The sequence below is a fragment of the Actinomadura formosensis NBRC 14204 genome (assembly GCF_001552155.1).
Classification (GTDB): domain Bacteria; phylum Actinomycetota; class Actinomycetes; order Streptosporangiales; family Streptosporangiaceae; genus Spirillospora; species Spirillospora formosensis.
Map to the genome: position 1 here is coordinate 1 of NZ_BCQQ01000030.1, position 55745 is coordinate 55745.

Annotated in this window: 55 protein-coding genes and 1 tRNA gene (1 of these 56 running past the window's edge); 22 read left to right on the plus strand and 34 right to left on the minus strand. The window is 73.0% G+C overall.

Features of this window, described 5'->3' with window-relative positions; translation table 11 throughout:
* A partial coding sequence (locus tag AF1_RS10490) for a hypothetical protein (RefSeq protein ID WP_409360247.1) occupies window positions 1-324 on the plus strand: 324 nt, incomplete at its 5' end.
* Window positions 325-330: 6 nt separating this feature from the next.
* Here the strand turns inward: AF1_RS10490 and AF1_RS10495 are convergent.
* The 3 genes from AF1_RS10495 to moaA are packed head-to-tail and all read right to left on the minus strand — an operon-like array spanning window position 331 to window position 2212.
* On the minus strand, window positions 331-621 hold the full coding sequence (locus tag AF1_RS10495; protein WP_067795840.1) for a DUF6457 domain-containing protein: 291 nt from the start codon (window positions 619-621) through the stop codon (window positions 331-333).
* A gap of 47 nt (window positions 622-668) precedes the next feature.
* Entirely contained in the window at window positions 669-1223 is a 555-nt protein-coding gene (gene mobA, locus AF1_RS10500) for a molybdenum cofactor guanylyltransferase (protein WP_174548839.1), read from the minus strand.
* Entirely contained in the window at window positions 1223-2212 is a 990-nt protein-coding gene (moaA, locus tag AF1_RS10505) for a GTP 3',8-cyclase MoaA (protein ID WP_067795846.1), read from the minus strand. Before moaA ends, mobA begins: the two co-directional genes overlap by 1 nt.
* Before the next feature lie 142 nt (window positions 2213-2354).
* On the opposite strand from moaA, the gene AF1_RS10510 reads away from it, so the two are divergent.
* Window positions 2355-3164 carry an alpha/beta hydrolase gene (locus tag AF1_RS10510; RefSeq protein WP_067795848.1) on the plus strand — a complete coding sequence of 270 codons (810 nt, stop codon included), beginning with the start codon at window positions 2355-2357 and terminating at the stop codon, window positions 3162-3164.
* A gap of 24 nt (window positions 3165-3188) precedes the next feature.
* Here the strand turns inward: AF1_RS10510 and AF1_RS10515 are convergent, their stop codons facing one another.
* On the minus strand, window positions 3189-4382 hold the full coding sequence (locus AF1_RS10515; RefSeq protein WP_067795851.1) for an RtcB family protein: 1194 nt from the start codon (window positions 4380-4382) through the stop codon (window positions 3189-3191).
* A gap of 101 nt (window positions 4383-4483) precedes the next feature.
* Window positions 4484-6220 carry a SelB domain-containing protein gene (locus tag AF1_RS10520; RefSeq protein ID WP_067795854.1) on the minus strand — a complete coding sequence of 579 codons (1737 nt, stop codon included), beginning with the start codon at window positions 6218-6220 and terminating at the stop codon, window positions 4484-4486.
* A 402-nt stretch (window positions 6221-6622) separates the two neighbouring features.
* Here AF1_RS10520 and AF1_RS10525 point away from each other — a divergent pair, with 402 nt between their 5' ends.
* Window positions 6623-8053 (plus strand): MFS transporter, encoded by a 1431-nt coding sequence (locus AF1_RS10525; protein ID WP_067795856.1) that lies wholly within the window; start codon window positions 6623-6625, stop codon window positions 8051-8053.
* Window positions 8054-8218: 165 nt separating this feature from the next.
* Window positions 8219-10099, plus strand: a complete 1881-nt coding sequence (locus AF1_RS10530) for a propionyl-CoA synthetase (RefSeq protein ID WP_067795859.1) — start codon at window positions 8219-8221, stop codon at window positions 10097-10099.
* Here the strand turns inward: AF1_RS10530 and AF1_RS10535 are convergent.
* Both AF1_RS10535 and selD read right to left on the minus strand, forming a co-directional pair.
* Window positions 10096-10371: a hypothetical protein gene (locus AF1_RS10535; RefSeq protein WP_067795861.1), complete on the minus strand. Its 276-nt coding sequence runs from the start codon at window positions 10369-10371 to the stop codon at window positions 10096-10098. The two genes, AF1_RS10530 and AF1_RS10535, sit on opposite strands and share 4 nt — an antisense overlap.
* An 87-nt stretch (window positions 10372-10458) precedes the next feature.
* On the minus strand, window positions 10459-11451 hold the full coding sequence (gene selD, locus AF1_RS10540) for a selenide, water dikinase SelD (protein ID WP_207393968.1): 993 nt from the start codon (window positions 11449-11451) through the stop codon (window positions 10459-10461).
* Window positions 11452-11628: 177 nt separating this feature from the next.
* Here selD and AF1_RS10545 point away from each other — a divergent pair, with 177 nt between their 5' ends.
* The 3 genes from AF1_RS10545 (at window position 11629) to AF1_RS10555 (ending at window position 13793) form a co-directional block, all read left to right on the plus strand.
* On the plus strand, window positions 11629-13470 hold the full coding sequence (locus AF1_RS10545) for an AMP-dependent synthetase/ligase (protein WP_067795864.1): 1842 nt from the start codon (window positions 11629-11631) through the stop codon (window positions 13468-13470).
* Window positions 13471-13480: 10 nt separating this feature from the next.
* Window positions 13481-13576: transfer RNA gene (locus tag AF1_RS10550), tRNA-Sec, on the plus strand.
* Window positions 13577-13610: 34 nt separating this feature from the next.
* Window positions 13611-13793, plus strand: coding sequence for a DUF3099 domain-containing protein (locus tag AF1_RS10555; protein WP_067795867.1), 183 nt, complete (start codon window positions 13611-13613; stop codon window positions 13791-13793).
* Between the two features lie 7 nt (window positions 13794-13800).
* On the opposite strand, the gene AF1_RS10560 is transcribed toward AF1_RS10555, so the two are convergent.
* Window positions 13801-14127, minus strand: a complete 327-nt coding sequence (locus AF1_RS10560) for a DUF4333 domain-containing protein (RefSeq protein ID WP_067795869.1) — start codon at window positions 14125-14127, stop codon at window positions 13801-13803.
* A gap of 194 nt (window positions 14128-14321) precedes the next feature.
* Here AF1_RS10560 and fdhD point away from each other — a divergent pair, with 194 nt between their 5' ends.
* The 4 genes from fdhD (at window position 14322) to AF1_RS10580 (ending at window position 18487) form a co-directional block, all read left to right on the plus strand.
* The gene (fdhD, locus tag AF1_RS10565; protein ID WP_067795872.1) at window positions 14322-15134 is read left to right on the plus strand and encodes a formate dehydrogenase accessory sulfurtransferase FdhD; all 813 of its coding nucleotides are present in this window, start codon (window positions 14322-14324) and stop codon (window positions 15132-15134) included.
* Between the two features lie 152 nt (window positions 15135-15286).
* Complete coding sequence (locus tag AF1_RS10570; protein WP_084262755.1) at window positions 15287-16273, plus strand: alpha/beta fold hydrolase; 987 nt, start codon at window positions 15287-15289, stop codon at window positions 16271-16273.
* Window positions 16274-16296: 23 nt separating this feature from the next.
* Window positions 16297-17910 carry a phytoene desaturase family protein gene (locus AF1_RS10575; RefSeq protein ID WP_067795875.1) on the plus strand — a complete coding sequence of 538 codons (1614 nt, stop codon included), beginning with the start codon at window positions 16297-16299 and terminating at the stop codon, window positions 17908-17910.
* Window positions 17911-18052: 142 nt separating this feature from the next.
* On the plus strand, window positions 18053-18487 hold the full coding sequence (locus tag AF1_RS10580; protein ID WP_067795878.1) for a CBS domain-containing protein: 435 nt from the start codon (window positions 18053-18055) through the stop codon (window positions 18485-18487).
* Between the two features lie 13 nt (window positions 18488-18500).
* Here the strand turns inward: AF1_RS10580 and yczR are convergent, their stop codons facing one another.
* The gene (gene yczR / locus AF1_RS10585) at window positions 18501-19967 is read right to left on the minus strand and encodes a MocR-like transcription factor YczR (protein ID WP_067795881.1); all 1467 of its coding nucleotides are present in this window, start codon (window positions 19965-19967) and stop codon (window positions 18501-18503) included.
* 118 nt (window positions 19968-20085) lie between these two features.
* Between yczR and yczE the strand changes: the two genes are divergently transcribed.
* Entirely contained in the window at window positions 20086-20679 is a 594-nt protein-coding gene (gene yczE / locus AF1_RS10590) for a membrane protein YczE (protein ID WP_407642189.1), read from the plus strand.
* A 33-nt stretch (window positions 20680-20712) separates the two neighbouring features.
* Here the strand turns inward: yczE and AF1_RS10595 are convergent, their stop codons facing one another.
* The 3 genes from AF1_RS10595 to AF1_RS10605 form a co-directional block, all read right to left on the minus strand.
* Window positions 20713-21603 (minus strand): hypothetical protein, encoded by an 891-nt coding sequence (locus AF1_RS10595; RefSeq protein ID WP_067795888.1) that lies wholly within the window; start codon window positions 21601-21603, stop codon window positions 20713-20715.
* On the minus strand, window positions 21600-22694 hold the full coding sequence (locus AF1_RS10600) for a S66 peptidase family protein (RefSeq protein ID WP_306303159.1): 1095 nt from the start codon (window positions 22692-22694) through the stop codon (window positions 21600-21602). The genes AF1_RS10595 and AF1_RS10600 overlap by 4 nt, the downstream gene beginning before the upstream one ends.
* Before the next feature lie 88 nt (window positions 22695-22782).
* A complete protein-coding gene (locus AF1_RS10605; RefSeq protein WP_067795890.1) occupies window positions 22783-23550 on the minus strand; it encodes an SIR2 family NAD-dependent protein deacylase in 768 nt (255 codons plus the stop codon).
* A 124-nt stretch (window positions 23551-23674) separates the two neighbouring features.
* Between AF1_RS10605 and AF1_RS10610 the strand changes: the two genes are divergently transcribed.
* The gene (locus AF1_RS10610; protein WP_067795893.1) at window positions 23675-24643 is read left to right on the plus strand and encodes a sulfotransferase family protein; all 969 of its coding nucleotides are present in this window, start codon (window positions 23675-23677) and stop codon (window positions 24641-24643) included.
* Between the two features lie 4 nt (window positions 24644-24647).
* Here AF1_RS10610 and AF1_RS10615 read toward each other — a convergent pair whose 3' ends face one another.
* The 4 genes from AF1_RS10615 to AF1_RS10630 all read right to left on the minus strand — a co-directional run bounded on the left by AF1_RS10615 (window position 24648) and on the right by AF1_RS10630 (window position 29657).
* On the minus strand, window positions 24648-26597 hold the full coding sequence (locus AF1_RS10615; protein WP_407642192.1) for an ABC transporter ATP-binding protein: 1950 nt from the start codon (window positions 26595-26597) through the stop codon (window positions 24648-24650).
* Window positions 26598-26754: 157 nt separating this feature from the next.
* The gene (locus AF1_RS10620) at window positions 26755-27516 is read right to left on the minus strand and encodes an enoyl-CoA hydratase/isomerase family protein (RefSeq protein WP_067795895.1); all 762 of its coding nucleotides are present in this window, start codon (window positions 27514-27516) and stop codon (window positions 26755-26757) included.
* 213 nt (window positions 27517-27729) lie between these two features.
* Window positions 27730-27942, minus strand: a complete 213-nt coding sequence (locus AF1_RS10625) for a helix-turn-helix domain-containing protein (protein ID WP_021596738.1) — start codon at window positions 27940-27942, stop codon at window positions 27730-27732.
* A 116-nt stretch (window positions 27943-28058) separates the two neighbouring features.
* Window positions 28059-29657, minus strand: a complete 1599-nt coding sequence (locus tag AF1_RS10630) for an ABC-F family ATP-binding cassette domain-containing protein (RefSeq protein ID WP_067795897.1) — start codon at window positions 29655-29657, stop codon at window positions 28059-28061.
* A 272-nt stretch (window positions 29658-29929) separates the two neighbouring features.
* Here AF1_RS10630 and AF1_RS10635 point away from each other — a divergent pair, with 272 nt between their 5' ends.
* Window positions 29930-30724 (plus strand): VOC family protein, encoded by a 795-nt coding sequence (locus tag AF1_RS10635; RefSeq protein ID WP_067795976.1) that lies wholly within the window; start codon window positions 29930-29932, stop codon window positions 30722-30724.
* Between the two features lie 38 nt (window positions 30725-30762).
* Here the strand turns inward: AF1_RS10635 and AF1_RS10640 are convergent, their stop codons facing one another.
* The 3 genes from AF1_RS10640 to AF1_RS10650 are packed head-to-tail and all read right to left on the minus strand — an operon-like array spanning window position 30763 to window position 32819.
* Window positions 30763-31524 (minus strand): AIM24 family protein, encoded by a 762-nt coding sequence (locus tag AF1_RS10640; protein WP_067795900.1) that lies wholly within the window; start codon window positions 31522-31524, stop codon window positions 30763-30765.
* Window positions 31525-31527: 3 nt separating this feature from the next.
* On the minus strand, window positions 31528-32181 hold the full coding sequence (locus tag AF1_RS10645; protein ID WP_067795906.1) for an AIM24 family protein: 654 nt from the start codon (window positions 32179-32181) through the stop codon (window positions 31528-31530).
* Window positions 32181-32819 (minus strand): AIM24 family protein, encoded by a 639-nt coding sequence (locus tag AF1_RS10650; RefSeq protein WP_242608647.1) that lies wholly within the window; start codon window positions 32817-32819, stop codon window positions 32181-32183. Before AF1_RS10650 ends, AF1_RS10645 begins: the two co-directional genes overlap by 1 nt.
* Before the next feature lie 67 nt (window positions 32820-32886).
* Between AF1_RS10650 and AF1_RS10655 the strand changes: the two genes are divergently transcribed.
* Entirely contained in the window at window positions 32887-33282 is a 396-nt protein-coding gene (locus AF1_RS10655) for an ABC transporter permease (RefSeq protein ID WP_067795911.1), read from the plus strand.
* A 113-nt stretch (window positions 33283-33395) separates the two neighbouring features.
* On the opposite strand, the gene AF1_RS10660 is transcribed toward AF1_RS10655, so the two are convergent.
* From AF1_RS10660 to AF1_RS10715, 12 genes are all read right to left on the minus strand, one after another.
* On the minus strand, window positions 33396-34175 hold the full coding sequence (locus AF1_RS10660; protein ID WP_174548841.1) for a class I SAM-dependent methyltransferase: 780 nt from the start codon (window positions 34173-34175) through the stop codon (window positions 33396-33398).
* Window positions 34176-34332: 157 nt separating this feature from the next.
* A complete protein-coding gene (locus tag AF1_RS10665) occupies window positions 34333-34665 on the minus strand; it encodes a metal-sulfur cluster assembly factor (RefSeq protein ID WP_067795915.1) in 333 nt (110 codons plus the stop codon).
* The gene (sufU, locus tag AF1_RS10670; RefSeq protein ID WP_067795917.1) at window positions 34662-35120 is read right to left on the minus strand and encodes a Fe-S cluster assembly sulfur transfer protein SufU; all 459 of its coding nucleotides are present in this window, start codon (window positions 35118-35120) and stop codon (window positions 34662-34664) included. The genes AF1_RS10665 and sufU overlap by 4 nt, the downstream gene beginning before the upstream one ends.
* 43 nt (window positions 35121-35163) lie before the next feature.
* Entirely contained in the window at window positions 35164-36426 is a 1263-nt protein-coding gene (locus tag AF1_RS10675) for a cysteine desulfurase (RefSeq protein ID WP_067795920.1), read from the minus strand.
* A complete protein-coding gene (gene sufC / locus AF1_RS10680) occupies window positions 36423-37187 on the minus strand; it encodes a Fe-S cluster assembly ATPase SufC (protein WP_067795923.1) in 765 nt (254 codons plus the stop codon). The genes AF1_RS10675 and sufC overlap by 4 nt, the downstream gene beginning before the upstream one ends.
* A 26-nt stretch (window positions 37188-37213) precedes the next feature.
* Window positions 37214-37528, minus strand: a complete 315-nt coding sequence (locus tag AF1_RS10685; protein ID WP_067795925.1) for a non-heme iron oxygenase ferredoxin subunit — start codon at window positions 37526-37528, stop codon at window positions 37214-37216.
* Complete coding sequence (sufD, locus tag AF1_RS10690; protein WP_067795928.1) at window positions 37525-38664, minus strand: Fe-S cluster assembly protein SufD; 1140 nt, start codon at window positions 38662-38664, stop codon at window positions 37525-37527. The genes AF1_RS10685 and sufD overlap by 4 nt, the downstream gene beginning before the upstream one ends.
* The gene (gene sufB / locus AF1_RS10695; RefSeq protein WP_067795929.1) at window positions 38664-40076 is read right to left on the minus strand and encodes a Fe-S cluster assembly protein SufB; all 1413 of its coding nucleotides are present in this window, start codon (window positions 40074-40076) and stop codon (window positions 38664-38666) included. The genes sufD and sufB overlap by 1 nt, the downstream gene beginning before the upstream one ends.
* Entirely contained in the window at window positions 40073-40915 is an 843-nt protein-coding gene (locus tag AF1_RS10700; protein WP_084262756.1) for a helix-turn-helix transcriptional regulator, read from the minus strand. The genes sufB and AF1_RS10700 overlap by 4 nt, the downstream gene beginning before the upstream one ends.
* A 144-nt stretch (window positions 40916-41059) precedes the next feature.
* Window positions 41060-41995, minus strand: coding sequence for a carbamate kinase (arcC, locus tag AF1_RS10705; protein ID WP_067795932.1), 936 nt, complete (start codon window positions 41993-41995; stop codon window positions 41060-41062).
* 34 nt (window positions 41996-42029) lie between these two features.
* Window positions 42030-43031: an ornithine carbamoyltransferase gene (gene argF, locus AF1_RS10710; protein WP_067795934.1), complete on the minus strand. Its 1002-nt coding sequence runs from the start codon at window positions 43029-43031 to the stop codon at window positions 42030-42032.
* A gap of 24 nt (window positions 43032-43055) precedes the next feature.
* Window positions 43056-44297 (minus strand): arginine deiminase, encoded by a 1242-nt coding sequence (locus AF1_RS10715; RefSeq protein WP_067795937.1) that lies wholly within the window; start codon window positions 44295-44297, stop codon window positions 43056-43058.
* Window positions 44298-44526: 229 nt separating this feature from the next.
* On the opposite strand from AF1_RS10715, the gene AF1_RS10720 reads away from it, so the two are divergent.
* The 4 genes from AF1_RS10720 to prcB all read left to right on the plus strand — a co-directional run bounded on the left by AF1_RS10720 (window position 44527) and on the right by prcB (window position 48144).
* Window positions 44527-45477: an ABC transporter ATP-binding protein gene (locus AF1_RS10720; protein ID WP_067795939.1), complete on the plus strand. Its 951-nt coding sequence runs from the start codon at window positions 44527-44529 to the stop codon at window positions 45475-45477.
* A 65-nt stretch (window positions 45478-45542) separates the two neighbouring features.
* Window positions 45543-46259, plus strand: coding sequence for an ABC transporter permease (locus AF1_RS10725; protein ID WP_067795984.1), 717 nt, complete (start codon window positions 45543-45545; stop codon window positions 46257-46259).
* A 3-nt stretch (window positions 46260-46262) separates the two neighbouring features.
* The gene (locus tag AF1_RS10730) at window positions 46263-47204 is read left to right on the plus strand and encodes an EamA family transporter (protein WP_067795944.1); all 942 of its coding nucleotides are present in this window, start codon (window positions 46263-46265) and stop codon (window positions 47202-47204) included.
* Window positions 47205-47289: 85 nt separating this feature from the next.
* Entirely contained in the window at window positions 47290-48144 is an 855-nt protein-coding gene (gene prcB / locus AF1_RS10735) for a proteasome subunit beta (protein ID WP_084262757.1), read from the plus strand.
* Between the two features lie 74 nt (window positions 48145-48218).
* Here prcB and AF1_RS10740 read toward each other — a convergent pair whose 3' ends face one another.
* Genes AF1_RS10740 through AF1_RS10750 form a run of 3 tightly spaced genes read right to left on the minus strand, consistent with a single transcriptional unit; the run spans window position 48219 to window position 51540 of the window.
* Window positions 48219-49217: a COX15/CtaA family protein gene (locus AF1_RS10740; RefSeq protein ID WP_084262758.1), complete on the minus strand. Its 999-nt coding sequence runs from the start codon at window positions 49215-49217 to the stop codon at window positions 48219-48221.
* Window positions 49218-49265: 48 nt separating this feature from the next.
* Entirely contained in the window at window positions 49266-50492 is a 1227-nt protein-coding gene (locus tag AF1_RS10745; protein WP_067795952.1) for a PrsW family intramembrane metalloprotease, read from the minus strand.
* A 58-nt stretch (window positions 50493-50550) separates the two neighbouring features.
* Complete coding sequence (locus AF1_RS10750) at window positions 50551-51540, minus strand: heme o synthase (RefSeq protein ID WP_084262759.1); 990 nt, start codon at window positions 51538-51540, stop codon at window positions 50551-50553.
* A 660-nt stretch (window positions 51541-52200) separates the two neighbouring features.
* On the opposite strand from AF1_RS10750, the gene tkt reads away from it, so the two are divergent.
* From tkt to AF1_RS10765, 3 genes are all read left to right on the plus strand, one after another.
* A complete protein-coding gene (gene tkt, locus AF1_RS10755; RefSeq protein WP_242608652.1) occupies window positions 52201-54252 on the plus strand; it encodes a transketolase in 2052 nt (683 codons plus the stop codon).
* A gap of 75 nt (window positions 54253-54327) precedes the next feature.
* Window positions 54328-55443, plus strand: a complete 1116-nt coding sequence (gene tal / locus AF1_RS10760; RefSeq protein WP_067795957.1) for a transaldolase — start codon at window positions 54328-54330, stop codon at window positions 55441-55443.
* Window positions 55440-55745, plus strand: the 5' portion of a protein-coding gene (locus AF1_RS10765; RefSeq protein ID WP_067795960.1) for a glucose-6-phosphate isomerase. Its footprint extends 1350 nt past the window's final position; 306 of the gene's 1656 nt are visible here — the first part of the coding sequence; it begins with the start codon at window positions 55440-55442; its stop codon lies beyond the right edge, outside the window. The genes tal and AF1_RS10765 overlap by 4 nt, the downstream gene beginning before the upstream one ends.

The following is a 55745-nucleotide window of genomic DNA, read 5'->3' on the forward strand; positions in this document are numbered from 1 at the left end:
GCCGGCGCCGCCGGCACGCGGGCCGGGCCGAAACCCGGGGCGGGAACGTTCCCGCCCCGGCGGCTGTGCCACAGTTGCCGGATGACCGACTCCGCTTCCGGGACCGGCCCCGACGAACTGCAGTGCTCCGCCAAGGGCTGCCGCGCCGCCGCCGTGTGGGCGCTGCGGTGGAACAACCCGAAGATCCACACTCCGGACCGGCGGAAGATCTGGCTGGCCTGCGCCGAGCACCGCGAGAGCCTGTCGGCGTTCCTCGGCCGCCGCGACTTCCTCAAGGACGTGGTCCCCGTCGCCGACCGCGACGCGCCCCCGCGGGAGGGTTAGGCCGGGTCAGGCCTCGTCGAGGACGGGCTCGCCGGCCGGCTCCGGAACCTCGGGCTGCGCGGGCGCTTCGTCCTTCCAGCCCTCGGCCATCTCGGTCAGCCGGGCGGCGGCGTCCCGCGCGGGCGTGCCGCGCCCCACCGCGAGGCCGAGGAGATACGCCGTCAGCGGCGCGCCCGGCCGCGCGACGCCGTGCGCGACGTCGCGGGCGAGGTCGAGGATCAGGCCCTGGTCGATGTCGCCGCGTTCCAGGCCGAGTTCGCGGCACACCGCGCTGATCCAGTCCTCAAGCACCGACATGGGTCCCCCCTTCGATGGTCACGGCCGCCCTGCCCGCTTCCCCACGATCAAAGCAGACGCTCGGCGGCGGCCAGCTCTTGGGGGGTATCGCAGTCGTACCAGGCGGGACGCGTGCCCCCCGGCAGCGCGACCGTGGCGGGCTCCAGGGGGCCGAGGAGGCCGCGCAGGGACGCGCCCGTATAGCCGTCCAGCGCCTCCCGCAGGGCGCCGGCACGCCAGCAGCCGGCGAGCCACTGCCTGCGGCCCTCCCCGTCCAGCAGGACGGCGCCGGGGCGCTCCCCCATCGCGTCCAGCAGCCGGGCGACGTGGACGGGACGCAGGAACGGCATGTCCGCGGCCAGCAGTGCGAGGCACGGCGCGCGGACCTCGGCGAGCCCGGTGCGCAGCGCGGGCACCGGCCCGGCGCCCGGCGGGTCCTCGCGGACGACGACGGCGCCCGGCAGGACGTCCCGCCGCGGGCCCACCACGATCAGCCGGGACGCGTCCGCCACGGCGGCGGCGGTCCATTCGATGAGGGTGCGTCCGCCGACGGGCGCGGCGGGCTTGTCGGCGCCGAACCGCCGGGCCCGCCCGCCGGCCAGCAGGACGGCGTCGAAGCCCATCAGCCGCCGATCGCCGACATGGGCCGGGCGGGCTGCAGGAACGACGGGTCGTCGATGCCGTGCCCGGCGCGCTTGCCCCAGACCGCCTTGCGCCAGCGGTCGGCCAGTTCGGTGTCGGTGGCGCCGCCGCGCAGCGCGTCCCGCAGATTCGACTCCTCGGTCGCGAAGAGGCAGTTGCGGATCTGCCCGTCGGCGGTGAGCCGGACCCGGTCACAGGCGCCGCAGAACGGCCGGGTCACCGAGCCGATCACGCCGACCGTCTCCGGGCCGCCGCCGATCACGAACGACTCGGCGGGCGCGCTGCCCCGCTCGTGCTCCCCGTCCGGCGCGAGGTCGAACTCGGCGGACAGCAGGTCCAGGATCTCGTCCGCGGTGACCATGTTCTCCCGGGTCCAGCCGTGCTGGGCGTCCAGCGGCATCTGCTCGATGAACCGCAGCCGGTAGCCGTGCTCCAGGCAGTAGCGCAGCAGCGGCGCGGCCTCGTGGTCGTTGATCCCGCGCATCAGCACCGTGTTGATCTTCACCGGCTCCAGCCCGGCGTCCCGCGCGGCGGCGAGGCCCGTGAGGACGTCCGCCAGCCGGTCGCGGTGCGCGAGGCGCTTGAACGTGTCGCAGTCGAGGGTGTCGAGCGAGACGTTCACCCGGTCGAGCCCGGCCTCGGCGAGCGGCGCGGCCAGCCGGCCGAGCCCGATGCCGTTGGTGGTGAGCGAGATCTGCGGGCGCGGCGTCAGCTCCGCCGTCCGCGCCACGATGCCGGCCAGGCCGCGCCGCAGCAGCGGCTCGCCGCCGGTGTAGCGGACCTCGGTGATCCCGAGGTCGCGGACGGCGAGGCCGACCAGCCGGATCACCTCGTCGTCGGTGAGCAGCTCGGGCTTCGGCAGCCAGTCCAGTCCCTCCGGCGGCATGCAGTACGAACACCGCAGGTTGCAGCGGTCGGTGAGCGAGACCCGCAGGTCCGTCGCGGTACGGCCGAAGGTGTCGACCAGCACGGGCGCCCCTTCCTGCTGGCCGGCGGCCCGCTCCTGCGGCCCGCCGGGGATTGCGGTCGGTCCCACCAGCCTATTGCGGTGGTTGACGATTCGTCGCATCCCGTTGGACCGTTACGGTCTGCCGAGCATCAGGGAGGCCGGGGTGGCGACGGTGCGGGAGTGGGAGTTCGCGGGGACGCGGGGCGCGATCACCGCCCGGATCTGGGCGGACGGCGAGCCGCGGTACGTCGCGGTGCTCGTGCACGGCTACGGCGAGCACCTCGGCCGCTACGACCATGTGGCGAACGTCCTGGTCCGGCATGGCGCCGTCGTGTGCGGGCCCGACCACATGGACCACGGCCGCTCCGCCGGCGACCGCGTGCTGATCGAGGACTACGAGGACGTGGTCGCCGACGTGCACACGGTCGTGGAGGCCGCGCGCGGCGACCACCCCGGGCTGCCCGTCGTCATGATCGGCCACTCGATGGGCGGGCTGATCGCCGCCCGGTACGCGCAGTCGCACGGACGCCAGCTTGACGCGCTGGTGCTGTCGGGGCCGGTGCTCGGCCGCTGGCACGCCGTGGACGAGCTGCTCCCGCTGGAGGAGATGCCGGACGCGCCCATCGACACCTCCACACTGTCGCGTGACCCGGCCGTCGGCGAGGCGTACACCGCGGACCCGCTCGTCTGGCACGGCCCCTTCAACAAGACCACGATCCAGGCCCTCGACACCGCGCTGCGCCGCGTCAACGAGCACGGTTCCCTCGGTGCGCTGCCGACCCTCTACCTGCACGGCGAGGCCGACGAACTGGTCCGGCCGGCGGACACCCGCATCGGCATCGAGGCGATCCGCGGCGGCGACCTGACCGAACGCCTCTACCCCGGGGCCCGCCACGAGGTCTTCAACGAGACCAACCGCGAGGAGGTCCTCGCCGACGTCACGGCGTTCATCGACCGCGCGCTCACCCGGTGACGCGGCCCGCCCCCGGCCGGTGCCTCAGCCCTTGACGCAGATCAGCTGGCGGAGGCGGGCGACCACCTCGACCAGGTCGGACTGGGCGGCCATGACGGTCTCCAGGTCCTTGTAGGCGCCGGGGATCTCGTCGACGACACCGCCGTCCTTGCGGCACTCGACGCCCCTGGTCTGCTCGATCAGGTCGTCCACCGTGAAGCTCTTGCGGGCCTTGTTGCGGCTCATCCTGCGGCCGGCGCCGTGCGAGGCGGAGTTGTAGGCGGTCTCGTTGCCGAGGCCGCGGACGATGTAGGTGCCGGTCGCCATCGAGCCGGGGATGATGCCGAGGTCGCCGGCGCCGGCGCGGATCGCGCCCTTGCGGGTGACGAGCAGCTCGGCACCGCCGTACTCCTCCTCCGCCACGTAGTTGTGGTGGCAGGAGATGATCTCGCCCCACCGGCAGCGCTTCCCGCCGAACCGGCCGGTCACGACGTTCTGCGCGAGCGCCATCATGACGGCGCGGTTGCGGCGCGCGTACTCCTGCGCCCAGAACAGGTCGTGGCGGTAGGCGTCCATCTTCGCGGTGCCGGTGAGGAACACGGCGAGGTCGGGGTCCGGGAGGTCCTGGTTGTGCGGGAGCTCGCGGGCGGCCTCGATGTGGCGCTCGGCCAGCTCGTTGCCGATGTTGCGCGACCCCGAGTGCAGCACGAGCCAGATCGCGCCGCCGTCGTCCGCGCACAGCTCCAGGAAGTGGTTGCCGCCGCCGAGCGTGCCCATCTGCGCGCGGGCGCGGCCGAGGCGGGGCCGGGCGGCCGGGTGCAGGTCGTCGAAACCCTTCCAGAAGTCGTACCAGCCGCGTTCCTTCAGGTTGGGGAGCGCGGAGGGGTCCACGGCGGTCTTGTGGGAGCCGCGCCCGACGGGGATCGCCTTCTCCAGCCGGCCCCGCAGCCCGGACAGGTCGTCCGGCATGTCCTCGACGGTGAGGGACGACTTGACCGCGGTCATCCCGCAGCCGATGTCGACGCCGACGGCCGCCGGCGACACCGCGTTCTTCATCGCGATGACGGAGCCGACGGTGGCGCCCTTGCCGTAGTGGACGTCGGGCATCACCGCGAGGCCCTCCACCCACGGCAGGGCGGAGACGTTGCGGAGCTGGTCGAGGGCGAGATCCTCGACGGCGGCCGGGTCGGTCCACATCCGGATGGGAACGCGGCCGCCCTTGAGCGTCTGGTACGGCATGCCTTCTCCTTGATCGACGGGAACCGGACCGCGATCAATGAGGCCAGAGTCACCGGCCGCCGTTCAACCGGTTTTCCCGTCCCGGAGGGTTTCGGCGCCGGTCAGGAGCGGCGGCGTTCGGTGAGGCCGAGCCGGTCCAGATGGCGCAGCAGGGCGATGGCGACCTGGCGGCTGGTCGCCAGGGCCTCGCCCGCCTGGCCGGGCGTGAACGGCTGCGGCAGGCCGTTCAGCACGCGCAGCGCCTCCCGGTCGGCCCCCGGCAGCAGGACGGTCTCGTCGTCGATGCGCAGCACGGCGCCCGCGCGCTCGGCGGCGGCGAGCAGTTCGCCGGTGAGGCCGAGTTCTTCGAGGCGCTCGGCGGTGGGCGGCGTGAACGGGGCGCCGGCGAGGTCGGCGCGGAGCCGTTCGACCGGCTCCGCCCAGGGCGGGGGCGGTGCGGTGGCTATCGCGGACGAGGCGGCCGGCCGCGGCGCGGGTTCGGGCTCGGGCGGGGGGCCGTAGACCCGCCCCGCGTCCACCCGCAGCGGCGGCCGGACGAGCGCGGTGACGAGCTGCCGGGCCGGGAGGCCGAGCCGCAGCCGGACGGTCTCCAGCGGGATGCCGGGCGCGCGGGGGCTGCCCGCGGCGTGCCGGGACGTCTCCTCGGCGAGCCGCTCGAACAGCGACGCCCAGTGCGCCGGATCGGCGACCCACTCGCCGTTCAGCGTGACCGCGTCCGGCGGCGGCGCGCAGCCCATCAGCGTCAGCTCCGAGCGGCGCAGCACTCCGTGCCGGCGCAGCACGATCGTGCCGTCCGGGCGGTCCGGCCAGGACGCCAGCTCCCGCGCGCGGGCCACGGAGGCACCGCGCCGCACGAGGGTCGGCGGCCGGACGTCCAGCACGCTCACCCCGGCGATCGAGCGGCGCGCCGGGTCGCGCAGGACGCCGGTGTCGCCGAGGTGCAGGGCGAGCCGGGTGTTCAGGGTGAGCCGGGCGGTGTCGGGGCCGAGTGGCCGCAGCCGCACCGCGACGGCGGCGGCGCCGAGGTGCAGCGTCATCTGCCGCGCGAGCCGGCCGGACGCCGCGCCGAACCGGGTGCGGACGTCGACGCAGGTGGTGCGGGTCCAGGCGCCGGGCGTGACGAGGGCCATGCCGGCGTCCACCCGCCCGGCGTCGCAGAAGGTCAGCACGATGCGGGAGACACCGCCGACCGTCTCGCACGGCTCCCCCGCGCAGCCGATCGTCCGGACCCGGACGCGTTCCCCGGCGGGCATGAGGAGCAGCTCGTCGCCGACCGTGACCGTCCCGGCGGTGAGGGTGCCGGTGACGGCGGCCTGCCGTCCGGCGGTGATGGCGTGGTCCACCCAGAGCCGCACCGGGGCGTCCGGATCGGGGACGGGGAGCCGCCCGGCGAGCCGGTCGAGCGCGGCGGCCAGGTCGTCCATCCCGGCGCCGGTGACGGTGCTGACGGCGACGGTCTCCACGCCGTGCAGCGCGGTGCCGGCGAGCCGCTCGCGGGCCTGCCGCAGCGCCGGCTTCGGGTCGGCGGCGTCGGACTTGGTGATCGCGAGGACGCCGGCCCGGACGCCGAGCGCGCCGAGGGCGTCCAGGTGCTCGCCGGTCTGCGGCATCCATCCCTCGTCGGCGGCGACGGCGAGCAGCGCGGCGGGCGCGGGCGCGGCGCCCGCGAGCATCGCCGGGACGGACTGCTCGTCGCCGGGGGCGTCCACGAACGCCAGGCGCCGGCCCGAGGGCAGTTTCGTCCAGGCGCCCGTCTCGCCGGGCTCCCTGCCGGTGAGGGCGCGCACGAGCGCCGACTTGCCGTGCCCACCGTGGCCGGCGGTGGTGACGACCTGCATCAGCGTCCTTTCCGGGAAGGGACGCGGCAGGAGGGGGCACGGCGGGCCGGGCGGGCGGAGGCCGCGCGGGAACGGGCCGTCCGGGGGAGCGCAGCGCGGGGGTGGTGCAGACGAAGGTCCACGGAGGACAACCCTACGGAGGCCGGGGCTCCGCGCAAAACCCGACCCCGCACCCGCCGCGGTTCAGCGGAACACACTGCTCTCACGTCAACCGCGAACGACCCGGGGACATCACCGGTTCACCCGCGGCCGGAACCGGCATCGCCCGGTTCCGGACACCCCCCGGCGGTAACGAGCGGCAAATCCGGCCTACCTACACTTACCGGACCTGACACTTGACCAACCTGAGCACGGACTGCGCCGCGCGGCCGGACCCCCGCCGACCGGCCACGGGAGGTTCGCATGACCGGTGCCCCGGCCACGGCGCACGCGGCGACCGGGCACCGCGCCGCGGGTCCCGCGCGCACGGGCCGCACCCTGCTCGCGCTGGCCGCCGCCGGGATGGTCGTCTCGGTGCAGCAGACCGTCGTGCTGCCGCTGCTGCCCCAGCTCATGGCCCGCTTCGACGCCCCGATCACCGACGTGACCTGGGTGTTCACCGCGTCACTGCTGGCCGGCGCGGTCGCCACCCCGCTGCTGGCGCGGTTCGGCGACATGTACGGCAAGAAGCGGATGATCCTGCTGGCCCTCGTCCTGCTGCTGGCCGGCTCGGTGCTCTGCGCGGTGTCCGGCTCGCTGCCGGCGCTGATCGCCGGGCGGACCCTGCAGGGCGTCTCGGCCTCGATGATCCCGCTGGCCATCGGCATGATCAGGGACACCTTCCCGCGCGACCGGATCACCACGGCGATCGGCATCGTGAGCGCGACGATGGGCGTCGGCGGCAGCGCCGGCATGATCGTGACCGGGCTGATCGCCGACCGCACCGACAGCCACCACCCGGTGTTCTGGATCACCGCCGCGCTGGCCGCGGTCGCGCTGGTGCTGGTCGCGGTGGCGGCCCACGACGTCGGCGTGCGGGCCGGCGGCCGTCCCGACCTCGCGGGCGCGGCGCTGCTCGCCGCCTGGCTGGTCTGCCTGCTGCTCGGCATCAGCCAGGGCGACGCGTGGGGCTGGACGTCCGGCGGCGTCCTCGCCCTGTTCGGCTGCGCCGCCGCGCTGTGCGGGGTGTGGGTCGCGGTCGAACTGCGGGTCCGCGCCCCGCTGGTGCGGCTGAACCTGCTGGTCGGGCCCCGGTCGCTGTCGGCCAACGCCGTCTCGGCGCTGCTCGGCTTCTCGATGTTCGCCGCGTTCACGCTGATCGCCGGGTTCGTGCAGGCCCCGTCCGGCGCGGCCGGGTACGGGCTGGACGGCTCGGTCCTGGACGTCGGCCTCTACATGCTGCCGAGCACGGTCACCATGCTGGTGTTCTCGGCGATGGCCGGGCGGTTCACGGCCCGGATCGGCCCCGCCTTCACGCTCGCGGTCGGGTCGGCGTTCGCCGGCCTGTGCTACGGGTGGCTGGCGGTGTCCAACTCGCACGTGTCCGACATGCTCGTGTTCAGCGCCCTCCAGGGCACCGGGTTCGGGATCGCCTACGCGGCGCTCGGCACGCTCGCCGTCCAGCACGTCCCGATGGACCAGAGCGGCATCGCCAGCGGGATCAACTCGCTCGTCCGCACCGCGGGCGGCAGCGTGGCGGGCGCCGTCACCGCGTCCGTCCTGGCCGGGCGGGCGGCCGACGGCACCGGGCTGCCGACCCTCGGCGCCTACGAGCTGTGCTTCTGGATCGTCGCCGCGGGCGCCGCGGTGGCCGCGCTCATCGCCGTCGTCCACGGCCTGCGGCACCCCGACTGACGAGCCCGCGCCCGGGAACCGGACGCAGGCCGGGCGGCGCGGACCCTTGACGAACCGGCCCCGCGCCGTGCCCTATAGGGGTGCGGCCCGAATCACGAACCGGGCCGCACCGCAGACCAGGGCCACGGAGCCCGCTGGAGCCGGGCCCGTCATCGGGAGGACGACATGGGCGCCTACGCGGCCGCGTACGAACGCAGCATCGCCGACCCGACCCGCTTCTGGGGGCTGGCGGCGCGCGACGTCCGCTGGCTCGTCCCGCCGGACCGGGTGCTGGACGACGGGGCGCCGCCGTTCTACCGCTGGTTCACCGGCGGTGAGCTCAACACCTGCGACAACGCGCTCGACCGGCATGTCGAGGAGGGCCGCGGCGACCAGGCCGCGCTGATCTACGACAGTCCCGTCACCGGGACGGTGCGCACCTACACCTACCGGGAGCTGACCGGCCTGGTCGCCCGGTTCGCCGGGGCGCTGCGCGCGCAGGGCGTCGGGCGCGGCGACCGCGTCGTCATCTACCTGCCGATGGTGCCCGAGGCGGTCATCGCGATGCTCGCGTGCGCCCGGCTCGGCGCGGTGCACTCGGTCGTCTTCGGCGGGTTCGCGGCGCGCGAGCTGGCCGTCCGCATCGACGACGCCCGCCCCAAGGCGATCGTGTCGGCGTCCTGCGGGATCGAGCGGGGCCGGGTCGTGCCCTACAAGCCGCTGCTGGACCAGGCGCTGGAGATGGCGCGGCACAAGGTCGAGCGGTGCGTGATCCGGCAGCGCGAGCAGTTGCACGCCGACCTCGTCCGGCCGCGGGACATCGAATGGGACGAGGCGGTCGCCGCCGCCGAGCCCGCCGGGTGCGTGCCCGTCGCCGCCACCGACCCGCTCTACATCCTGTACACCTCCGGGACGACCGGGCGGCCGAAGGGCGTCGTCCGCGACAACGGCGGGCACGCGGTCGCGCTGCGCTGGTCGATGGAGAACGTGTTCGGCGTCGGGCCCGGCGACGTGTTCTGGGCCGCCTCCGACGTCGGCTGGGTCGTCGGACACTCCTACATCGTGTACGCGCCGCTGCTGACCGGCTGCACGACCGTCCTGTACGAGGGCAAGCCGGTGGGGACGCCGGACGCGGGCGCGTTCTGGCGGGTCGCCGCGCAGCACCGGGTGAAGGCGCTGTTCACCGCGCCGACCGCGATCCGCGCGATCAAGAAGGAGGATCCGGAGGGCGCGCTGCTCGCCGGGTACGACCTGTCGGCGCTGGACACGCTGTTCCTCGCCGGTGAGCGGCTCGACCCCGACACCTACCGCTGGGCGTCGCGCGTGCTGGACCGGCCGGTGATCGACCACTGGTGGCAGACCGAGACCGGCTGGCCGATCGTGGCGAACCTGCGCGGGCTGGAACCGATGCCGGTCAAGCCGGGGTCGCCGTCGGTGCCGGTGCCCGGATACGACGTGCGGATCCTCGACCCGGACGGCGCGGACGTCCCGCCCGGCACGGACGGCGACATCGCGATCCGGCTGCCGCTGCCGCCCGGCACGCTGCCCACCCTGTGGCAGGACGACGAGCGGTTCGTCGAGTCGTACCTGACGAAGTTCCCCGGGCACTACCTGACCGGGGACGGCGGGCACATCGACGAGGACGGCTACGTGTGGGTGATGGGCCGCACCGACGACGTGATCAACGTGGCCGGGCACCGGCTGTCCACGGGGACGATGGAGGAGGTCATCTCGTCGCATCCGGCCGTCGCCGAGTGCGCGGTCATCGGCGTCCAGGACACGCTCAAGGGGCAGGTCCCGCGCGGGCTCGTGGTGCTCAAGAGCGGGGTGGTGGCCGAGCCGGAGGAGCTGGCCGCCGAACTCGTCGCGCTGGTGCGCGAGCAGGTCGGGCCGGTCGCCGCGCTGAAGGAGATCACGGTCGTCCCGGCGCTGCCGAAGACGCGGTCGGGCAAGATCCTGCGCGGCGTGATGCGGGGCATCGCCGACGGGCAGGAGGTGCAGGTGCCGTCCACCATCGAGGATCCGGACGTGCTGGACGACCTGCGTCCCGTCCTGCGCGGCTCCTAGGGGCGGGGGCCGGTGCGTTTCGGCCAGCACGCCGCCACCAGGTAGACGCCGACCACCGCCAGCCCGATCTGCAGCGCCGTCTCCCAGGGGCTCCAGCCGCCCTCGCCCAGCCCGAACACATGCGCGAGGCCCGTCCCGGCGAACGCGGCGACGACGCCGGCCGCCATCAGGAGCCAGAGGGGCATGCCGGGGCGGCCCGGCACGAGCAGCCGCCCCAGGATCCCGATCGTCGCGCCGAGGACGACGGCACCGGTGAGCCCCGTGATCGTCATGTGGCCTGCGCTCCTTCACTGCCCCGCCCGGCGGGCGGGTCTACAGCTCTACCCGTGTCCGGGGCGGCGACACACCGCCGGCGTCCCTCAGCGGACGATGAGCGTGTGCCGTGCCCGCGGGACGAGCTCGCCGATGACCGGGGCGCCCGGGATCTCGCCGGCGACCAGCAGCCCGCCGGAGGTCTGCGCGTCGGCCAGCAGCAGCCGCTCCTCCTCGGCGATCCGACGGAAGCCGGTGTGCGGGGACACCCACGCCAGGTTGCGCCGGGTGCCGCCGGGCACGAAGCCGTCCCGGACGGCGGCCCGCGCCCCGTCCAGGTACGGCACGGCGGAGGCGTCCACGACGGCCGTGACGCCGCTCGCCCGCGCCAGCTTGTAGAGGTGGCCGAGCAGCCCGAACCCGGTGACGTCGGTCGCGCACGCGGCGCCGCGCTCGATCGCGGCGAGCGCCGCCTCGGCGTTGAGCCGCGTCATCGTCTCCACCGCGTGCGGGAACACCTCCCCGGTCGCCCTGTGCCGGGCGAGGAGGACGCCGGTGCCGAGCGGCTTGGTCAGCGTCAGCGGCATGCCGGGGCGGCCCGCGTCCAGCGTGAGCAGCCGGTCCGGGTCGGCGATCCCGGTCACGGCGAGGCCGTACTTGGGTTCGGGGTCGTCGATGCTGTGCCCGCCCGCGATCGCGCAGCCGGCGAGCGCCGCGACGTCCCGGCCGCCGCGCAGGACCTCGCGGGCCAGTTCGACGGGCAGCGTGTCGACGGGCCAGCCGAGCAGGTTGACGGCCATCAGCGGCTCGCCGCCGACCGCGTAGACGTCCGACAGCGCGTTGGCGGCGGTGACGCGGCCCCAGTCGTAGGCGTCGTCGACCACCGGGGTGAAGAAGTCGGCGGTGGACACCACGGCCCGGCCGCCGCCGATGCGCAGCACGGCCGCGTCGTCGCCGTCCGGTCCGCCGACGAGCAGCGCGTCGTCCCCGCCGGTGAGACCGGTCACGACCCGCTCCAGCAGGCCGGGCGGGATCTTGCATGCGCAGCCGCCGCCGCGGGCGTACTGCGTCAGGCGGGCGGTGGGGATGAGGCGGGCCACCCGCACGATTTAACGCACAAGCCCCATAAATGATCAAGGAGCGGACAGTACGCGGGCGGTCACGATGGGCCGAACACTCCGCCCGACCAGGGCGGAAATCCGGAGACCCCTTGTCCGAACCGCGTTCGGCATGATGCGATTCCCCTCTGCAAGTCAGCGCTTACAGCAAGGGGCGACATGGGGATTCGGGAACAGCGGGCCGAACTCGACCGGGCCGTCGCGGGAGAGACGATCTGCACCAGCCTGGCCGCGACCGCGCGGGCGCACGGCGGGCGGCCCGCCTACTCCGACCGGATCGACGGCGAATGGAAGACCCTGACCTGGGCCGGCACCCGGACCCGCGCGCTGGAGACGGCCGCCGGGTTCGCCGCCCTCGGCCTTGCGCCCGGCGACGTCGTCGCGCTGATGATGCCGAACCGTTCCGAGCACGTCCTCGCCGACCTCGGCGCCGTCCACGCGGGCGGCGTCCCCGCCACCGTGTACGCGACGCTCGCGCCCGACCAGGTCGCGTTCGTGGCCGGCCACTGCTCGGCCAGGTACGCCGTCCTGGACGGCGAGGACCAGCTCGCCCGCTGGCGGCCCGTCCTGGACCGGCTCCCCGACCTCCGCAAGATCATCGTGGTGGACGCCGACGCCTGCCCGCCCGGCGACCGCTACCTCACCTGGGACGCCTTCACGGCCCTCGGCCGCGAGCGCCTCGCCGCCGACCCGGCCGAGATCGACCGCCGGTGGCGGGCCGTCAAGCCCGAGGACACCGTCACCCTGCTCTACACCTCCGGCACCACCGGCGACCCCAAGGGCGTCCTGATCACCCACTCGATGGTGCTGCAGGAGGCGGAGATGGTGAAGCGCAGCTCCGCGCTGCCCGAGCACCCGGCCGGTGTCTCCTACCTGCCGTTCGCGCACATCGCCGACCGCGTCCTCAGCTACTACCTGCCGGTCCGGCTGGCGTCCCACATCCACTTCTGCCCCGACCCGGCCCAGCTCACGACGGTCCTGGGCGAGGTGCGCCCGCACTCGTTCTTCGGCGTGCCCCGCGTCTGGGAGAAGATCATGGCCGGGATCCAGGCCGTCCTGTCCACCGAGCAGGACCCGGCCAGGAAACAGGCCGTCGCGGGCGCCCTGGACGCCGGCCGCGCCTATGTGACGGCCCAGGAGTACGGCAACACGCCCACCCCCGAGATCACCGCCGCGTTCGAGGCGGCCGACAAGGCCGTCCTCACCCCGATGCGCGCCCTGCTCGGCCTGGACCGCGTCCACCAGGCGTCCAGCGCCGCCGCGCCGCTGCCGGTCGAGGTCGCCCGCTTCTTCGCCGGCCTCGGCCTGAAGATCTTCGACGCCTACGGGATGACGGAGACGACCGGCGCCGTCACCGCCAACCTCGCCGACTCCTTCAAGCTCGGCACCGTCGGCCGCCCGTTCACCGGCGTCGAGCTGAAGCTCGCGGGCGACGGCGAGATCCTCGTCCGCAGCGCCACCTGCACCCCCGGCTACCTGCACCGGCCGGACGCGACCGCCGACCTCCTCGACGCCGGCGGGTGGGTGCGCACCGGCGACATCGGCCGCCTCGACGCCGACGGCTTCCTCACCGTCGTCGACCGCAAGAAGGAACTGATCATCACCGCGGGCGGCGAGAACATCGCCCCGTCCCTGATCGAGAACCACCTCAAGGAGCATCCGCTCATCGGCCAGGCCCTCGCCTTCGGCGACCGCCGCCCCTACATCGTCGCCCTCATCACCCTCGACGGCGAGGTCGCCCCCGTGTGGGCCGCCGCCCACGGCATCGACTCCACCGACCTCGCCGCCCTCGCCGAGCACCCCCTCGTCCTGGACGAGGTCGCCAAGGCCGTCGAGGACGCCAACACCCGCCTGGCCCGCGTCCAGCAGGTCAAGAAGTGGCGCCTGCTGCCCGCCGAATGGACCGCCGAGAGCGAGGAGCTGACCCCGACCCTCAAACTCAAGCGCCGCGTCGTCCACGCCAAGTACTCCCCCGCCATCGACGCCCTCTACGGCGGCTAAGATCGCCTGCGGAGGCGTGTGAGCGCCTGGTGGCCTCCCCGGCCTTCAAAGCCGACGGTCCCGAGGATCTCGGGACGGCGGGTTCGATTCCCGTACGCCTCCGCCACCTCCGCCCGGCCGGGGCGGCGTACGGTGGGTACATGAGGCGGCGCAGGCTGGCCTACGCGATCATGATGGGGACGTGCCTCACGCTGTTCGTCCTGTCGTGGACCGTGGTGCGGCTGTGGTCGCACCCCGCGGCGATCGCGATGGCGGTGGTGGCGCTGGCCATCCCGCCGTTCGCGGCGATCGTGGCGAACTGGAACATCGACCGCCGCGACTGACGGCGCGTCAGCCGGCGCCCTTCGGCTGCGGGGGCTCCTTCATGGTGAAGCGGACCTGGTCGCCCTCGACCGAGGTGACGGTCACGGTCAGCGGGTAGGTGCCGCCCTTGCCGTCCTTGACCGTGCACTGGACGGTGGCGCCGACCTCGCCCTTGAGGTCCTCCGGGCATTCGGCGGTGGCCGGGCCGATGCCGCCGTCGTCGAAGGGCGGGCCGAACTTCGCGACGATCTCCTTCTCCACCGTGCCGGCGGAGACGGTCTTGGTCAGCTCGCAGCCGGCGGTGGTCAGCGCCAGACCGCCGAGCAGGGCGGATACGAGCAGGAACTTGCGCATTGGTGGTGGTACTCCCCGTGTGTCGGTGCGGCGGCCCCTGGTCCCCGTGGGCCGCCGATCGGTACGTTCCGATGCTCGGTCCCCGGGCGCCCCGTGCGCCAGGGCGTCCCGTCCCGACGAAAAAGGGACCATGAACGGGACGCACCCGTCCGAACTTTTCTTTACCCGCGGGCTTCCTGGGTACGGTTCCGTCCATGGGGCGGATCACCGTGCGCAGGCCCGTGCTGCGGCTGAGCACGACCGGGACTCGGGGCCGCAGGCCCGACACGCTCGCGGTGGAGGAGCCGCTGGAGATCCGCGTCGCCGGGAAGCCGCTCACGATCACGATGCGGACACCCGGGCACGACTTCGATCTGGTCGCCGGGTTCCTGGCGGCCGAGGGCCTGATCGGGGACGCGCGGGACCTCAGGGCCATGCGGTACTGCGCCGACACGGCCGAGCAGAACACGCTGGACGTCGCGCTGGCGCCCGGGGTGCCGCCGCCGGGCGACTCGATGACCCGCGCGTTCACGACGACCAGTGCGTGCGGCGTATGCGGGAAGTCGAGCATCGAGGCGCTGCGCGCCGGCCGGCCCTACGAGGTGGCCGGCGATCCGGTGCGGCTCGCGCCGCAGGTGCTGGCGGCGCTCCCCGGCCGGCTGCGGAAGGCGCAGCGGGTGTTCGACCGGACGGGCGGGCTGCACGCCGCCGGGCTGTTCGACGCGGGCGGCGGGCCGCTGGCCGTGCGCGAGGACGTCGGGCGGCACAACGCGGTCGACAAGGTGATCGGGTGGGCGCTGCGGCAGGGACGGCTGCCGCTCGCCGGGACGGTCCTGATGGTCAGCGGGCGCGCGTCCTTCGAGCTGACGCAGAAGGCGATGACGGCGGGCGTGCCGGTGCTGGCGGCGGTGTCGGCGCCGTCGTCGCTGGCGGTGGAGCTCGCCGAGGACGCCGGCATGACGCTCGTCGGGTTCGTGCGGGGCGAGAGCATGAACGTCTATGCGGGTGCGGAGCGCATCGCCCCGTGAGGGCGGCACTCGCCATCACGCACATCGGCTCGTTCCGCATCGTCCTGCCCGAGTGCCCGGGCCGCCGCGCCGCGCGGGCGTCGCTTCGCGCCGTGGCGGGGCTCACGCCGCGTCGCCTTGACCGCGGGACGATTCGGCGATTCATTAGCAGGATGTCCAATAAAGCGGCCGGCGCCGCCCCGGCCCGCAGGCGCCGGGTCCGCGGCGACGGCGTCGACCTGGCCGTCTACGAGCAGGGCGACCGGTCGCGGCCGACGGTCCTGCTCGTGCACGGCTACCCCGACACCCACGCGGTGTGGGACGAGGTGGCCGGGCGGCTCGCCGGGCGGTTCCACGTCGTCCGGTACGACGTGCGCGGCGCGGGCGTGTCGTCTCGGCCGTTCGGGCGCAGGCGCTACACGTTCGACTACCTGATGTCCGACATGTGTGCCGTGCTGGACGCCACCGCCCCCGAGCGCGAGGTGCATCTGGTGGGGCACGACTGGGGATCGATCCAGGCGTGGGAGGCGGTCTGCACGATGCCGGACCGGTTCGCCTCCTTCACCTCGATCTCCGGGCCCTGCCTGGACCACGTGGGGCACTGGATGCGGCGCAACCTGGCCCGGCCCACCCCGTCCAACCTGAAGCGGGCGGCGGGGCAGGGCCTGCGCTCGTCCTACATCTACTTCTTCCAACTGCCGCTGCTACCGGAACTGCTGTGGGGGGCGGGCCTGGCGACGCTGTTCACCCGCGCCCTCGCCGCGGGCGAGGACGTCGCGCCGCGCCCCGGCCACCCGGCGAGGACGGTGGCGCGCGACGCCGCGGCCGGGGTCGGGCTGTACCGGGCGAACATGCTGCACAGGCTCCGCCGGCCGCGCGACCGGCGCACGGACGTGCCGACGCAGGTCATCGTCCCCACCAGGGACCTGTTCGTGTCGCCGCACCTGGTGGGCGGGCTCGCCGGACGCGTCCCGAACCTGTCGCTCCGTACCGTCGAGGCCGGGCACTGGGTGCCGCGCAGCCATCCCGGCGTCGTCGCGCACTGGATCATCGAGCACATCACGGGCGTCCAGGGCGGTTCGCTCACCGCCGCCGGGCCCCGCACGCCCGGAGCGCGCCCGGGACCGGATCGTCGCTCCGTCCGCTCCGGCCGCCCGTAGGGTGATCACCCGGGGGGTGCCACATGGTGGACGCCGTGGTCATCGGGGCGGGCCACAACGGGCTCGTCGCGGCGAACATGCTGGCCGACGCGGGCTGGGACGTGGCGGTCCTGGAGGCGCAGCCGGAGCCGGGCGGCGCCGTGCGCAGCGACCGGGGCGTCCATCCCGACTACGTCAGCGACGTGTGCAGCGCGTTCTACCCGCTCGGCGTGGCGTCCCCGGCGATGCGCGCGCTGGACCTCCAGCGGTACGGGGTGCGGTGGCGGCATGCGCCCGCCGTCCTCGCCCACCCGCTGCCGGACGGGCGCTGCGCCGTCCTTGAGCGCGACCGTGACGCGACCGCCGCGAACCTCGACGCGCTCGGCGCGGGCGACGGTGCGGCGTGGCTGCGGCTGTGCGGGCTCTGGGACGAGATCGGGGAGGAGGTCCTGCGCGCCCTGTTCACCCCGTTCCCGCCGGTCCGGGCCGCACTGCCGCTGGCGGCCGCGATGCGCCGCGCGGGCGGGCTGCGCGTCGCGCGGTCGCTGCTGGCGCCCGCCCGCACGCTGGGTGAGCAGGAGTTCGCCGGGCCGGGCGGGCGGCTGCTGCTCGCCGGGTCGGCGCTGCACACCGACCTGTTCCCCGAGTCGACGGCCGGGGCGCTGTTCGGCTGGCTGCTCGCGATGATCGGGCAGCGGTACGGCTGGCCGGTGCCCGAGGGCGGGGCGGGCGAGCTGACGGCCGCGCTGGTGCGGCGGCTGGAGTCGCGGGGCGGGCGCGTCCACTGCGACACCCCGGTCACGTCCGTCGTGGTGCGGAACGGGCGCGCGCTCGGGGTGCGGACCGCGTCCGGGGAGCCGGTGCGCGCCGCCCGGGCCGTGCTCGCGGACGTGTCCGCACCCGCCCTGTACGGCGGCCTGGTCGGCTGGTCCGACCTGCCCGCATCGCTGCGCGCGGACATGCGCCGGTTCGGCTGGGACCAGGCCACTTTCAAGGTCGACTGGGCGCTGTCGGGCCCCATTCCCTGGTCGTCCCCCGGCGCCGGGCGTGCCGGGACCGTCCACCTGTCCCCCGGCATGGACGCGCTGACCGGCCACAGCGCGCATCTCGCCACCGGCCGCGTCCCGGCCGAGCCGTTCGCGCTCCTCGGCCAGATGACGGTCGCCGACCCCGCCCGCTCGCCCGCCGGGACCGAGTCGGTGTGGGCGTACACGCACGTCCCTCACCGGGTGAAGGCCGACGCCGGGCCGGACGGGATCACCGGCACCTGGGACGAACGCGAGCAGGCCGCCATGGCCGACCGCGTGGAGCACATGGTGGAGCGCCTCGCGCCCGGCTTCCGCGCACGGATCGCCGGCCGCCGTGTCATCGCGCCGCCCGCCTTCCAGGCCCACGACGCCAACCTGGTGAACGGCGCGCTCAACGGCGGAACCTCGCTGATCCACCAGCAGCTCGTGTTCCGCCCCGTTCCGGGCCTCGGACGCGCCGAGACCCCGGTCGCGGGCCTCTACCTGGCGTCCGCGTCCGCCCATCCGGGCGGCGGCGTCCACGGCGCCTGCGGAGCCAACGCCGCCCGCGCCGCGCTCGCCCACGCGGGCCCCGCGGGACGCCTCCTCACCCCCGCCCTCAACGCGCTGGGCCGCCTCCTCGCCCCGTAGCCGCGGGGCAAGTGCCGTGAACGGTTTGCCGCGGCGGGCTTTCCCTCGGCGCCGGAACATGCGACCTTGACAGAACAGGCCCGGCGACCGGCACGGCGGCCGTCGCCCCCACGGGCCCGAAACCGGCACCGGAGCGTGAGACATGCGGATTCGCGACATCCTGCGGCGTAAGGGAGACACGGTCACCACGGTGCGGCCCGAGGCCACCGTGCGGCAGTTGCTCGCCGTCCTGGCGGAGCACAACATCGGAGCGGTGGTGGTCTCGCCCGACGGCGCGGCGATCGCCGGCATCGTCTCCGAGCGCGACGTGGTGCGGCGGCTGCACGACGCCGGCGCGGGGCTGCTCGACCGTCCCGTCACCGACATCATGACCACCGAGGTCCACACCTGCGGTCCCGGCGCCGAGGTGGAGGAGCTGCGCGGCACCATGACCGAGCACCGGTTCCGGCACGTGCCCATCGTCGAGAACGGCCGGCTCACCGGGATCGTCAGCATCGGCGACGTCGTCAAGAGCGCCATCGACGAGCTGCAGAGCGAGCGTGAGCACCTCGTCGGCTACATCCAGGGCGCGCCTTGACGCGGGCTCCCGGTCAGACGTAGGCGGGCAGGGGACGGGCGGCGGGGGCCGACCGAACCTCGCGGTAGGCGAGGGCGAGGCGTTCGGCGGCCAGGCGCAGCGTGTCGGGCGGCAGCACGTACGGCAGCCGGACGTAGTCCTCCAGGACGCCGTCCGCGCCGAACACCGGGCCGGCGACGACCCGGACGCCGAGCCGCTCGGCCGCCTCGGCGAGCGCCGTGGCGACGGGCGTGCCGATCCGCGCCCACAGCGACATGCCGCCGCCCGGCAGCCGGAACTCCCAGCCGGGCAGCAGCTCGCGCAGTGCCCCGGCGAGCGCGTCCCGGCCGCGTAGCAGGCTCTCCGCGCGCTCGGCGCGCACCTCCTCCACCCGCAGCAGCAGTTCCCGGACGATCAGCTGGTCGAGCACCGGGCTGGCCATGTCGAACGGCTCGCGGGCCAGCGTCAGGCGGCGGGCCAGCGGCGCGGTCGCGCGGATCCAGCCGATGCGCAGCCCGCCCCACAGCAGCTTGGACGCCGACCCGACCGTGATGACCCGGCCGCCGGTGTCGTAGGCGGCGAGCGGCGGCTCGCGCGGCGCGTCGAGGTCGTGGGCGAGGTCGGCGAACGTCTCGTCGGCGACGAGGAACGCGTCGGCGCGCCGTCCGGCGTCGACGAGCGCGGCCCGGTCGTCGGCCGCCATCAGGTGGCCGGTCGGGTTCTGGAAGTCGGGGATCGTGTACGCCATCCGGACGGCGGCCTGCCGCATGGCGCCCGCGGCGAGTTCGACGTCCCAGCCCTCGTTGACGCCGACGGGGACGAGCCTGGCGCCGCGGCGGCGCAGCGCGCCGAGCGCGTGCGGGTAGGTGGGCCGCTCGACCATGACGGCGTCGCCCGCCTCCACGAGCAGGTGTGACAGCAGCGTGAACGCGTGCTGCGCGCCGGTGGTGACGACGATCTGGTCGGCCCGGGTCGGGACGCCGCGCGCCGCGTACCCGTCCGCGATGACCTGCCGCAGGCTCGCGAGACCGGCGGGCTCGTAGCCGGGTCCGGAGCTGTAGCGGGGCAACTCGTCGACGGCGGCGGCGACGGCCTCGGCGAAGATCGCCGGCGCACCGGGGGTGGCGCAGCCGAGGTCGATGAAGGACGCGTCGTCCGGCGCGGGGTGGGCCCTGCCGAACCGGCCGCCCGGCGGCGCGGGGCGCGGCTCGGCGGACGACATCCGCACCGGGGGCAGCGCCGTCCAGCTGCCCGCGCCCTGCCGGCTCTCGATGTACCCCTCGTCGCGGAGCCGGTCGTAGGCGGTCGTCACGGTGGTGCGGCTGACGCCGAGGGCGGCGGCGAGGTCGCGTTCGGCGGGCAGCCGGGTCCGCAGCGCGAGCCGCCCGTCCAGGACGAGGCCGCGCACGGACCGGGCCAGCGCGGCATAGACGGGGCGCTCCCGCGACACGTCCCCCAGGAGGCGGGCCAGGTGCGGTCCGCTCACATAACGCGTGCTCATGCAAGCCACTTTTACACATTGGCCCTATATTTGCCAGGCCACTTTGCGTCAGGGTAGGCGAAAAGATGGCCACTCATGGGCTGAGGAGCGGGCAATGGCCTTGATAACGCGTCGGCTGGTGCAACTTTATGCCGGATTGGCCTTCTACGGGCTCGGTATCGCACTCCAGGTGGCGTCCGGACTCGGCAACGACCCGTGGGACGTCCTCCACCAGGGCCTCTCCCGCCGCTTCGGCCTGTCGATCGGCGTGTGGATCATCATCACGGGCGCGGTCGTGATGCTGGCGTGGATTCCACTGCGGCAGCGGCCCGGCATCGGGACGATCAGCAACGTCATCCTCATCGGCGCCTTCGCGGACCTGTTCCTGTGGCTGCTGCCCACGCCGGACGCGCTCGCCGCGCGCTGGGCCTACCTGATCACGGCGGTCCTGGTGGGCGGCTTCGCGACCGGCTGCTACATCGGCGCCGGGCTCGGCCCCGGCCCGCGCGACGGGCTGATGACCGGACTCGCCGCGCGGGGCCACTCGATCCGGGTGGTGCGGACGGCGATCGAGCTGACCGTGCTCGGCACCGGCTGGCTGCTCGGCGGCACCGTCGGCGTCGGGACGCTCCTGTACGCGGTCGCGATCGGGCCGCTGACCCACGTCCTGCTGCCCGCCCTGACGGTCAAGCCTCCCGCCGCGGCGCCCGAACCCGAGCCGGTCCGCGTCTAGAAGTGCACCGAGCCGGGGCGGCGGCGACCCGCGTCAGTGCTCGGCCGCGAGCGCGGTGAGGACGGAGGCGAACTCCTCCGGCAGGATCAGCGTGTCGCCCTCGTAGCGGGTCGCGAGGTAGCTCAGCTCACCGGCGCGCCACCAGTACAGGTGCGGGCTGAGCGATCCGGGGCCTTCCTCATAGGCGCGGTGGGCCTGCGCCTGCAGTTCGGTGGCCGCCGCCACGGCCGCGCGGTAGCGCGCCCTCGGGTGCCCCTCGGAGATCCGGAGCGGGTGGGCGACGATCAGGCTGCGGTTGGGCGCGATCACCAGCGCCCCGTAAGGCCCGATCGACAGGTACTCCTCCAGCCACGCCAGGTGGGTGACGGCGTAGAACGTCCAGCCGTGCAGGACGCAGACGCGGACGCCGCCGAGGTCCTGCTCGTCCACCTGGAGGGGCCCGTCGGCGCGGACGTTGGCACGCCCCAGCATGAACAGCGCGTCGCCGGAGACCGGCCAGCCGTTCATCTCGTCGGTCGTGACCGTCCGGACGGTGGTGGGCGTGTCGACGACGACCGCCTCGATCAGGCCGGGCGCGAACGGCCGGGCCGCGAGGGCGCCGTTATCGGCCGCGGCGGGGTAGATGCGGGTGCGCAGCAGGTGCTGGGCGAGGTCGAAGTCGCTCAGGTCGAGCGGTTCCTCGATCGCGGTCACGATCGTGGTGACGTGGTCGGAGACCAGCGCGGGCCAGTCGTCGCGCGGGACGAGCCGGGCGAGCTGCCGCAGGTCGCGCAGGCTGACATGCAGCCGGCCGGCCCCCTCCAGCAGCATCACCTCGCCGGGCATGCGCGTGCAGCGGTAGCCGAGGCTCTCGGCGACCAGGACCAGCAGCGATTCGAGGGTCCCCTCGTCCCACCGTTCGGGACGGGCATGGCGGCCGCTCATCGGGCACCTCCCGGGGGCGCTTCGAGGGTGAGCGCGCCGGGGTCCGCCGCGGCGGGGCGCGGATCTTCGGGTGCGGCGGTGAGCACCGCGGGGGCGCCGAGTTCGAGGGTCAGCTGGCGCGGGCCGTGCCCGGCGGCGACTCCGGCCAGCACCGGCACGCCGAGCGGCCCGAGCCGCGCGGCGAACACCGAGTCGAGTTCGGCGGGGTCTCCGCAGTCCCGCCAGGAGCCGAGCGCCACCCCGGCCGCGCCGTCGAACCAGCCGGCCTGGAGAAGCTGGACGAGCATCCGGTCGATCCGGTAGGGCGGCTCGGTGACGTCCTCCAGGAAGACGATGCGGCCGGCGGCGGGCGGCGGGGCGTAGGGGGTGCCGAGCAGGGCCGTGAGGAGTGCGAGGGTGCCGCCGGTGAGCGGGCCCTCCGCGCGTCCCGGCCGCAGGGAGCGCGTGCCGGGCAGGGTCACCGGACCGCCGAACAGCGCCGCGCGCAGGCCGGCGAGGGTGTCGCCGTCCGGGCCGGGCTCGGCGAGGACGCCGGCGGGCATCGGCCCGAAGGACGTCGTGACGTTCAGGCGCGTTCCAAACGCGGCGTGCAGGGCGGTGATGTCGCTGGAACCGTGCAGGATTTTCGGGCCGCCGCCGGAGGCGGCGGACGCCTCGGTCGCGGCGCCCAGGGCGTCCCAGTCGAGGTGGTCCAGGACTCGGGTGGCACCGTATCCGCCGCGCGCGCAGATCACCGCGCGGACGCGCGGGTCGCACCAGGCGTCCCGCAGGTCAGCGGCCCGGTCGGGGTCGCTGCCGGCGAGCCGGTGCCAGTCGTCGCGGACGGGCCCGCACGCGCCGAGGTTGACACGGTCGAGGGCGTGCTTGCCGACCACGACGTCAAGGCCGAGGTCGCGCAGGACGGCGCAGCCGGCCTCCAGCCGGGCGGGGTCGGCGGGCCCGCTGGGCGCGATCACCGCGACCCGGTCGCCGGGCCGCAACCGCCCGTACCTGCGGGTCTTGCGGGCTGAGGTCCGGCCGCCGGGCATGCCGACGGCCGGCGCGGCCGGCGGCCCGTCGGCCACCTCCGCGCGGGCGCCCCCGCTGTTCAACCCGATCCCTCCTCGCACCGCAACGGATAGAGCTTGTCAGGATCCGGACGCCAGTGGAAGAGGCGACCGGTCACGACCCGCCAACAGATCATCGCCCCGTGCCGAGCGCGAGGCCGGCGAGGCGCGGCAGCGTCTCGCCGATCGGCCGCCGCAGGACCGCGTCGGCCAGCCCATCGTACGGCGTCTCCTCGGCATTGATGATCACCAGCCGGGCACCGTGGCCGACCGCCTCCAGGCACAGCCCGGCGGCGGGCTGCACCGTCAGCGAGGTGCCGATGGCGAGGAACAGGTCGCAGGAGCGGGCGGCGTCGACCGCCGCGTCCAGCACGTCCGGCTCCAGCGCCTGGCCGAACGAGACCGTCGCGGCCTTCTGGACGCCGCCGCACTCCGCGCATGGCGGGTCGTCCTCGCCGGCGTCGACGCGGGCGAGGATCTCCGGCATGGGGGTGCGCAGGCCGCAGGACAGGCAGACGGCCTCCCGGGCCGTGCCGTGCAGTTCGATGACCTTCGCGGCGGATGATCCGGCGCGCTGGTGCAGCCCGTCGATGTTCTGCGTGATCAGCGCACGCAGCCGCCCGGCCCGCTCCAGGTCGACGAGGACGGCGTGCGCGGAGTTGGGTTCGGCCTCCCAGACGGGGCTGTCGCGCCGCGACCGCCAGGCGCGCCGCCGCACCGCGGGGTCGGCGAGGTAGGACCCGATCGTGGACATCGCCTCCGCCGACGGGTCCCTGGTCCAGACGCCCTCCGGGCCGCGGAAGTCGGGGATGCCGCTGTCGGTGGATATCCCCGCGCCGGTCAGCACGGTGATCGCCCCGGCCTCGGGCAAGAACTCGGCAAGCGTCAGGGAGACGTCCATCCTTCACATCGTAGGTGCCGGGCGAGGGCCCGCGTCCGTCCCGGTTAACGGATGGATATCGGGCCGCCCATTACGCGGAGTCACGGACCGGCCAACCCTCAAAAGGTGACAAACTTGGCCCCGTATGAGGTCGACGCCGCACATCCTGGTGATCAACGGCACCAAGGTCCGCCGCCCGGTGTTCATCCTGGGCGCTCCGCACTCCGGTGCGGAGCTGCTGGCGCGCGCGGTCAAGCGGACCCCCGGCTTCCATCTCACCACCGGCCGTCCGGGCGTCCTGCGCGTCACGTACGCGTTCGCCCGGCAGCCGTCGATCGCGACCGAGCGCGGGAAGGGTGCCGCGCGGGTGCTGCGGGACGCCTACGCCGAGGCGTGGCAGGTGTCGGCCCGGGCCTGCGCGCAGTGCCCGGACGAGTGCCGCGAGCTGGCCGCGCTGCCGCCGCGTCCGCCCGTCCCGCCCGGCCGCCCGATACCCGGGAGCGAGCTGCCCGCGCCGTGCGTGGAGCCGCACGGCCTCGCCCGGTTCGCCGACGCCTCCCCCGACCTGATCTACAGCGCCGACGTGCTCCTGGACGCCTTCCCCGACGCCCAGTTCGTCCAGGTGATCCGGGACGGCCGGGACGTGGTCGCCGACATGCTGGACGACGAGCGCTGCCTCGCCTGGTTCAAGCCCGGCCTGGCCAATCTCGACACGGTGTTCCCCAACCCGTTCTTCGGCGTCGAGGACCACACCGACCGCAACCGGTGGCCGCGCGCGGCACCCGCCGTGAAGTGCGCGCTGCGCTGGCGCGGCTCGGTGCGGCTCAGCGCGAGGCTCCGGCAGCAGGTCCCGGAGGAGCAGCTGTTCACCGTCCGCTACGAGGACCTGATCGCCCGGCCGAGCCGCGTGGGCGCCGACCTCTCGGTGTACCTGGACGCGCCGATCCCGAAGACGGCCCTCTCCGGCCTGGCGCGAATCGGGGACGCCGACGCCGACGACGGCGGCGTCGGGTCGTGGCGCGAGCGGCTCACGCCGCGGCAGGCCGCCCAGGTCGAGAAGGTCGCCGGGACCGAGCTGCGCCGCCTCGGCTACCGGACCGGCCCGGACGCCTGAGCGGTCACTCGGCGACGAGCGTCTCGGTCTCGCGCCGCCCGTCGCGCTGGTGCGCGAACTGCGTCCGGTAGAGCTCGGCGTACAGGCCGCCCGCGAGCAGCAGTTCCTCGTGCCGGCCGCGCTCGGTGACCCGGCCGTCGTCGATCACCAGGATCTGGTCGGCCTCCCGGATCGTGGACAGCCGGTGCGCGATCACCAGCGACGTCCGGCCGGCGAGCGCGGTGCGCAGCGCCCGCTGGACGGCCGCCTCGGACTCGGAGTCCAGGTGCGCGGTCGCCTCGTCCAGCACGACGACGGACGGCGCCTTGAGCAGCAGCCGGGCGATCGCGAGCCGCTGCTTCTCCCCGCCCGACAGCCGGTAGCCGCGGTCGCCGACGACGGTGTCCAGGCCGTCCGGCATCGCGGCGACGAGGGCGCCGATGTGCGCGGCCTCCAGCGCCGCGCCGATCTCCTCGTCGGTGGCGTCCGGACGGGCGTAGCGCATGTTCTCCCCGATCGAGTCGTGGAACAGGTGCGCGTCCTGGCTGACCACGCCGATCTCGGCGCGCAGCGACTCCAGCGTCACGTCCCGGACGTCGGTGCCGCCGATCCGGACCGCGCCGCCGGACACGTCGTACAGCCGCGACACCAGATGCGTGATCGTCGACTTGCCGGCACCGGACGGCCCGACGAGCGCGACGAGCTGCCCGGGCTCGGCGCGGAAGTCGACGTCGTGCAGCACCTCCCGGCCGGGTGCGGTGTCGGTGCGCGCGATCGACTCCAGCGAGGCCAGCGACACCTCGTCCGCCGACGGGTAGGCGAACCGGACGTGGTCGAACTCGATCGACGGCGCCCGCGGGGGCTGCGCGGGACGCGCGCCGTTCCCCGACGGCTCACCGGCCGCCCGCAGGGCGCGGGCGGCGTCCTTGTCGCGGATCAGCGGCTTGAGGTCGAGCACCTCGAAGACCCGGTCGAAGCTGACGAGCGCGGTCATGACGTCCACGTGGACGTTCGACAGCGCGGTCAGCGGCCCGTACATCCGGGTCAGCAGGGTGGCGAGCGCGACGAGCGTGCCGAGCTGGAAGGTGCCGTCCACGACCAGGTAGCCGCCGACGCCGTAGACCATGGCCGTCGCCAGCGCCGCGACCAGCGTCAGCGCGGTGAAGAACACCCGCCCGTACATGGCGGCCACCACTCCGATGTCGCGGACGCGGGCGGCGCGGCCGGAGAAGTTCTCCTCCTCCTCGGCGGGCCGGCCGTACAGCTTGGCGAGCATCGCGCCGGCGACGTTGAACCGCTCGGTCATCAGCGAGCCCATCTCGGCGTCCAGCACCATCTGCTCCCGGCTGACCCGCTGCAGCCGCTTGCCGACCCACTTGGCCGGCAGGATGAAGACCGGGAGCAGCAGCAGCGCGATCACCGTGACCTGCCACGACAGGATCAGCATCGTGACCAGCACCAGGATCAGGCTGATCACGTTCGACACCACCGACGACAGGGTGGTGGTGAGGGCGCGCTGCGCGCCGATGACGTCGTTGTTGAGGCGGCTGACGAGCGAGCCGGTCTGCGCGCGCATGAAGAACGCGACGGGCTGCCGCTGGACGTGCGCGAACACCTGGCTGCGCAGGTCGTAGATCAGCCCTTCGCCGATGCGCGCCGAGTACCAGCGCTGCACCAGGCCGAGGACCGCCTCCACCAGCGCGAGCCCGGCGACGGCGACGGCGAGCCAGAGGACGATGCCCTGCCGGCCCGGCACGATACCGCGGTCGATGATCGCCTTCAGCAGCAGCGGGTTGGCGACGACGATCAGCGCGGACAGCGAGCTCAGCGCGAGGAACAGCACCAGCTCCCTGAGGTAGGGACGGGCATATCCCGCGATCCGCCCGACGGTGCCGGGCTTGAGCTTCTGCCTGGTGACGGAGCTGTCCCTGCGGAACGACGCCATCACCTGCCAGCCGTTTCCCGGCATTCCCATGTCCGCCTCCGTCACGTCATCGCCATCGATGTAATCAAGTAAGCATCTCAGTATCCGAGGTCGACAACGCCGCACGGACCGCCGTGCTTCCCGGCTCCGCTCACGGCATAACGGCTGTGGACGGCTCGTGGTCACCGCCCGGCCGGTGCCTCCGGGGTCACTTGCCGAACATCTCGCGGAGGCGGCCGATCTGCTCGCGGCGCTCGGCGGCGCACTGCTCCTCAAGGGTGTGCTCGGCGGCCTGCCACAGCAGCCGCTTGGTCGCCACGGCCGCGCCCGGGTTCACCGCGAGCAGCGCCCCGGTCAGGTCGCGGACGGCCCCGTCCAGGCCGTCGCGCGGGACGACGATCTCGGCGAGGCCGATCCTGGCCGCCTCGTCCGCGAGGACGGTCCGGGCCGTCAGGCACAGCTCCAGGGCGCGCCCGATGCCGACGATCTCCACCAGCGGCTTGGTGCCGGTCAGGTCGGGGACGAGCCCGAGCGCGGGCTCCTTCATGCAGAACTTGGCGTCCTCGGCGACCACGCGGATGTCGCAGGCCAGCGCGAGCTGGAAGCCGCCGCCGATGGCGTGGCCGTGCACGGCCGCGACGGTGACGATGTCGGGACGCCGCAACCAGGTGTAGCCCTCCTGCAGTTCGGCGATGAAGCGGTCGGTGGCCTCGGCGTCCGAGCCGTCCGCGAACCCCTCGCCCTCGCCGGAGAACATGCCGAGGTCGATGCCCGCCGAGAAGCACGGGCCCTCGCCCCGCAGGACGACGACGCGCACGTCCGGGGGCAGTGAGCGGCCGATCGCGGCGAGCCCGCGCCAGGTCGTGAACGTCATGGCGTTGCGCCGCTCGGGCCGGTTCAGGGTGACGGTCGCGACGGCGCCGTCCACCTCCAGGCGAAGACCGGCCTGCTCCAGGTCGGTACCCGCCATGACCGGTTCCGGTCGTCCCGTCGTTGTCGCGTCCCCCACTGGTCTTCCTCTCGATGAGCGTGCCCGCGCCGGGGTGCGGCGCGGGCATGGCGGGCCCGCCCCGCCGTCCACGAGGCGGGGCCCGCTTGCCCGGTCCGCCGCCGAAACCGAACCTTACTCGGCCGGTCGCGGCGCCGGATCAGGCGGTGCGCTCATCCGGGGGCCAGGGTCCGTTCAGGACTTCTTGCCCCGGGTCGCGCCACCGCGACCACGCAGGTTGACTCCGGACTCGGTCAGAATCCGGTGGATGAAACCGTACGAGCGGCCGGTGGCGGCTGCCAGGGCGCGGATGCTCTCGCCGGAGTCGTACCTCTTCTTCAGGTCCGCCGCCAGCTTGTCGCGCTCGGCACCGGTCACGCGGGTGCCCTTCTTAAGGGTCTCGGCCACGAGTACCTCCCGTAGTGATGTGGTGACCGCTGCGTTATCCCCCGCCATGATCAGTCATTCCCGGCTGTTCGGCTACCCACTCGGCCAGAAAAGATCTGTGGAAGTCACCTCGCAGGTCACGCGAGCGCCACCAGATCGGCAAACTCCTCACTCCAGATGTCTTCCACCCCATCGGGGAGCAAAATCACTCTTTCCGGAGCGAGCGCGTCGACCGCCCCCTCGTCGTGGGTCACCAGGACGATGGCCCCGGCGAACGTCCGCAGCGCGCCGAGGATCTCCTCCCGGCTCGCCGGATCGAGGTTGTTGGTGGGCTCGTCCAGCAGCAGGACGTTCGCGCTCGACACCACGAGCATCGCCAGCGCCAGCCGCGTCTTCTCCCCGCCGGACAGGACGCCCGCGGGCTTGTCGACGTCGTCGCCGGAGAACAGGAACGAGCCGAGGATCTTGCGGACCTCGACGGGCGCCATGCCGGGCGCGGCCGACTGCATGTTCTCCAGGACGGACCGCTCGACGTCGAGGGTCTCGTGCTCCTGCGCGTAGTAGCCGATGCGGAGCCCGTGCCCGGGCACCACCGTCCCGGTGTCGGGCTCGTCGACCCCGGCCAGCAGGCGCAGCAGCGTCGTCTTCCCGGCGCCGTTCAGGCCGAGGATGACGACGCGGCTGCCCCGGTCGACGGCGAGGTCCACGTCGGTGAAAATCTCCAAAGATCCGTACGATTTCGACAAACCCGCCGCGGTGAGGGGGGTCTTGCCGCACGGAGCCGGGTCGGGGAAGCGGATCTTGGCGACCTTGTCGGCCTGCCGCTCGCCCTCCACCCCCGCGAGCAGCTGCCGGGCCCGCCGGTCCATCTGCTGGGCCGCCTTCGCCTTGGTCGCCTTCGCGCGCATCTTGTCGGCCTGCGACAGCAGTGCGGACGCCTGCCGCTGCGCGTTCGCCGACTCGCGCTTGCGGCGCCGCTCATCGGTCTCCCGCTGGTCGAGGTACTTCTTCCAGCCGACGTTGTAGATGTCGATGACGCTGCGGTTGGCGTCCAGGTGGAAGACCCGGTTGACGACCGCGTCCAGCAGCTCCACGTCGTGGCTGATCACGACGAGGCCGCCCTGGTGGGACTTCAGGAAGTCGCGGAGCCAGACGATGGAGTCGGCGTCGAGGTGGTTGGTGGGCTCGTCCAGCAGCAGGGTGTCGGCGCCGGAGAACAGGATGCGCGCCAGCTCCACCCGGCGCCGCTGACCGCCGGACAGCGTCCCGAGGGGCTGGGCCATCACCCGGTCCGGCAGGCCGAGGCTGGAGGCGATCGAGGCGGCCTCCGCCTCCGCGCTGTAGCCGCCGAGGACGTGCAGCCGCTCCTCCAGCCGCCCGTACCGGCGGACGGCCTTGTCCCGGCCGGCGCCCGTCGCGGTCGCCATCGCGTCCTCGGCGGCGCGCAGCTCGCGGATCACCTCGTCCAGCCCGCGGGCCGACAGGATGCGGTCGCGGGCCAGCTCGCCGAGGTCGACGCCGCGCGGGTCCTGCGGCAGGTAGCCGATCGTGCCGGAGGACGTCACGGCGCCCTGCGCGGGCAGCGCCTCCCCCGCCAGCACCTTGGTGAGGGTGGTCTTGCCGGCGCCGTTGCGGCCGACGAAGCCGACCCGGTCGCCGGGATTGACCCGGAACGTGGCGGCCTCGATCAGCAGCCGGGACCCGGCGCGCAGCTCGATGTCTTTCGCGATGATCACAGTGACAGGGCTCCCCTGAAGGACGGCTCGATGGACAGGCGCACGAAACGGCGCGCCCCGCGGTCATTCGACCGGGGCGCGCCGGGCGCACTGTCAGTTCGGGAGCGGAACCATGCGATCAGTGTACGGGACGGCGGGCCGGGACCGGCCCCGCCGATCCGGCGCGGGGCCCGATGTGTGAACGCCGCGCCGCGGGCCAAGATGCGAAGTGGTGGCGAGCGGCGGGACGGCATCGGGACCGGCCGGTCCCTGCATGAGGGGGTATGAGGCGGATGACCCAGGTCACGGGCAACGTACCGGAGGGGACACCGAACTGGCTCGACATCGGCGTCCCCGACCTCGAACGGGCCAAGACGTTCTACGGGACGCTCTTCGGCTGGCAGTTCGAGGACGCGGGCGCCGAAACGGGCCACTACAACCAGTGCCTGCTGCGCGGGCAGCCGGTCGCGGGGATGATGCGGACCCCGGACGACCAGCCCGGCGAATACTGGTGGAGCGTGTACTTCGCCGCGGACGACTGCGACGGCGTCCTCAAGACCGCCACGGACGCGGGCGCGGAGGTCGTCGCCCCGGCCATGGACGTGATGGACCTCGGCCGCCTGGCGGTCCTGCGGGACCCGCAGGGCGGGCAGTTCGGCCTGTGGCAGGGCCGCGCCCACCCGGGCTCCCGGGTCGTGAACGAACCGGGGTCGTTCGTCTGGAACGAACTGGTCACACCCGACTCCGGGCCCGCCGGCGAGTTCTACCGGGCGGTGTTCGGCTACGAACTGGAGCCGATGCCGGGCGACATGGACTACACCGTCCTGCGCCGCCCGGACGGCCGCTACGTCGGCGGCATCCTCGGCGGTTCCGGGATCGTCGTCGGCGGAGGCTCCGCCGAGGTGCCGTCGTGGACGACCTACTTCGCGGTCGACAACGCCGACGAGGCGGTCCGCAAGGTGCGGGCGGGCGGCGGCACGGTCGACGCCGAGCCGGCCGACAGCCCCTACGGCCGGTCGGCCGCCGTCCGCGACCCGTTCGGGGTGCCGTTCCACGTCATGAAGCCGGCACCCGAACCCGGGTCGTGACCGGCCCGCGGGGGCCCGGCGCCCGGGCCCCTGCGGGGTCAGCCCTGGCGCTCGGCGGTGAGCCGCTGCCCGATCACCTGGTGGAGCCGCTGGAGCCCGGACGTGCCGACCATCCCGATCTGGCCTTCGAGGTCGCGCAGCAGCACGTCCTCGTTCATCACGGCCTCCGACGACTGCATCAGCACGGTGCCCTGGCCGGTGAAGTCGAACTGGTGCTCCTCACCGGACGTGCCGCCGATCCCGAACACCATCCGGGCGGCGCCGAACGCACCGCGCATGTAGGAGTGGTCGTAGTGGTGGCAGGGGGACGGGCAGTCGGCCCAGCCGAGCAGCGCCTGCGGGTCGATCCGGATCGGCGGCTCGACGAAGTGGACGGGCCCGTTCGAGGCCGCCACGAACCGTCCCGTGCCGATCAGCGTCAGGAACCCCGGGATGATCGACTGCTTCAGCTCCAGGCCGGGCTCGAACGCCAGCAGGTTCCCCGCCCGGACGGTGAGGTTCCCGTTCTCCAGGTCGAAGGAGTTGACGTCGAAGCCGCGGTCGGCGAGGACGAGCTTGCCCTGCCCCTGCGCGACGATCCAGTCCTGCGCGTACAGCGGCGAGTTGAACGTGTGCGCGACGAGCGAGTCCAGCGGGCCCGCCGACAGCGCCTCGAACCTGATCTGCCCGTAGTAGGCGATCATCTTGCCCTTCTGCGCGAACCACTGCCCGTTGAGGTCGACGCTGAAGGCGTAGGGGTTGACGTTGTCGTTGGACGGAAGCGTGTAGGGGTTCCAGGTCTGCGTGCCGAACGTGCTCACGGGTCAGATCTTCCTCTCGCTGGCCTGGACGTAGACGACGCCGGTACCGCTCAGCTCCAGCTGGAAGCCCTCGCCGGAACCGCGTCCGATCAGGTCGCGCAGCCCCACCGCCGTGGTCAGCCTGTTCTGCACCTGGCCGCGATGGGCCACATACGCCTGCGGGTCGACGTGGACGGGACGCTGCGGCGTGATCGGCAGCTCCATCACGCCGCCGTGCGACAGCAGCGCGCACGAGCCGTGCCCGGTGAGCGTCGTGGTGAACAGACCCTGCCCGGTGACCGCGCCGCGCACGATGCCGCCCACGCCGCCCTGCTCGCCCATGAACATCGTCCCGACCCGCAGTGACGCGTCGTGGACGAGGAGCCGGTCGGCCTCGGCGTACAGGGTGTCGGCGCCGTTCAGGTCGATGACGGTGACGTGCAGCCCGCCGTGCCCGAACATGACGCTGCCCTGCCCGGTCACGTGCATCATCGCGGTGCGCTCGCCGGCGACGGCGCGCCCGATCGTCCCGCCGATGCCCTGCCCGGCCGTGGTGGACGGGGCGAACGACACGGGCCCGGTGTAGGCGAGCATCGCACCGCGCTTGCTGTAGACCTCCTGCCCAGGCCCGATCGGCACCTGGAGCATCTTGGAGTTGATCGACTGGTATCCGGGCATCAGATCTCCAGAATTCCGCCGCGCTCGGCCGGCTGGACGTAGACCAGGCCATGCCCCTGGTACCTGAACTGCACGCTCTCCCCCGACCCCTGGCCGATCACCGTCCGCCAGTTGACGTCGGTGACCACGTCCTGCTGGAGCTGCCCGTGATGGCAGACGTAGGCGTGGGGGTCGACGCATAGCGGCGTCTGCGGTGTCACCTCCAGCGCGATGGCCGGCCCTTCGGACAGGATCGCGACCGTCCCGTGCCCGTCCACCTTCGTGGTGGCGAGGCCCTGGCCGGTGCCCATGCCCCGCAGGCCGACGAACTGGACGCCGGTCTGCAGGTTCCCGTCGAGGGCCAGCAGGCTCTCCGACTCCACGTACAGGGTGTCGCCGGTGAGCTGGACGAGCGTCACCTCCGTCGCCTCGCTCGCCAGATAGGCCGTTCCCTGCCCGGTGATCTCCATGAGGGTCATGCCCTCGCCGGCGATCCTGCGCTTGAGGGCGCCCCGCAGCCCCTCGCCGCCCGTCATGCCCTGCCGCTTGAACGTCATCTGGCCCTCATAGGCGACCATGGATCCGTTCAGCGCCCTGATGGTCTCGCCGCCGAGGTCGACGGCGAGCATCTTCGAGCCGTTCAATCGAAATTGCGCCACGAAGCGAGAAGATACAGCCCGGCGCGTTGCCGGTCCGCCCCGTGCGCGCATCGGGGAGGATGTGACCATGTGGATCGCTCCCGAACGCCGCAGTCTCAGCCGGTGGGTCGTGCCAGGGCTCGTCCTGGGCGCGGGTGTGGTGGTCGGGGCCGTGCTCGCCGCCGACGGACGGTCCGGGACGGCCCTCATCGCGCTCGCCGCGCTCATCGGATACGCGGGCTACCTCGCCTACCGGCGCAACGAGCCGGCACTGCCGGTCAGCGAGGGGTTCGGGTCCGGCACCCGGGCCCGCGCGCACCTGCGCGCCGCCGCGATGACGGGCGACGTGCTGACGGTCGCGGTGGTCGGCGCGCTCGTCGTCCAGGCGCTGCGCGGCGCCGACATCACCGCCTACGCGTGGCTCGCGGCCGTGGCCGGCGTGACCTACCTGCTGTCGGCCCTCGCCGGGGCCCGCAGCCTCTGAGACACCGCAACCACCGAGACCGGGTGATGTCCCGCTGAGATCGCCGCTGCGGGCTCAGCAGCGGTCCGATGCCCTCTCGTGCGGCTCACCCCCGGAACGCCCGGCGGCGGCCCTCACGCGCGCGGGCCGCGCACGGCCAGGGTGACGATCGGCAGCTCGAACTCCCCTGCGGCCGTCTCGGGGGTGGCCCGCAGATGCTCCAGCACCCGGCCGAGGACGGCTTCGCGCTCCGCGTCCTGCATGACGAGCAGGTGCGAGTGCGTCCCGATGGTCGCCACCATGGACTCCGCCGTCCGCCGCTGCCCGTGCGGGAACTCCGCCCGCTCGACCCCCGGGAACCATTCCGTCTCGGGCAGCGCCTTCGGCCGCCAGTTCAGGAACGACACGCTGCCGCACGCCGCCCGCTTCATCTCGGCGACCCACGGCACCCGGTCGTCGTCGGTGTTCCACAGGCCGGCGAGAACACCGCCGTCCGCCAGTACCCGGTGGATCTCCGGCAGGGCGCGGTCGAGATCGAACCAGTGCATCGCCTGCCCGACCACGACGGCGTCGACCGTCCCGTCCCCCAGCGGGATGCTCTCGGCGCTGCCCCCGGCCGCCCGCACCCCCGGTACCCGGCGCCGCAGTTCGTCCCGCATCGCCGCGTCGGGCTCGACCGCGACGACATCGGCCGCGTCCACGCCGTTCCTCAGCAGGACCTGCGTCAGTTTCCCGGTCCCGGCCGCCAGGTCCAGCACCCGCAGGGATCCGCGCCCCGCGACCGGCTCCAGCGCCCACCGCACCGCCGCGTCCGGATAGTCGGGCCGCTCCCGCGCGTACGCCGCCGCGCTCCCCCCGAACGACGCCGCCCGCCGCGCCATCAGCTCCGGTTCGCTCCCCGGAAACGCATCCATCACACCGGCCAACCTTAGAGGGGCGAGGTCACGGTCAGCGGTCATGGCGCGGCATGGAACCCACGCCGCGCTCGTCGAGCCGTCCTGGCGGGTCCGGTCTCGTCCAGCGGGACCCGGGAGGCCGCGCTCCCGGGCGGGACGCGGCCTCGTGCGGGTGTCAGACGTTGAAGCCGAGGGCGCGGAGCTGGTCGCGGCCGTCGTCGGTGATCTTGTCGGGGCCCCACGGGGGAAGCCAGACCCAGTTGATCTTGACGTCCTTGACGAGGCCCTCCAGGGCGCTGTGGGCCTGGTCCTCGATCACGTCGGTGAGCGGGCAGGCGGCGCTGGTGAGCGTCATGTCGATGGTGGCCACCTCGTCGTCGAGGTTGACGCCGTAGATCAGGCCGAGGTCGACGACGTTGATGCCGAGTTCGGGGTCGACGACGTCCTTCAGTGCCTCCAGGACCTCTTCCTCCTGGACGGACGTGTCTGTCGCGGGCGTATCGGTCATGATGCCTCTCCGAGTGCGCGGGCGGTCGCGTCCTTCCACGCCATCCAGGCGAGCAGGGCGCACTTGATCCTGGCGGGGTACTTGGAGACCCCGGCGAAGGCGACGGCGTCCTCAAGGACGTCCTCGTCCGGCTCGATGTCCCGGCCGCGCGACTGCATCAGCGCCAGGAACTCCTCGCCGACGGCCATCGCCTCCTTCACTGACTTTCCGATGATCAGGTCGGACATCACCGAGGCGCTGGCCTGGCTGATCGAGCAGCCCATGGCGTCGTAGGAGACGTCGGCGACCGTGGCGTCCTGACCGTCGCCGTCCAGGTGGACGCGCAGCGTCACCTCGTCACCGCAGGTCGGATTGACGTGGTGCGCCTCGCCCTCGAACGGCTCCCGCAGCCCCTTGTGGAGGGGGTTGCGGTAATGGTCCAGGATGACCTCCTGGTACATCGCCTCCAACTGCATGTCGTCCCTTCCAAGCCTTTTCTCGCTACAACCCGGCCGTCGCTCAGCCTGTTCCGAAGAACTTCTGCGCGTGCCGTACCCCGTCGGCGAGGGCGTCCACGTCGGCGAGGGTGTTGTAGAGGTAGAACGTCGCGCGGGTGGTCGCCGGGATGCCGAAGCGCCGGCAGATCGGCCACGCGCAGTGGTGGCCGACGCGGACCTCGACGCCCAGGTCGTCCAGGACCTGGCCGACGTCGTGCGGGTGGATGTCCTCGACGGTGAACGACACGGCGCCGCCGCGCGCCTCGGTGGTGCCGGGACCGATGATCCGGACGCCGGGGATCTCGCCGAGCCGCTCCAGCGAGTAGCCGACGAGGGCCTCCTCGTGGGCGTGGACGCGGTCCATGCCGATCTCGGCGAGGTAGTCGCACGCCGCGCCGAGCCCGACCGCCTGCGCGGTCATCGGGACGCCCGCCTCGAACCGCTGCGGCGGCGGCATGAACGTGCTCTCCTCCAGGTGGACGACCTCGATCATGGAACCGCCGGTGATGAACGGCGGCATGATCTCCAGCAGCTCGGCCCGCCCCCACAGCACGCCGATGCCGGTCGGGCCGAGCATCTTGTGCCCGGAGAACGCGAGGAAGTCGGCGCCGAGCTCGGTCACGTCCACCGGCTGGTGCGGAACCGACTGCGCGGCGTCCAGCAGGACGAGCGCGCCGACGTCGTGGGCACGCTCCACGATCCGCCGCACCGGCGGGACGGTGCCGAGGACGTTCGACTGGTGCGACAGCGCGACGATCTTGGTGCGCTCGTTGACCAGGTCGTCGAGGTGCTCCAGATCGAGCCGGCCCTCGTCGGTCAGGCCGAACCAGCGCAGGGTCGCGCCCGTGCGCCGGCAGAGCTGCTGCCACGGGACGAGGTTCGCGTGGTGCTCCATCTCCGACACCACGATCTCGTCGCCGGGGCCGACCGCGAACCGCTCGGCCTCCGGGCCCGCGGTCGCGGCGTTGCTCATCGCGTACGCGACGAGGTTGATGCCCTCGGTGGCGTTCTTGGTGAACACGATCTCGGCGGGCGCCGCGCCGATGAACCGGGCGATCGACGCGCGGGCGCCCTCGTAGGCCTCCGTCGCCTCCTCGGCGAGCAGGTGCGCCCCGCGGTGCGGGGCGGCGTTGTGCCGCTCGTAGAACTCTCGCTCCGCGTCCAGCACCCGGAGGGGCTTCTGCGACGTCGCCCCCGAGTCGAGGTACACCAGGGGGCGCCCGCCGCGGACCGTGCGCCGCAGCAGCGGGAAGTCCTTCTTCAGCTCCCCGGGCAGAAGCGTCATAGGGATGCGCCCGCCTTCACGTACTTCTCGTAGCCCTCGTTCTCCAGCTCGTCGGCCAGTTCCGGGCCGCCCTCGGCGACGACGCGGCCGCCGGTGAAGACGTGCACGAAGTCCGGCTTCACGTACCGCAGGATGCGGGTGTAGTGGGTGATGAGCAGGACACCGGTCTCCCCGGACGCGAACCGGTTCACGCCCTCGGACACCACCTTCAGGGCGTCGACGTCGAGGCCGGAGTCGGTCTCGTCCAGGACGGCGACCTTCGGCTTGAGCATCTCCAGCTGCAGGATCTCGTGCCGCTTCTTCTCCCCGCCGGAGAAGCCCTCGTTCAGGCTGCGCTGCGCGAACGCCGGGTCGATGGACAGGCTGTCCATCGCCGCCTTCATCTCCTTGGAGAACTCGCGGAGCTTCGGGGCCTCGCCGCGGACGGCGGTGACGGCCGAGCGCAGGAAGTTGGAGACCGACACGCCCGGCACCTCGACCGGGTACTGCATCGCCAGGAACAGCCCGGCGCGGGCGCGCTCGTCCACCGACATGGCGAGGACGTCCTCGCCGTCCAGCGTGACCGTGCCGGACGTCACCCGGTACTTCGGGTGGCCCGCGATGGCGTAGGCGAGCGTGGACTTGCCGGAGCCGTTCGGCCCCATGATCGCGTGGGTCTCGCCGGCCTGCACGGTCAGGTCGACCCCGCGCAGGATCTCCTTCGCCCCGTCGGAGCCGTCGCCGACGGAGACGTGGAGGTCGCGGATCTCTAGCGTGGCCATAGTGCGTGTAGTCCTTCGTCGTGGGGTCAGTCGCCGGTGAGCGAGACGTAGACGTCGCCGCCCTCGACCTTGACCTTGTAGGTGGCGACCGGCTGCGTGGCCGGCGGGTTGGTGGGCTTGCCTGTGCGCAGGTCGAAGCAGGACCCGTGCAGCCAGCACTCGATGGTGCCGTTGTAGATCTCGCCCTCCGACAGCGAGACCTCGGCGTGCGAGCAGATGTCGTTCAGCGCGTACAGGTCGTCGCCGCTACGCGCGACGACGACGGGCGTACCGTCGACCTCAACACCGAGGGCCCCGTTGACGGGGACCTCGCCCAGCGCGCACACCTTGACATACGTCATCGTCGTCCCGCTCCCAGATCGAGCTCTTCTTCGATCGCCTCGCGCACCTTGTCCCGGACCTCGGCGACCTCGATGCGCTCGACCAGCTGACCGAGGAAGCCCCGGACCACCATGCGGCGCGCCTCGTCGAAGGTGATGCCGCGCGCCTGGAGGTAGAACAGATGCTCGTCGTCCAGCCGCCCGGACGCCGAGGCGTGCCCCGCGCCGGCGACCTCGCCGGTGAGGATCTCCAGGTTCGGGACGGAGTCGACCCGCGTCCCGTCGGTCAGCACCAGGTTGCGGTTCAGCTCGTAGGTGTCGGTGCCCTCCGCCTCCGCGCGGATGATCACGTCGCCGATCCACACGGCGTGCGCGTCCTGGTCCTGCAGGGCGCCGCGGTAGTCGACGCGGCTGCGGCAGTGCGGGACGGTGTGGTCGACGAGGAGGCGGTGCTCCAGGTGCTGGCCGCCGTCGACGAAGTACACCCCGTACAGCTCGGCGTCGCCGCCGGGCTCCGCGTAGGCGACGGACGGCGAGATCCGCACGACGTCGCCGCCGAGCGAGATGTTGTGCGAGACGAACCGGGCGTCGCGGCCGAGCCGGGCGTGCTGGTGGGAGACGTGGACGGCGTCGTCCGCCCAGTCCTGCAGGCTGATCACCGAGAGGCGGGCGCCGTCGCCGACGACGAACTCGACGTTGTCGGCGTAGGTCGCCGAGCCGCGGTGCGCCAGCACGACGGTGGCCTCGGCGAACGGCTCCACCACGACGGTCGTGTGACCGTAGGCGGCGGCCGAGGCGTCCTCGCCGCGCAGCCGCAGCACGGTCGGCGCGGAGGCGACGGCCTCCTTCGGGACGGTCACGACCGTGGCCTCGGTGAAGGAGTTCCATGCCTGGGCGCTGACGCGGTCGGCGGGGACGTAGGCCCTGCCGAGGCGCGGGTCGTCGCGTCCGACGGTCTCGACGGTGACCTCCGGGGCCGCGTCGACCTCGACCAGCACCTTGCCGCCGTCCTCCGCGGTGCCCTTGTGCAGGCCGCGCAGGCGGCGCAGCGGGGTGAACCGCCACTCCTCCTCGCGGCCCGTGGGGACCTCGAAGTCGCCCACGTCGTAGGACGCCTTCTCGTGCAGCGTCGAGAGAGGCTTGGTGTCGAGCCCCATCAGCCGACGGCTCCTTCCATCTGCAGCTCGATGAGCCGGTTCAGCTCAAGGGCGTACTCCATCGGCAGCTCCCGCGCGATGGGCTCGACGAACCCGCGCACGATCATCGCCATCGCCTCGTCCTCGGTGAGGCCGCGGCTCATCAGGTAGAACAGCTGCTGCTCCGACACCTTGGAGACGGTGGCCTCGTGGCCCATCTCCACGTCGTCCTCGCGGACGTCGACGTAGGGGTAGGTGTCGGACCGGCTGACCTGGTCGACCAGCAGCGCGTCGCACTTGACGGTGGACTTGCTGTGCTCGGCGCCCTCCTGGATCTGCACCAGCCCCCGGTAGGACGTGCGGCCACCGCCGCGCGCCACCGACTTGGAGATGATGCTGCTGGAGGTGTTGGGCGCGGCGTGCACCATCTTGGCGCCGGCGTCCTGGTGCTGGCCCTCGCCCGCGAACGCGATCGACAGGGTCTCGCCCTTGGCGTGCTCGCCGAGCAGGTAGACGGCCGGGTACTTCATCGTGACCTTGGAGCCGATGTTGCCGTCCACCCACTCCATGGTGGCGCCCTCGTAGGCGACGGCGCGCTTGGTCACCAGGTTGTAGACGTTGTTCGACCAATTCTGGATCGTCGTGTAGCGGACGCGGGCGTCCTTCTTCACGATGATCTCGACGACCGCGGAGTGCAGCGAGTCCGACTTGTAGATCGGAGCGGTGCAGCCCTCGACGTAGTGGACGTAGGACCCCTCGTCGGCGATGATCAGGGTCCGCTCGAACTGGCCCATGTTCTCGGTGTTGATCCGGAAGTAGGCCTGGAGCGGGATCTCGACGTGCACGCCCGGCGGGACGTAGACGAACGAGCCGCCCGACCACACCGTGGTGTTGAGCGCGGCGAACTTGTTGTCGCCGACCGGGATCACCGAGCCGAAGTACTCCTTGAAGATCTCCGGGTGCTCGCGCAGGCCGGTGTCGGTGTCGACGAAGATGACGCCCTTCTCCTCAAGGTCCTCGCGGATCTTGTGGTAGACGACCTCCGACTCGTACTGCGCGGCGACGCCGGCGATGAGGCGCTGCTTCTCCGCCTCGGGGATGCCGAGCCTGTCGTAGGTGTTCTTGATGTCCTCGGGGAGCTCCTCCCAGGACGCGGCCTGCTGCTCGGTGGAGCGCACGAAGTACTTGATGTTGTCGAAGTCGATGTCCGACAGGTCGGAGCCCCAGGTGGGCATCGGCTTCTTGCTGAACAGCCGCAGCCCCTTGAGGCGCAGGTCGAGCATCCACTCGGGCTCGTTCTTCCTGGCCGAGATGTCGCGGACGACGTCCTCGTTCAGGCCGCGGCGAGCCGAGGCACCGGCCTCGTCGGAGTCGGCCCAGCCGAACTTGTACCTGTCGAGCCCCTCTAGTTCAGGGTGGGCTGCCGTAGTCATAGGGAGGTCCCTCCGGACTCCTCGTCACTGTTCTGTGTCTGTTCGGGGGACGCCGCCCCCGGGTCTCCCGCGTCCCCGCCGGGGGCGCCGCCCGCGGCGGGCTCGCCGGCCCCGTCCATCTCGCGCAGGGAGCGGGGACTGACGTGGGTGGTGCAGATCCCGTCGCCGTGGGCGATCGTGGCCAGCCGCTGGACGGGGGTGCCCAGCAGCCGGCTGAACGCCTCGGTCTCGGCCTCGCACAGCTGCGGGAACTCCGCGGCGACGTGCGCGACCGGGCAGTGGTGCTGGCACAACTGCTCGCCCCCGCCCGGCTGGGGCGCCTTCGCGGCGGCGGCCGCGTAGCCGTCGCCCGACAGCGCCTCGGCCAGCGTGCGGACCCGCTGCTGGGGCGGGGCGTCCTGCACGACGGGCCGGTACCGCCGCTCCAGGTCGGCGATCTGCCGCCGGGCGAACTCGGCGACCGCGTGGTCGCCGGCCGTGTCGGCGAGGAACCGCAGCGCGCCGGTCGCCAGGTCGTCGTAGGCGTGCACGAAGGCGCTGCGCCCGGCGTCGGTGATGGCGAACCACTTGGCCGGACGTCCCCGGCCGCGCCGGGTCTGCGGCACCCGTGCCTTGCGGACCTCGATCATGCCCTCGGCCAGCAGCGCGTCCAGGTGCCGGCGGATCGCGGCCGGCGTGAGGCCGACGCGTTCCCCCAGCGCGGACGCCGTGACCGGGCCGTGCTCAAGGATCAGCCGGGCCACTCGCGCGCGTGTGTCGCGCTCGGCGTGACCGGCCCCTGACGGCACGCCGGAAGGCCGCGCGGAGGCGGCCTGGGCGGTCGTCTGACCCTTGCTCACGTATTTCACAACATCAGTGTGCCGTAATTCCTTCCCCCGAAACACCGGATCGCCGATGTCGTAGCTCACGCAGGTGAGCCTTACCTAACCCGGGGCCTGCGTCACCGGTGGTTCATCCGGCGGCCCCGGCGGCCGCCCCGGCCGTTACAGCGTGCTCCTCAGCGGCCAGGTGGCGTTGGGGGTGACGATCGTGCCGGCGGTGCCTTCGAGGATCTCGGCGCACTGGTCGAGCAGCCCGATCGCGGCCATGTCGCCGGTCCGCTCGACGAAGCCCGCCGCCGCCTCGGCCTTGGGGCCCATCGACCCGGCGGGGAAGTTCTCGGCCCGCAGTTCGAACGGGGTCGTGTGGGTGATCTCCTCCTGCTCCGGGGTGCCGAAGTTGCGCATCACCCGGGGCACGTCGGTGAGGATGAGCAGCGCGTCCGCGTCCATGCTCTCGGCCAGGATGGACGCGGTGAGGTCCTTGTCGATGACCGCCTCGACGCCCTCCAGCCGCCCGACGTCGTTGCGGAACACCGGGATGCCGCCGCCGCCCGCGCAGACCACCACCGTCCCGAGCCGGACCAGCTCCCGGATCAGCCGCGTCTCGATCACCCGCTGCGGACGCGGGGACGGCACGACGCGGCGCCACCGGTCCCCGTCCTCGCGGACCGTCCAGCCGTACTCGGCGGCGAGCTTCTCGGCCTCCTCCCGGTCGTAGACCTGCCCGACGAACTTGGTCGGGTTCTCGAACGCCGGGTCCACCGCCGACACCAGCGTCTGGTTGACCATCGCCACCACCTGGCGGCCGGGCAGCGCGTTCTGCAGCGCCTGCAGCAGCCAGTAGCCGATCATCCCCTGGGTCTCGGCGCCGATGGTGTCCAGCGGGTAGGGCCGGGTCAGGTTCGGGTCGTTGACGCTCTCCAGCGACAGCACCCCGACCTGCGGCCCGTTCCCGTGCGTGATGATCAGCTCGTGCTTCTCGGCGAGCGGCGCCAGCGACCGGACGGCCCGGTTCACATTGCCGCGCTGAAGCTCCGCGTCGGGCATTTCGCCCCGCCTGACCAGCGCGTTCCCTCCGAGCGCGACGACGACGCGCATGCTGCCTCTCCCTGTTCCCTGCGACCGGCCCGGCTCAGCCGAGCGTCGCGACCATGACCGCCTTGATCGTGTGCATCCGGTTCTCGGCCTCGTCGAAGACGATGGAGGCCGCGGACTCGAACACCTCCTCGGTGACCTCCAGCGCCTCCAGACCGGTCTTGCGGTAGATCTCCTCTCCCACCGTGGTCTCCCTGTTATGGAAGGCGGGGAGGCAATGCATGAACTTGGTGTCCGGGTTGCCGGTGGCCTGCATGACCTCGGCGTTCACCTGGTAAGGCTTGAGCAGCGCTATGCGCTCGTCCCACACCTCCTTGGGCTCGCCCATCGACACCCACACGTCGGTGATGACGAAGTCGGCGCCTCGGACGCCTTCGGCGACGTCCTCGGTGAGGGTGATGTTCGCGCCGGTCTTGGCCGCGACCGCTCTGGACGGTTCGACCACCATCTCCTCGTTCGGCCAGAGGGTGCGCGGCGCGACGATGCGCACGTCCATGCCGAGCAGCGCACCGGTGGCCACATAGGAGTGGCCCATGTTGTTGCGGGCGTCGCCCAGGTAGGCGTACGTGACGTCCTGCAAGGGCTTGCCGCTGTGCTCGCGCATGGTGAGCATGTCGGCGAGCATCTGCGTCGGATGCCATTCGTCGGTGAGACCGTTCCACACCGGGACGCCCGCGTACTCGGCCAGCTCTTCGACGAGCCTTTGACTGGAACCCCTGTACTCGATGCCGTCGTACATCCGCCCCAGGACGCGTGCGGTGTCCTTCATCGACTCCTTATGGCCGATCTGCGTGCCGCTCGGGTCGAGGTAGGTGACATGGGCGCCCTGATCGTGCGCGGCGACCTCGAAGGCACAGCGCGTGCGGGTGGAGGTCTTCTCGAAGATCAGCGCGATGTTCCTGCCCGTCAGGGCCTGCCGTTCCGTGCCGGCGCGTTTGGCGGCCTTCAGCTCGGCCGCGAGGCCGAGCAGGTGCTCGAACTCCTCGGTCGTGAAGTCGAGTTCCTTGAGCAGGCTGCGTCCGCGCAGGTCGAGCATCATGTCGGTCTCCCGGGGTCGTGGTCGTCAGGCGTCGCGTACGAGCGGGCAGGTCATGCAGCGGGGACCGCCGCGCCCGCGGCCCAGCTCGCTGCCGCGAATGGTGATGACCTTGATCCCGTTCCGGCTCAGATGGTTGTTGCTCGTGGTGTTGCGCTCATAGGCGACAACGACGCCGGGGGCCACGGCGAGGACGTTCGCGCCGTCGTCCCACTGCTCGCGCTCGGCGGCGAACACGTCCTGCGTCGGGATGAGGACCTTGATGTCGTCCAGGCCGAGCGCCGCGGCGATCGCGCGGTGCATGTCCTCCGGAGGATGATCTGTGATCTTCAGCTCTTTCTCGGTGTCGCCGGGCTCGATGGTGTAGGACGGCAGCATGCCCATCCCGGCGTAGGCGGTGAACACGCCGTGGTCGACCATCGTCATGACGGTGTCCAGGTGCATGAACGCCCGCTTCTGCGGCATCCGCAGCGCGACGATCCGGTCGCAGGAACCGGTGGCGAACATCGACTGCGCGAGCATCTCGACGGCCTGCGGCTGCGTCCGCTCGCTCATCCCGACCAGCACGGCGCCGTTCCCGATGACCAGGACGTCGCCGCCCTCCAGCGTCGCCGGGGCCATCGCCGTCCCGCTGTTCCAGACGTGGAAGCCGCCCTCCTCCGGCCGGCCGTAGCCGAAGGCGAACAGCGGATGCCACCGGTAGACGGCCTCCATGTGCACCGTCTCGCGCATCCGCGCCTTCTTGCGCATCGTGTTGATCGAGACGCCGTCGTAGACCCAGCAGGACGTGTCGCGGGTGAACAGGTGGTTCGGCAGCGGCGGCAGGATGAACCCGTCCAGGTCGATGAAGTGGAACGCGATGGACGCGGGCTCGGGCATCCGCTCGAGCATCTCCCGTTTGGTGATGCCGCCGATGAGGAACGAGCCAAGCTCCCGCACGTCCATGGAGTCGAAGCAGCCGCGGATCGCGTCGGCGGCGAGCGGGCCGAACCAGTGCGGGTCGACGACGGTGTCCAGGATGTGGCCGCGCGCCTCGGGGATCGCGATCGTCTCGCACAGCAGGTCGAGCAGCAGATGCGTCCGGACGCCCTCCGCCCGCAGCACGTCCTCGAACTCCTCGTGCTCCTCGATCGCCCGCCGGACCCACAGCACGTCGTCGAACAGCAGCCCGGCCGCGTTGGACGGGGTGAGCCGTTTCAGTGACAACTCCGGCCGGTGGAGCAGCACCTCCCGGAGCCGTCCGGCCTCCGAATCGACGTGGAACGGCATCCCCACCTCCTCGGGGCCCCGGCGACGGTGCCGGCACCCCAGGCCACCGGGGGCGTCCGGTGACAGATCGGGAATTCCCGCGCGCCCGGCGGGCGAAACTAGATCGACTTCCCCTCGGACCCGGATCACATCCCGCCGGCGTCCCCCCGAAGGCTTTACCTCATCTTCACCTGGCGCACCTGCGGGACCCCGCGCGGAGCTGTCCCGCCGCGGTTCTAAACTCGTCATCATGACACCCCCCGGAGACGGTGGCCGAGACAGCGCGGTCGAGCTGCGCTCGCTCGTCAAGCGCTACGGCGCGGCCGGCCACGAACGGCGGGCCGTGGACGGCCTGACGTTCAGTGCCGCCCGGGGCGCGGTCACCGCGCTGCTCGGCCCGAACGGCGCCGGCAAGACCACGACGATCGAGATCTGCGAGGGCTTCCGGCGGGCCGACTCCGGCACCGTCCGCGTCCTCGGCCTCGACCCGGCCGCCGACGGGCGGGCGCTGAAGCCCAGGGTCGGCGTGATGCCGCAGTCCGGCGGCGTGCCGGGGACGGCCCGCGCGGGCGAGTTCCTGAAGCTCGTCGCCTCGTTCCACGCCACGCCGCTCGACACCTCCGCCCTGCTGGAGCGGCTCGGCCTCACCGAGCACGCCCGCACCCCGTTCCGGCGCATGTCGGGCGGGCAGCAGCAGCGGCTCTCCCTCGCCGTCGCCGTGGTCGGGCGTCCCGAGCTGGTCTTCCTGGACGAGCCCACCACCGGGCTCGATCCGCAGGCCAGGCACGCCACCTGGGAGCTGATCGAGGAACTGCGCGCCGCCGGCGTGTCGGTGGTTCTCACGACCCACAACATGGAGGAGGCCGAGCGCCTCTCCGACCGCGTCGTCATCGTCGACCACGGCAAGGTCGTCGCCGAGGGCGCCCCCGAGGAGCTGACCGGCGCCGAGCGGCAGCTGCGTTTCCGTGCCCGGCCCGGACTCGGCCTGGAGGAGCTGCTGGCGGCACTGCCCGCCGGGAGCGCCGCCAAGGAGTCGCCCGCCGGGCACTACCTGATCGAGGCGGACGTGCGGCCCGAACTGCTCGCCACCGTCACCGCCTGGTGCGCCTCGCACGGCGTCATGACCGAGGACCTGCGGATCGAGCGCCGCACCCTGGAGGATGTCTTCCTGGAGCTGACCGGACGGGAGCTGCGCGCGTGACGACCCCGCCGAAGACCGCCCCGCTGGACCTGTCCCCCGCGCCGGGGGCCGTGCCGCTGCCGCGGATGATCATGTCGCAGGCGGGCTATGAGTTCCGCACCGTACTGCGCAACGGCGAGCAGCTGCTGCTCACGCTGATCATCCCGATGGTGCTGCTCGTCCTGTTCAGCGCCACGTCCCTGCTGGACCTCGGTGCCGGCCGCCGGGTCGACTTCCTCGCACCGGGCATCCTCGCGCTCGCGGTGATGTCCACCGCGTTCACCGGCCAGGCGATCGGGACCGGCTTCGAACGGCGGTACGGCGTCCTCAAGCGGCTCGGCGCCACCCCGCTGCCGCGCGGCGGGCTCATCGCCGCCAAGACGCTCAGCGTGCTCGGGGTCGAGGTGGTGCAGGCCGCGGTGATCTGCGGGGTGGCGCTGGGTCTCGGCTGGCGGCCGCACGGCGATCCCGGCTCGGTGATCGTCCTGCTGCTGCTCGGCACCGCCGCGTTCAGCGGGTTCGGGCTGCTCATGGCCGGGACGCTGCGCGCCGAGGCCGCCCTCGCCGCCGCGAACCTCGTCTACATCCTGCTGCTGGCCGTCGGCGGCGTGGTGTTCCCGCTGGACAAGTTCCCCGGCCCGGTGCGGGACGTCCTGGAGCTGCTGCCGATCTCGGCGCTGGCCGGCGGGCTGCGCGACGTCCTGCAGGACGGTGCCGCGTTCCCGGCGCAGCCGCTGCTCGTCCTCGCGGCGTGGGCCGTCGCCGGCCTCGCCCTCGCCGCCCGTTTCTTCAGGTGGGAGTGATCGGTGGCGCTCGCTGACGTGCCGGGCGAGGCGTCGCGGGTCGGCCGGTCCGGGCGCCTGCCGCCGCGGACGCTGTCGCTCGGGTCGGTGCCGCCGCCCGCGCTGATCCTGCTCGGCATCATCTCCCTGCAGGTCGGGGCGGGCTTCGCCAAGCACCTGTTCGACCGGCTGCCGCCGAACGCCGTGGTGACGATGCGGCTGCTGACCTCGGCGATCGTGCTGGGGTTCCTGGCCCGCAAGGCGCTGCGGACGGTGCTGCGCGACCACTCCCGCTCCAGCCTCGCCATCGCCGCCTGCTTCGGGCTGGCGCTGGCGCTGATGAACTTCTCGATCTACCAGTCGTTCGCGCGGATCCCGCTGGGCGTGGCGGTGACGATCGAGTTCCTCGGGCCGCTGGCGGTGTCGATCGTCGCGTCCCGGCGTCCGCGCGACGCGCTGTGGGTCGTGCTCGCCGGGGCGGGCGTCGTCCTGCTGGCCAGGGGCGGCAGCGGCGCCCTCGACCCGGCCGGCGTCGCGTTCGCGCTGCTCGCGGCGGCGTGCTGGGCCGCCTACATCGTGCTCACCGCCGCCACCGGCAGGCGGTTCTCCGGCTCGACCGGCCTCGCGGCCGCCAGCGTCGTCGGCACGGTCGCGATCCTGCCGCTCGGGATCGCCTCCGCCGGGACGGCGCTGCTGGACCCGCGGCTGCTGCTCATCGGCCTCGGCGTCGGCCTGCTGTCGTCGGTGATCCCGTACTCGCTGGAGCTGGAGGCGCTGCGGCGGATGCCCGCCCGCGTCTTCGGCGTCCTGATGAGCCTGGAGCCCGCCGTGGCCGCGCTCGTCGGGATGGTGCTGCTCGGCGAGGTCCTCACCGCACGCCAGTGGATCGCGATCTGCTGCGTGATCGTCGCCTGCGCGGGTGCCACCCGCAGCCAGCAGGAACCGCCGCAAGCACCCCAGACATGATCCGGGGGCGGGGTCGTCCCCTCAGGAGCGCGGTGGCGGGTGCGTGTGGCAGCGTGGAAGGATCAAGCCCGACGGATCGTCCAGGATGCGGAGAGGAGCCGCCGTGATCGGCCGGATCGAGGACCAGGGGGTACCGCCCGAGTTCTTCGAGGCGGGGTCGGCGTCGTTCGTCGACCTCCTGCGCCTCCACTCCCCCGAACTGCTCCCGGTCAACCGGGTGCCGGAGGGCGACGCGCCGGACCTGCCGCACGGCACGACCGTCCTGGCGCTGACGTTCCCCGGCGGCGTCATGATGGCCGGCGACCGGCGCGCGACCCAGGGCAACCGCATCGCCTACCGCGAGCTGGACAAGGTCCAGCGCGCCGACGAGTACTCCGCCGTCGCGTTCGCGGGGACGGTCGGGCTGGCGCTGGAGATGGTCCGGCTGTTCCAGGTCGAACTGGAGCACTACGAGAAGATGGAGACCGTCCCGCTGTCGCTGCCGGGCAAGGCCCGCCGGCTCGGCGCCGTCATCCAGGCCAACCTCGCGCAGGCGCTGCAGGGCCTCGCCGTCGTCCCGCTGCTCGCCGGCTACGATCCCGACGCGGGTGAGGGACGCATCTACACCTACGACATCACCGGCGCCCCGCAGGAGGCCCGCGACTTCCACGCGGACGGGTCCGGTTCCCCCTACGCGATGGGCTCGCTGAAGAAGCTGTACCGGCGCGACCTGTCCGTGGAGGACGCCGCCACCGTGTGCCTCCAGGCCCTCTACGACGCGGCCGACGACGACGCCGCCACCGGCGGCCCCGACCCGGCGCGGCGCATCTACCCGACGATCGCGGTGGTCACCGGCGACGGCTACCGGCGCCTGCCCGAGGACGAGGTGTCCGCCGTCGCCGAAGAGGTCATGCGCGCCCGGATGGACAACCCCGGCGGCCCCACCGCGCCCCTGCGCTGACGCGAAGAAGGTCCTCGGCCGCGCCGTCCGGCGGGTGGCGGCGGCCGCGCGTCCGCCCGCCGGGCGATGCGCCCTCAGGCGGGCTGCGGCGCCCCGGCCGGGGAGGTGACGGGCGACGGTTCCGCCGCCGGGACGGGGCCGCGGTCGCGGAGGGCGAAGAACAGGCGGAACGCCGCGATCCACATCAGCACCGAGCCGAGCATGTGCAGCAGCACCAGCCCGGCGGGGACGCCGAGGAAGTACTGGGTGTAGCCGATCGCGCCCTGGACGACGATCAGCCCGGCCAGCTCCAGCGCCCGGCGGCGCGCGGCGGCGGGGGCGGGGGCGGCGGTCCGGTAGAGGGCGACGATGACGGCCGCTGTCAGGCCGATGGTGAGCCAGGCGAGCTCGCCGTGGATCCGGGCGACGTCGGTGATGTCGAAGCCGTAGCGGCGGGATTCGGCGTCCCCCGCGTGCGGGCCGGTGCCGGTGACGACGGTGCCCGCGACGAGGGCGGCGGCGGAGGCGGCCAGCAGCGCGGCGGCGAGGCGGCGCGTCCAGGCCCCGGCGAGCGGACGCGGCGGCGCGTCGCCCTCGCCCGCCCGGACCCACAGCGCCACGCAGAAGACGAGCAGCGCCGGCGAGACGAGGAAGTGCAGCGACACGGCCGCCGGGTGCAGCTCGGTGAGGACCACGATGCCGCCGATGACCGCCTGCGCGACCACGCTCATCGGCTGCGCCAGCGCCCACCACACCAGTTCCCCGCGGCGGGGACGCAGCCGCAGCGCCGCGACGAACACCAGCAGCCCGAGGCCCAGCACCACGAACGTGATCAGCCGGTTGCCGAACTCGATCGACATGTTCAGCACGTGGTGCTCGGGATTGTGGGTCGGGACGAGGCTGTCGCCGGAGCAGCGCGGCCACTCGGGGCAGCCGAGCCCGGACTTGGTGACGCGCACGGCCCCGCCGCTGACGACGATCACCACGTTGCCGATGACGCCGAGGAGCGCGAGCAGCCGCAGCGACCCGGGAGTCGGGTGCCACACGGCGTTCCAGGACCGGGTCAGGAGGTTGGGAGACGGACGCTCTGCCACGGCACCAATCGTATGGCCGGGTCCCGGTGGCCTCGATCCGCCCCCCGGTTACGTCCCGTACGGGCCGGGCGGCGAAGGCGGCAGGAACCCGGACGGGCCCTGCGCCGCCCACGGCGGGCCGGCCGGCCAGTTCGCGCCGGGACGCGGCGGAGTGCGCAGGAACGCCTGCCTGGCCAGCGCCATCAGCTCCAGCAGCGAGTCGCGGCGGGCGACGAACCAGCGCTGCTCGGCCACCCCCCGGTCGGCGCGCTTGTGCAGCAGCGCCAGCTCGGTCGCGGCGAGCTGGTAGTCGGTCATGGCGCGTGCGGCGGGCGGGCCGCCGACGGACCGGGCCCAGCGGCGGGCGGCCCGCCGGGACGGGATGGACCGCAGCATCCGCACGTCCTGCGGCGTCACCAGGCCCGTCCCGGCGTACATCGGCAGGTAGGTCTCGATGCGGCGGACGGTGTGCCGGCGCTCCACGAAGACGATGACGACCAGCGTGACCAGGACGCAGAAGTCCAGCAGGTAGACGATGCCGAGCCCGGCGAGGCCGAACGCGCCGGCGGCGCCGTTCCACAGCCCGTGCAGGATCATCGCGCCGAGCAGCCCGGCGAGCGGCGCGATGAGCTGGCCGCGCCGGTGGGTGGCGGCGTAGGCGACGCCGAGGCCCGTCATGGACGTGAACAGCGGGTGGCTGAGCGGCGCGATCAGGCCGCGCAGGATGAACACCGACTGCAACTGCTGGGCGCCGCCCTCCTCGAACGCCCGCATGTAGTAGGTGATGTTCTCCATCATGGCGAAGCCGAGGCCGACCATGGCGGCGTAGATGATCCCGTCGGCGAAGCCGTCGATCTCGTTGCGGCGGAACCACAGCAGCCCGAACAGGACGGCGCCTTTCAGCGTCTCCTCGATGACGGGCGCGCCGAACGTGGCGCTGACGAAGTGGCCTTCGGTCTCGCCGAAGATGGGCACGGTCACGTACAGCAGGCCCACGGTGTTCAGGACGAGCGCGCCGAGCACGGCGATGCCCGCCCCCCACATGAACGAGAACGCGAGGGCGCGCGGCGGCTCGGGCTCCAGCCGGTCCAGGGTGAGGGCGAGCGCGACCAGTACGGGGATCGGGATGATGGCGAGGAGCAGGCCGACCCAGAACCCCGCCTCCCCGAGCGCGGCGTAGGTGCCGAGCGCTATCACGACGCACAGCCCCGACACGGTCATGCCGAGGATGAGCCCGACCGGAGGCCGGCCGGGGACCCGTCCTTCGAGTACCGCTTTGGGATCCATACGCGCCATGACGCGAGCGTAACGGCGGGTCGGGCGAAGCGCTAAGCCGTACCGGCCGCGGGAGGCGTCAGTGCAGCAGCGGGTCGACCGCCACGGCGGTGAACAGCAGCGCCAGGTAGACGTTGGACAGGTGGAAGAAGCGCATCGGCCGCAGGTGGACGCCGGTCACCCCGGCGCGGACCGCCTTCAGCAGCCGGTGCCCCTCGGCGAGGAACACCCCGCCGAGCACGACCGCGACGGCCCCGTACACCGGGCTCATCCCGGCGACGGGCCACAGCAGCAGCGAGCACGCGACGGTCGCATAGGTGTAGCCGAGGCTCTCGATGACGACGCGGCGCTCGGACGCGACGACCGGCAGCATCGGGATCTTGGCGACGGCGTAGTCCTCGCGGTAGCGCATCGCGAGCGTCCACGTGTGCGGCGGCGTCCACAGGAACACCACCATGAACAGCACGAACGGCGTCCAGGCGACGGACCCGGTGACGGCGGCCCAGCCGATGAGGACGGGCATGCACCCGGCGATGCCGCCCCACACGACGTTCTGCGAGGTGCGCCGCTTGAGCAGCAGCGAGTACACGAAGACGTAGAACAGGATCGCGAACAGCGACCCGGCCGCGGCGACCGGGTTGACGGTCAGCAGGAACCCGGCCGTGGACAGCACGGCGAGCGTCACCCCGAAGATCAGGGCGCGGGCGGGGGTGACCTGGTGGCGGGCCAGCGGACGGCGCCGGGTGCGGCGCATCTTGGCGTCGATGTCGCGGTCGATGTAGCAGTTGATCGCGTTGGCGGACCCGGCGGACATCGTCCCGAACGCCAGCGTGAGCAGCACGGTGGACAGCCGCGGGACGCCGTCGGCCGCCAGGAACATCACCGGGATGGTGGTGATCAGGAGCAGCTCGATGACGCGCGGCTTGGTGAGCGCCACGTAGGCGCGCACGCTCGCGCCCACCGCCCGGCGGCCGGCGAGTTCGGCGGGATCCGGCGCGAGGGCCGGTACGGGCGCCCCCGGCACCCGCTCGTCGAGCTCTATCCCGCGCTTGTTACTGAGCACCGTCACAATCGGGTCCACGTCCAACTAGGGATGAGAAATCGGTCCACCTCGGCGGTGCCCCCGCGTTCCGGGACGGCCTCGGATTGGTGCGACTTCGGCTTCGGTCTGGTTGCCGCGGCCGCTGCCGTCAGCCGCGCAATCACTGTAGTCGGCCCCCTCCGGGAGTCGCGCACCGGGTCACCGGACGCGCCGGACGGTGACCGTCCGGCCGGGCCGGGGCCGTCCCGGATCACCCGCCGGATCACCCGTGCGGGGGGTTAGCCCGCGGGACGTACGGGCAAAGGTGCATGAAGGCGCCGCACCCCCGGTCCCCCGGTCCCCCGGTCCCCCGACCCCCGGAACGCGGCGTCGCACGGCACGTTCCCGCGCCGGCCTGCGGCGCCTCCCGCGCGATAGGCTCGCTGAGGGCACGGCGTGATCTCGCCCGCCGCGGGCCCGGGCCGCGGCACGGGGCCGGGGAAGCGCGCCGCACCGCCGGACGTTATGGCCAATGGGCCTCGGCGGGGTGCCACGACGCGTGGCGCACAACATCACAGACGCACAACATTCACCGAGTGGCCTTACACCGGTTCGAGAGGAGCCTGGCGTTCCGTGAGCAGGAACAACAGCACGTTTGAGTGGTCCGACCAGGACCGGCGGGCGGTGGACGTGATCCGCGCCCTCGCCATGGACGCGGTCGAGGAGGCCGGCTCGGGTCACCCGGGGACGGCGATGAGCCTCGCGCCCGCCGCCTACCTCCTCTTCCAGCGCTTCCTCCGGCACGACCCGACGGATCCGGACTGGGCCGGACGGGACAGGTTCGTGCTCTCCTGCGGGCACTCCAGCCTGACCCTCTACATCCAGCTGTACCTGTCGGGCTACCCGATGACGCTGGACGACCTGAAGGCGCTGCGCAAGTGGGACAGCCTCACCCCCGGCCACCCGGAGCACGGTCACACGGCGGGCGTCGAGACGACGACGGGCCCGCTGGGGCAGGGCATCGCGAACGCGGTCGGGATGGCGATGGCGGCCCGCCGCGAACGCGGCCTCTTCGACCCGGACGCGCCGCAGGGCGAGTCCCCCTTCGACCACACCATCTGGGCGTTCGCGTCCGACGGCGACATCGAGGAGGGCATCAGCCACGAGGCGAGCGCGCTGGCGGCCCATCAGCGGCTCGGGAACCTGGTGCTGCTCTACGACGACAACCGCATCTCCATCGAGGACGACACCGCGATCGCGCTGTCGGAGGACGTGCGGGCCCGGTACGCGGCGTACGGGTGGGACGTCCACCACGTCGACTGGACCGAGAACGGCGACTACGAGGAGAACGTCGCCGCGCTGGCGGAGGCGTTCGCCGCGGCCAAGGCCGAGACGTCCCGCCCGTCGCTCATCGCGCTGCGGACGATCATCGGCTGGCCCGCGCCGAACAAGAAGAACACCGGCAAGATCCACGGTGCGGCGCTCGGCGCGGAGGAGGTCGCCGCGACCAAGCGGATCCTCGGCATGGACCCGGACAAGAGCTTCCAGGTCCCGCAGGACGTGCTGGCGCACGCCCGCGAGGTGTCCGGCCGGGGCCGCGCCGAGCACGCCGAGTGGACCAAGGCGTTCGATGCGTGGCGGTCGGCCAACCCCGAGCGCGCCGCCGAGTACGACCGGATGGCGTCCCGCACGCTCCCGGCCGGCTGGGAGGAGGCGCTGCCCGCGTTCGAGGCGGGCAAGGACATCGCGACCCGCGCGGCGTCCGGTGAGGTGCTGACGGCGCTGGCGCCGGTGCTGCCGGAGCTGTGGGGCGGCTCGGCGGACCTGGCCGAGAGCAACAACACCACGATGAAGGGCGAGCCGTCCTTCATCCCCGAGGAGTTCCAGACCAAGGAGTTCCCCGGCCACCGCTACGGGCGCACGCTGCACTTCGGCATCCGCGAGCACGCGATGGGCGCGATCTGCAACGGCATCGCGCTGCACGGCGGGACCCGCCCGTACTGCGGCACCTTCCTGGTCTTCAGCGACTACATGCGGCCGGCGGTGCGGCTGGCGGCGCTGATGGGGCTGCCGGTCACCTACGTGTGGACGCACGACTCGATCGGGCTCGGCGAGGACGGTCCCACGCACCAGCCGGTGGAGCACCTGTGGGCGCTGCGGGCGATCCCCGGCCTGGACATCGTCCGCCCGGCCGACGCCAACGAGACGGCGGTGGCGTGGCGCACCGTCCTGCGGCGCACCGACCGCCCGGCGGGCCTGGCGCTGACCCGGCAGAAGCTGCCGACGGTCGAGCGCGGCGGCGAGATCGCGTCCGCGGACGGCGCCGCCAGGGGCGGCTACGTGCTGGCCGACGCCGACAACGGCCGGCCCGAGGTGATCCTCATCGCGACGGGCAGCGAGGTGCAGCTCGCGCTTGAGGCCCGCACGACCCTGCAGGCCGAGGGCATCGCGACGCGCGTCGTGTCGATGCCGTGCGTGGAATGGTTCGAGGAGCAGACCGACGCGTACCGGCAGGAGGTCCTCCCGCCCGGCGTGCGCGCCCGCGTGTCCGTCGAGGCCGGCATCGCGCTCGGCTGGCGGAACCACATCGGCGACGACGGTGAGTCGGTGAGCCTGGAGCACTTCGGGGCCTCCGCCGACTACAAGACGCTGTTCCAGCAGTTCGGCATCACCGCCGAGCGGGTCGTCGCGGCCGCGAAGGCCAGCCTGATCAAGGCGGGCGTCCACTCCGCCGGGCGCGGCTCCACCACCGGCAACTAGGGGCTCGGCGGGGCCCGCGCCGGGCCCCGCCGCCGTCCCCGGCCCCCTGTCAACTCGATGACGAGGAGAAGAGCGATGAGCGACATCTTGAAGCGGCTCTCGGACGAGGGCGTGTCGATCTGGCTGGACGACATCAGCCGGGAGCGGCTGCGCACGGGCGACCTCGAGGAGCTCGTCAAGGACAGGCACGTCGTCGGCGTCACCTCCAACCCGACGATCTTCGCCAAGGCGCTGAGCAAGGGCACCGCGTACGACGACCAGGTCCGGGACCTGGCGGTGCGCGGCGTGGACGTCGAGGAGGCGTCTCGCGCGATCACGACCTACGACATCCGGTGGGGCTGCGACGCGCTGCGCCCGGTGTACGACCGGACGGGCGGCGTGGACGGCCGCGTGTCCATCGAGGTCGACCCGCGGCTGGCCGGCGACACGGCGAGGACGATCGCCGAGGCGCGGGCGCTGTGGTGGCTGGTGGACCGGCCGAACCTGCTCATCAAGATCCCGGCGACGAAGGAGGGCCTGCCCGCGATCACGGCGGCGCTCGCCGAGGGCATCAGCGTGAACGTGACGCTGATCTTCTCGCTGGAGCGCTACGGCGAGGTCATCGACGCGTTCTTCGCCGGCCTGGAGCAGGCGCGGCGGAACGGGCACGACCTGTCGAGGATCGCGTCGGTGGCGTCGTTCTTCGTCAGCCGGGTGGACACCGAGATCGACAAGCGGCTCGACAAGATCGGCTCGGACGGGGCGAAGCGGCTGCGCTCGAAGGCGGGCCTCGCCAACGCACGGCTCGCGTACGCGCTGTACGAGGAGAAGTCCGACACCGCCCGGTGGAAGGCGCTCAAGGACGCCGGTGCCCGTCCCCAGCGGCCGCTGTGGGCCTCGACTGGGGTGAAGGACCCGGACCTCAAGGACACGCTGTACGTGGACGAGCTGGTCGCACCGGGCACGGTCAACACGATGCCGGAGGCGACGATGATGGCCGTTGCCGACCACGGCCAGGTGCGCGGCGACACCGTCCGCGGCGCCTATGACGACGCCCGCGCGCACATGGCGGCGCTCAAGGAGGTGGGCGTCGACTACGACGACGTCGTGCGCGTCCTGGAGGAGGAGGGCGTGGAGAAGTTCGCGGTCTCCTGGAAGGAACTGCTCGACTCCATCACCGGCGAACTGGAGTCCAAGAGGGCCGGCACGTGACCTCGGTGGTGACCGCCGGCGGGATCTCGGTCACCATCCGCGGCGCGGTCGTCGACGACGGCGAGACGGTGCTGGAGCGTCTCGTCTCCGACGGCGTGCCGGGCTCGCTCACGTCCCGGAACTCCAAGCTGTGGGGGCCGGACGCGGCGCCGCTCGCCGCCCGCCGGCTCGGCTGGCTGGACCTGCCGGAGACCTCGCGGTCGCTGCGGGACCGGCTGGCCGGCCCGGCGGGCGCGGCCCGCGACGCCGGTCTCGACCGGATCGTGCTGGCCGCCTCGGGGGGCACGGCACCGGCCGCCGAG

Bases quoted from the DNA above. Each gene is read 5' to 3' on its own strand.
- AF1_RS10545 (WP_067795864.1), top strand. From the start codon at position 11,629: ATGGGGATTCGGGAACAGCGGGCCGAACTCGACCGGGCCGTCGCGGGA.
- AF1_RS10520 (WP_067795854.1), bottom strand. From the start codon at position 6,220: ATGCAGGTCGTCACCACCGCCGGCCACGGTGGGCACGGCAAGTCGGCG.
- AF1_RS10720 (WP_067795939.1), top strand. From the start codon at position 44,527: ATGACACCCCCCGGAGACGGTGGCCGAGACAGCGCGGTCGAGCTGCGC.
- AF1_RS10655 (WP_067795911.1), top strand. From the start codon at position 32,887: ATGTGGATCGCTCCCGAACGCCGCAGTCTCAGCCGGTGGGTCGTGCCA.
- AF1_RS10610 (WP_067795893.1), top strand. From the start codon at position 23,675: ATGAGGTCGACGCCGCACATCCTGGTGATCAACGGCACCAAGGTCCGC.
- AF1_RS10560 (WP_067795869.1), bottom strand. From the start codon at position 14,127: ATGCGCAAGTTCCTGCTCGTATCCGCCCTGCTCGGCGGTCTGGCGCTG.
- fdhD (WP_067795872.1), top strand. From the start codon at position 14,322: ATGGGGCGGATCACCGTGCGCAGGCCCGTGCTGCGGCTGAGCACGACC.
- AF1_RS10685 (WP_067795925.1), bottom strand. From the start codon at position 37,528: ATGACGTATGTCAAGGTGTGCGCGCTGGGCGAGGTCCCCGTCAACGGG.
- AF1_RS10535 (WP_067795861.1), bottom strand. From the start codon at position 10,371: ATGACGATCACGGGGCTCACCGGTGCCGTCGTCCTCGGCGCGACGATC.
- yczR (WP_067795881.1), bottom strand. From the start codon at position 19,967: ATGAGCACGCGTTATGTGAGCGGACCGCACCTGGCCCGCCTCCTGGGG.
- AF1_RS10635 (WP_067795976.1), top strand. From the start codon at position 29,930: ATGACCCAGGTCACGGGCAACGTACCGGAGGGGACACCGAACTGGCTC.
- mobA (WP_174548839.1), bottom strand. From the start codon at position 1,223: ATGGGCTTCGACGCCGTCCTGCTGGCCGGCGGGCGGGCCCGGCGGTTC.
- AF1_RS10495 (WP_067795840.1), bottom strand. From the start codon at position 621: ATGTCGGTGCTTGAGGACTGGATCAGCGCGGTGTGCCGCGAACTCGGC.
- AF1_RS10515 (WP_067795851.1), bottom strand. From the start codon at position 4,382: ATGCCGTACCAGACGCTCAAGGGCGGCCGCGTTCCCATCCGGATGTGG.
- AF1_RS10615 (WP_407642192.1), bottom strand. From the start codon at position 26,597: ATGGGAATGCCGGGAAACGGCTGGCAGGTGATGGCGTCGTTCCGCAGG.
- AF1_RS10715 (WP_067795937.1), bottom strand. From the start codon at position 44,297: ATGCCGTTCCACGTCGATTCGGAGGCCGGACGGCTCCGGGAGGTGCTG.
- AF1_RS10645 (WP_067795906.1), bottom strand. From the start codon at position 32,181: ATGCCCGGATACCAGTCGATCAACTCCAAGATGCTCCAGGTGCCGATC.
- argF (WP_067795934.1), bottom strand. From the start codon at position 43,031: ATGATGCTCGACCTGCGCGGACGCAGCCTGCTCAAGGAACTCGACTTC.
- AF1_RS10725 (WP_067795984.1), top strand. From the start codon at position 45,543: ATGATCATGTCGCAGGCGGGCTATGAGTTCCGCACCGTACTGCGCAAC.
- AF1_RS10620 (WP_067795895.1), bottom strand. From the start codon at position 27,516: ATGGCGGGTACCGACCTGGAGCAGGCCGGTCTTCGCCTGGAGGTGGAC.
- arcC (WP_067795932.1), bottom strand. From the start codon at position 41,995: ATGCGCGTCGTCGTCGCGCTCGGAGGGAACGCGCTGGTCAGGCGGGGC.
- prcB (WP_084262757.1), top strand. From the start codon at position 47,290: ATGCGGAGAGGAGCCGCCGTGATCGGCCGGATCGAGGACCAGGGGGTA.
- tal (WP_067795957.1), top strand. From the start codon at position 54,328: ATGAGCGACATCTTGAAGCGGCTCTCGGACGAGGGCGTGTCGATCTGG.
- AF1_RS10660 (WP_174548841.1), bottom strand. From the start codon at position 34,175: ATGGATGCGTTTCCGGGGAGCGAACCGGAGCTGATGGCGCGGCGGGCG.
- AF1_RS10580 (WP_067795878.1), top strand. From the start codon at position 18,053: ATGCGGATTCGCGACATCCTGCGGCGTAAGGGAGACACGGTCACCACG.
- AF1_RS10595 (WP_067795888.1), bottom strand. From the start codon at position 21,603: ATGAGCGGCCGCCATGCCCGTCCCGAACGGTGGGACGAGGGGACCCTC.
- AF1_RS10530 (WP_067795859.1), top strand. From the start codon at position 8,219: ATGGGCGCCTACGCGGCCGCGTACGAACGCAGCATCGCCGACCCGACC.
- AF1_RS10525 (WP_067795856.1), top strand. From the start codon at position 6,623: ATGACCGGTGCCCCGGCCACGGCGCACGCGGCGACCGGGCACCGCGCC.
- AF1_RS10570 (WP_084262755.1), top strand. From the start codon at position 15,287: ATGTCCAATAAAGCGGCCGGCGCCGCCCCGGCCCGCAGGCGCCGGGTC.
- AF1_RS10665 (WP_067795915.1), bottom strand. From the start codon at position 34,665: ATGACCGATACGCCCGCGACAGACACGTCCGTCCAGGAGGAAGAGGTC.
- sufU (WP_067795917.1), bottom strand. From the start codon at position 35,120: ATGCAGTTGGAGGCGATGTACCAGGAGGTCATCCTGGACCATTACCGC.
- AF1_RS10575 (WP_067795875.1), top strand. From the start codon at position 16,297: ATGGTGGACGCCGTGGTCATCGGGGCGGGCCACAACGGGCTCGTCGCG.
- AF1_RS10745 (WP_067795952.1), bottom strand. From the start codon at position 50,492: ATGGCGCGTATGGATCCCAAAGCGGTACTCGAAGGACGGGTCCCCGGC.
- sufD (WP_067795928.1), bottom strand. From the start codon at position 38,664: ATGGGGCTCGACACCAAGCCTCTCTCGACGCTGCACGAGAAGGCGTCC.
- sufB (WP_067795929.1), bottom strand. From the start codon at position 40,076: ATGACTACGGCAGCCCACCCTGAACTAGAGGGGCTCGACAGGTACAAG.
- AF1_RS10675 (WP_067795920.1), bottom strand. From the start codon at position 36,426: ATGACGCTTCTGCCCGGGGAGCTGAAGAAGGACTTCCCGCTGCTGCGG.
- tkt (WP_242608652.1), top strand. From the start codon at position 52,201: ATGGACGCGGTCGAGGAGGCCGGCTCGGGTCACCCGGGGACGGCGATG.
- AF1_RS10555 (WP_067795867.1), top strand. From the start codon at position 13,611: ATGAGGCGGCGCAGGCTGGCCTACGCGATCATGATGGGGACGTGCCTC.
- AF1_RS10605 (WP_067795890.1), bottom strand. From the start codon at position 23,550: ATGGACGTCTCCCTGACGCTTGCCGAGTTCTTGCCCGAGGCCGGGGCG.
- sufC (WP_067795923.1), bottom strand. From the start codon at position 37,187: ATGGCCACGCTAGAGATCCGCGACCTCCACGTCTCCGTCGGCGACGGC.